General features: G+C 45.0%; 36 protein-coding genes (1 of these 36 running past the window's edge). 34 read left to right on the forward strand and 2 right to left on the reverse strand.

Annotation, left to right across the window (positions count from 1 at the left end):
* The first annotated feature begins 400 nt into the window (after positions 1 to 400).
* From ASG85_RS16770 to ASG85_RS16875, 22 genes are all read left to right on the forward strand, one after another.
* Complete coding sequence (locus tag ASG85_RS16770; protein ID WP_057305448.1) at positions 401 to 2716, forward strand: AraC family transcriptional regulator; 2316 nt, start codon at positions 401 to 403, stop codon at positions 2714 to 2716.
* Positions 2717 to 2925: 209 nt separating this feature from the next.
* Positions 2926 to 3912, forward strand: a complete 987-nt coding sequence (locus ASG85_RS16775) for an ABC transporter permease (protein ID WP_057305447.1) — start codon at positions 2926 to 2928, stop codon at positions 3910 to 3912.
* 1 nt (position 3913) lies between these two features.
* Positions 3914 to 4792, forward strand: a complete 879-nt coding sequence (locus tag ASG85_RS16780) for a carbohydrate ABC transporter permease (protein WP_057305446.1) — start codon at positions 3914 to 3916, stop codon at positions 4790 to 4792.
* 88 nt (positions 4793 to 4880) lie between these two features.
* Positions 4881 to 6416 carry an extracellular solute-binding protein gene (locus tag ASG85_RS16785; protein WP_057305445.1) on the forward strand — a complete coding sequence of 512 codons (1536 nt, stop codon included), beginning with the start codon at positions 4881 to 4883 and terminating at the stop codon, positions 6414 to 6416.
* Positions 6417 to 6581: 165 nt separating this feature from the next.
* On the forward strand, positions 6582 to 10493 hold the full coding sequence (locus tag ASG85_RS16790; protein WP_060647072.1) for a polysaccharide lyase family 8 super-sandwich domain-containing protein: 3912 nt from the start codon (positions 6582 to 6584) through the stop codon (positions 10491 to 10493).
* Positions 10494 to 10755: 262 nt separating this feature from the next.
* On the forward strand, positions 10756 to 15960 hold the full coding sequence (locus ASG85_RS16795) for an endo-alpha-N-acetylgalactosaminidase family protein (protein WP_060647075.1): 5205 nt from the start codon (positions 10756 to 10758) through the stop codon (positions 15958 to 15960).
* A gap of 293 nt (positions 15961 to 16253) precedes the next feature.
* Complete coding sequence (locus ASG85_RS16800) at positions 16254 to 18050, forward strand: sensor histidine kinase (protein WP_060647076.1); 1797 nt, start codon at positions 16254 to 16256, stop codon at positions 18048 to 18050.
* A 104-nt stretch (positions 18051 to 18154) separates the two neighbouring features.
* Positions 18155 to 19471, forward strand: a complete 1317-nt coding sequence (locus ASG85_RS16805; RefSeq protein ID WP_057305441.1) for an ABC transporter substrate-binding protein — start codon at positions 18155 to 18157, stop codon at positions 19469 to 19471.
* Positions 19472 to 19548: 77 nt separating this feature from the next.
* Complete coding sequence (locus ASG85_RS16810; RefSeq protein WP_060647078.1) at positions 19549 to 20430, forward strand: carbohydrate ABC transporter permease; 882 nt, start codon at positions 19549 to 19551, stop codon at positions 20428 to 20430.
* Positions 20430 to 21281, forward strand: a complete 852-nt coding sequence (locus ASG85_RS16815; RefSeq protein WP_082562384.1) for a carbohydrate ABC transporter permease — start codon at positions 20430 to 20432, stop codon at positions 21279 to 21281. Before ASG85_RS16810 ends, ASG85_RS16815 begins: the two co-directional genes overlap by 1 nt.
* A 72-nt stretch (positions 21282 to 21353) precedes the next feature.
* The gene (locus tag ASG85_RS16820) at positions 21354 to 21575 is read left to right on the forward strand and encodes a hypothetical protein (protein ID WP_156396639.1); all 222 of its coding nucleotides are present in this window, start codon (positions 21354 to 21356) and stop codon (positions 21573 to 21575) included.
* A gap of 405 nt (positions 21576 to 21980) precedes the next feature.
* The gene (locus ASG85_RS16825) at positions 21981 to 23627 is read left to right on the forward strand and encodes a helix-turn-helix domain-containing protein (protein ID WP_060647082.1); all 1647 of its coding nucleotides are present in this window, start codon (positions 21981 to 21983) and stop codon (positions 23625 to 23627) included.
* Positions 23628 to 23839: 212 nt separating this feature from the next.
* Positions 23840 to 25462, forward strand: coding sequence for an extracellular solute-binding protein (locus ASG85_RS16830; protein WP_060647084.1), 1623 nt, complete (start codon positions 23840 to 23842; stop codon positions 25460 to 25462).
* Between the two features lie 89 nt (positions 25463 to 25551).
* Entirely contained in the window at positions 25552 to 26481 is a 930-nt protein-coding gene (locus ASG85_RS16835) for an ABC transporter permease (protein ID WP_057306264.1), read from the forward strand.
* A 10-nt stretch (positions 26482 to 26491) separates the two neighbouring features.
* A complete protein-coding gene (locus tag ASG85_RS16840; protein ID WP_057305436.1) occupies positions 26492 to 27373 on the forward strand; it encodes a carbohydrate ABC transporter permease in 882 nt (293 codons plus the stop codon).
* A gap of 147 nt (positions 27374 to 27520) precedes the next feature.
* Positions 27521 to 29878: a helix-turn-helix domain-containing protein gene (locus ASG85_RS16845; RefSeq protein ID WP_057305435.1), complete on the forward strand. Its 2358-nt coding sequence runs from the start codon at positions 27521 to 27523 to the stop codon at positions 29876 to 29878.
* A gap of 36 nt (positions 29879 to 29914) precedes the next feature.
* Positions 29915 to 31537 (forward strand): extracellular solute-binding protein, encoded by a 1623-nt coding sequence (locus tag ASG85_RS16850; protein WP_156396641.1) that lies wholly within the window; start codon positions 29915 to 29917, stop codon positions 31535 to 31537.
* A gap of 109 nt (positions 31538 to 31646) precedes the next feature.
* Positions 31647 to 33908 carry a helix-turn-helix domain-containing protein gene (locus ASG85_RS16855; protein WP_057305433.1) on the forward strand — a complete coding sequence of 754 codons (2262 nt, stop codon included), beginning with the start codon at positions 31647 to 31649 and terminating at the stop codon, positions 33906 to 33908.
* 239 nt (positions 33909 to 34147) lie between these two features.
* Complete coding sequence (locus tag ASG85_RS16860; protein ID WP_414858748.1) at positions 34148 to 35032, forward strand: ABC transporter permease; 885 nt, start codon at positions 34148 to 34150, stop codon at positions 35030 to 35032.
* A gap of 17 nt (positions 35033 to 35049) precedes the next feature.
* The gene (locus ASG85_RS16865) at positions 35050 to 35928 is read left to right on the forward strand and encodes a carbohydrate ABC transporter permease (RefSeq protein WP_414858745.1); all 879 of its coding nucleotides are present in this window, start codon (positions 35050 to 35052) and stop codon (positions 35926 to 35928) included.
* Positions 35929 to 35985: 57 nt separating this feature from the next.
* A complete protein-coding gene (locus ASG85_RS16870) occupies positions 35986 to 37512 on the forward strand; it encodes an extracellular solute-binding protein (protein WP_060647090.1) in 1527 nt (508 codons plus the stop codon).
* A 217-nt stretch (positions 37513 to 37729) separates the two neighbouring features.
* Positions 37730 to 39805 carry a glycosyl hydrolase family 28-related protein gene (locus ASG85_RS16875; RefSeq protein WP_060647092.1) on the forward strand — a complete coding sequence of 692 codons (2076 nt, stop codon included), beginning with the start codon at positions 37730 to 37732 and terminating at the stop codon, positions 39803 to 39805.
* A 56-nt stretch (positions 39806 to 39861) separates the two neighbouring features.
* On the opposite strand, the gene ASG85_RS16880 is transcribed toward ASG85_RS16875, so the two are convergent.
* Positions 39862 to 40770: a helix-turn-helix domain-containing protein gene (locus ASG85_RS16880; protein ID WP_060647094.1), complete on the reverse strand. Its 909-nt coding sequence runs from the start codon at positions 40768 to 40770 to the stop codon at positions 39862 to 39864.
* Positions 40771 to 40950: 180 nt separating this feature from the next.
* Between ASG85_RS16880 and ASG85_RS16885 the strand changes: the two genes are divergently transcribed.
* The 7 genes from ASG85_RS16885 to ASG85_RS16910 all read left to right on the forward strand — a co-directional run bounded on the left by ASG85_RS16885 (position 40951) and on the right by ASG85_RS16910 (position 48088).
* A complete protein-coding gene (locus ASG85_RS16885; protein ID WP_057305428.1) occupies positions 40951 to 41766 on the forward strand; it encodes a phytanoyl-CoA dioxygenase family protein in 816 nt (271 codons plus the stop codon).
* A gap of 336 nt (positions 41767 to 42102) precedes the next feature.
* Positions 42103 to 42300, forward strand: a complete 198-nt coding sequence (locus ASG85_RS16890) for a hypothetical protein (protein ID WP_057305427.1) — start codon at positions 42103 to 42105, stop codon at positions 42298 to 42300.
* Positions 42301 to 42489: 189 nt separating this feature from the next.
* A complete protein-coding gene (locus ASG85_RS37925) occupies positions 42490 to 42657 on the forward strand; it encodes a hypothetical protein (protein WP_156390155.1) in 168 nt (55 codons plus the stop codon).
* Between the two features lie 34 nt (positions 42658 to 42691).
* Entirely contained in the window at positions 42692 to 43969 is a 1278-nt protein-coding gene (aceA, locus tag ASG85_RS16895; RefSeq protein ID WP_060647096.1) for an isocitrate lyase, read from the forward strand.
* 49 nt (positions 43970 to 44018) lie between these two features.
* A complete protein-coding gene (aceB, locus tag ASG85_RS16900; protein WP_156396645.1) occupies positions 44019 to 45599 on the forward strand; it encodes a malate synthase A in 1581 nt (526 codons plus the stop codon).
* A gap of 104 nt (positions 45600 to 45703) precedes the next feature.
* Positions 45704 to 47032: a DRTGG domain-containing protein gene (locus ASG85_RS16905; RefSeq protein WP_060647100.1), complete on the forward strand. Its 1329-nt coding sequence runs from the start codon at positions 45704 to 45706 to the stop codon at positions 47030 to 47032.
* Positions 47033 to 47185: 153 nt separating this feature from the next.
* Positions 47186 to 48088, forward strand: coding sequence for a polysaccharide deacetylase family protein (locus ASG85_RS16910; protein WP_060647101.1), 903 nt, complete (start codon positions 47186 to 47188; stop codon positions 48086 to 48088).
* Positions 48089 to 48741: 653 nt separating this feature from the next.
* Here the strand turns inward: ASG85_RS16910 and ASG85_RS16915 are convergent.
* Positions 48742 to 48957 carry a hypothetical protein gene (locus tag ASG85_RS16915; protein ID WP_060647103.1) on the reverse strand — a complete coding sequence of 72 codons (216 nt, stop codon included), beginning with the start codon at positions 48955 to 48957 and terminating at the stop codon, positions 48742 to 48744.
* 115 nt (positions 48958 to 49072) lie between these two features.
* On the opposite strand from ASG85_RS16915, the gene ASG85_RS16920 reads away from it, so the two are divergent.
* From ASG85_RS16920 to ASG85_RS16940, 5 genes are all read left to right on the forward strand, one after another.
* Positions 49073 to 49411 (forward strand): VOC family protein, encoded by a 339-nt coding sequence (locus tag ASG85_RS16920; protein ID WP_057305421.1) that lies wholly within the window; start codon positions 49073 to 49075, stop codon positions 49409 to 49411.
* A 56-nt stretch (positions 49412 to 49467) separates the two neighbouring features.
* Positions 49468 to 51774, forward strand: a complete 2307-nt coding sequence (locus tag ASG85_RS16925) for a glycosyl hydrolase family 95 catalytic domain-containing protein (protein ID WP_060647105.1) — start codon at positions 49468 to 49470, stop codon at positions 51772 to 51774.
* A gap of 134 nt (positions 51775 to 51908) precedes the next feature.
* The gene (locus ASG85_RS16930; protein WP_060647107.1) at positions 51909 to 54281 is read left to right on the forward strand and encodes a glycosyl hydrolase family 95 catalytic domain-containing protein; all 2373 of its coding nucleotides are present in this window, start codon (positions 51909 to 51911) and stop codon (positions 54279 to 54281) included.
* A 119-nt stretch (positions 54282 to 54400) separates the two neighbouring features.
* Positions 54401 to 56707: a helix-turn-helix domain-containing protein gene (locus ASG85_RS16935; protein ID WP_060647109.1), complete on the forward strand. Its 2307-nt coding sequence runs from the start codon at positions 54401 to 54403 to the stop codon at positions 56705 to 56707.
* Positions 56708 to 56921: 214 nt separating this feature from the next.
* Positions 56922 to 57671, forward strand: the 5' portion of a protein-coding gene (locus ASG85_RS16940) for an ABC transporter permease (protein ID WP_414858747.1). The gene runs 216 nt beyond the window's last position; only the first 750 of its 966 coding nucleotides appear in the window; the start codon lies at positions 56922 to 56924; its stop codon lies off the right edge, out of view.

Genomic DNA, 57671 nt, shown 5'->3' on the forward strand with positions numbered 1-57671 from the left:
GTTCGTCAAACTTGCTATGCTTTACCCTCATACGAACAACCTCCGGCTAATTTCATTGTATTTTCTTAGCCTAAAAGTGTCCAACTTAATTAGGGGGCTTTATAGAATTGTTGCATTTTCTACAACATCATTCAACCACGAATATAGATTCATTCATCCAGCAACCTCAATTGAGCATATATAACGAATGATCCCCGTAAGACACCTCCTCCATGTAGAGCAAGGTTGGATGAATAAATCGACCGTCTCCAAAGTGCAACTTCTCAAGCATTAACACCCGGATATTTCATGCTCGACCGACGAGGCAGATGTTTGCCACGCATCAAAATGGGTCTTTCCGGTTGATTTTATTCCATCAACCGATTACAATGCTCATGAATCTGTTGATGAGGTGTTCGCTATGCGTAGATGGTTTAAGGAAAGTTGGAAGCGCTTATTTCAGCGTAAAACGATTTTTCGCAATATGGTTACCTTGTCTTTATTTGTAGCTGTCATTCCAGTAATAGCCGTGGGATTTGGAAGCTATTGGTTTTCTGCTTCGGTTGTGCAAAGAGAAGTTAACCAATCGAATGTCCGCATCTTGAATAACGTATCCTCCAGCATCGATTCGACTTTGGATCGCATTCAAAACAATGCCATTCAAATGCTGCTGGGCACTTTTTTTAGCTCGAATTTAACTGAGCTGAAAAGCACGAACTATACCGGCTTTTATTCTGGCATTTCACGAGAGTTATCTGCGTTGCAAAATGGCAACAAAGAAGTAAGCGATGTCGCAATTTATGTACCGGACGAAGGTTATTTAATTTCGCCAATCTATGGTGGCCGCAGAATTACTGAAGACAAAGAACGCCAGGCTTTGCAGAAGGAACTTGCATCCGAAGACCAGATCAGTTGGGTCACGGGACCGCTTCCATATTTACCCGGTTATCATCTGAACGGCGTAACACTGATATCTAAGGTGCCGCTTTTAGCCAAAAATCCGACTGGACTTTTGTTTATACGTATCGATGAGACGCTCTTTCAAAACATTATGAGCCGATTCATCAGTTATAGCGGCGAGCTCATGTTCATCTTGAACGCAAATGGCAACCTCGTGACGTCAAGCGGCGGGAATAGCGTTCCAGAAGGCTTAGTCGAGCTTATTGCTCAAAAGCGAACTGAGCAGCGCTTTACTTTCACTTTTCAAGATACGGATTACATGGTGACGCCAATTACTTCCTCCTATAACAAATGGCAGTATATTAACATGGTGCCGGTCAATGAATTGAACGCCAAATCGAAAGGCATTGCCATGATTACGCTGACGATCATTGCAGTTTGTCTTGTACTAGGCATATTAATTGCTTTATGGGGCACACGGCGTGTCTATCGACCGATCGAGAACCTCGTGGCCCATTTGAAAGGCGGACAAGCACTCGACTCGGAAACGGATGAAGTTGGCTTCGTACGCAAACGATGGGGTGAGCTGAGCAGCACGGCCAATCAACTGCAGCAGCAGCTGAGCGATCAATTACCGTTAGTTCGAGAAATCTTTGCACTGCAGCTGTTGCAGGGGCGGTTTCTCCACTACTCTGGGGATCAGTTAGAGGGCATGTTACGCAGATACGACGTACCTTCAGGACGGGAAAATAGTGTCTTCGTCATCACTTGCGACCCGCCGCAGGAAAGCGGTTCGCGTTTTCAAGAAAATGATAGCGACTTGATCATCTTTGCCTTGAAAAATATTGTTGGTGAACTGCTGCAATCGCAAGAGATGGAGGGTATCATCATCAATCTTCTGAATGATCAGGTCGCTGTTTGGTTGTTCCGCGACCCCGAGGAAACGGATGATGGGCAGACTGAGGTTAAATTGTTTGCGGAACGCCTGCGAATGCTTGTGTCCGATTATCTACGTCTTCCAGTGACGATCGGTTTGAGTGGACAGAGCGAACGGATTACAGATCTTCCCGAACTTTATGAAGAGGCGGTTTTGTCCGTTCGCTCTCGTATTATCGTTGGCGGTAATCAGGTGATTACGTACACGGGCGGTGGCGGCACATCGGAACTTCATTACCGCTATCCACTCGAGATCGAAACCCACTTCGAACATTCCCTGCACCTGGGCGATCAGGATGAAGCAGAGCGGATGCTGGCCGAATTCGCCAAGTCGATGAGTGACAACGTCCAAAAGCCAGAACTGATTCAAATGTCGTATTATCGGCTGTTAACCGCTGCAATTCGTACTGCATACTTGTTGGGTCTAGATTCGGCGCAATTGTTCGGAGAAGCGGAATCCGAAGATCCTTACGGACAAATCCACAAAATAAGCACAATTCGTGAATTGAACGAATGGTTCAAGCTGCAAATGGTCGATCCGATTGTTGCTTATGTTCATGGCAAGCAGCACCAAGAACATGAACAATTAATCCAAAAGGTCGTTCGCTACATTGAGGACAACTACCACTTTGATCTATCGCTTGACCAATGCGCGCAAATTTGCGGTTTGAGTTCCCACTATTTAAGCAAACTGTTTAAAAAGACGATGGATGTTTCATTTATCGAATATTTGACGAAGATCAGGATTGAACAGTCCATCGAGCTGCTGCGAACGACGGATTTGTCGGTTTCCGACATTGCCGAAAGAGTCGGCTACCAGACGAAAAACTTTATTCGCGTATTCAAAAAGCACATCGGCGTTACGCCGGGTCAATACCGGGGAGCCGATAATGATAATTAGCATGCACATATTTTGTTCCGCAGGCTTGTTCTAAAGCAAGAAAAGCGTATAAAACTTCGGAGGAACCCCATTACTGCGGGGTTTCTCTTTTTTTGCCTCAGACGGTTTAGACTACAAGAATTGGTCATTGTACGGAAAGCTGTGATCATTGTACGATCTGTTCATGCAAAGCAGCGAGATGCTAATGACATGAACGAGAGGTGAAGAAGTTGTCGCAAAGTCGATTGGAACCGCTCCAGGCAGCGGCACCAGCTGGAGTGGAGAAAGCAATTCGAGTAAAAGGCTCGTGGGTGCAGGATTGGGCCGTCGCGATAAAACGTGACAAATATCTATATGCAATGGCAGCGCCTGGATTATTATTTTTCCTGCTATTTAAATATTTCCCATTGTGGGGACTTCTGCTTGCCTTTCAAAACTATTCTCCTTATTTAGGTTTTTGGGACAGCGAGTGGGTGGGCCTGAAATACTTCAACGAGTTTTTCACCAATCCCGATTTTATGCAATTGTTCCGAAATACGATGGCGATCAGCCTGTTGAACATCTTTTTTTTCTTCCCAATTCCGATCGTAGTGGCGCTGCTGCTGAATGAAGTGCGTAAGCTTGCTTTTAAAAAAATTGTGCAAACGGTCATTTACTTGCCGCACTTTCTTTCCTGGGTCATTATAGTTGGGATTTGCTTTCTGATTTTCGGTCAAGGCAGCGGAGTCATTAACCAACTGATCGCCGAGTCCGGGGGACAAAAGATCGAGTTCATGACGGAACCGAACTTGTTCTGGGGTATGCTGACAGCTCAAAGCATCTGGAAAGAAGCGGGTTGGGGGACAATTATTTTCCTTGCCGCCCTTGCTGGCATTAACTCAGAGCTATATGAAGCTGCGCAAATCGACGGCGCTAGTCGCTGGCAGCAAGCGAGGAATGTGACGCTTCCCGGTATTAAAAGCACGATTATCGTTCTGCTTATCCTGCGCTTGGGCCAAGTTATGGACGTAGGCTTTGAACAAATTTACTTGATGATGAGTGGACCAGTCGCGCATCTCGCCGATGTTTTTGATACATATGCCTATCGCGTCGGTATTCAGCAAGGAAGATTCGGTTATGCAACGGTTGCCGGACTTTTCAAATCGGTGGTAGGACTAATCCTTGTTGTAATGTCCAACCGTTTAGCCAAAAAATTCGGAGAGGAGGGACTCTACTAACATGAATAGAAGCTTTGGCGTGAAATTCTTTACTGCGATCAACTACGCTGTGCTAACGATATTTGCGCTTGTGACTTTGCTCCCATTTCTGTATGTCATACTTGTATCTTTTACCGACCCGACAGAGTATATGAGCAAGTCAATCGTATTAATTCCACAAACATGGAGTCTCTCGGCTTACGAATTTATTTTTTCTACAAACGCGTTCGTGAAAGCTATGGGAGTCAGTGGATTTTTGGCGGTCTTCGGTACTGTCTTGAGCCTAATCGTTACGAGCGCACTCGCTTATGTCCTATCGCGTAAAAGGTTGAAAGGAAAGAAATTTTTCTTGGTCGCGATTTTGCTGACCATGCTTTTTAATCCGGGTATGATTCCAAACTATTTACTAGTGGATAGTCTTGGCTTGATGGATACGGTTTGGGCGCTCATACTGCCCGCATTGACTAGCGCGTGGTATGTCTTTCTAATGAAAAACTTTTATCAGGAAATACCGGATGAATTGGAGGAAGCGGCCAAAATCGACGGTTGCTCGGATATTGGCGTCTTTATCCGCATCATGCTGCCTGTATCCGTTTCAGCGCTTGCGGCATTCGGCTTGTTTTATGCGGTAGCTTACTGGAATACGTACTTCAGTGGAGTTCTCTACATTAACACAGACACGCTCAGACCGCTGCAGGTTCTGCTGCAAATGATGCTGGTTTCTGCTTCGCAAATGGCGGACCCGTCCATTGCTGCAATGCTGGAGAGTGAGCAGACGGTGCCTCCGCAGGTGATCAAAATGGCCGCAGTCGTTATTTCTTCGCTTCCGATCGTCATTGTCTATCCGTTTCTGCAAAAATATTTTGTCAAAGGCATGATGGTCGGCTCCGTGAAAGGATAAAGGTTTATAGCTCTGAAAGGGGTGATGCTGGCTTAAACGCACAGCAGAAGAGGTAAGTATAAAGATATTTTTCCTGGGAGGTCCTCACATGAAACCAATGGTTAAAAAATTGGCTGTTGTTATGACAGCGGCTGCTCTTACTGCATCCTTGGCGGCTTGCGGCAGCGCATCAAATGAAGGTCAAAAGGCAGGCAGCACAGCAAGCAGCAAGCCTGCAAAACCGACGGATATTTCAATTACGACGCTGGCCTTCGCCGCAGCTCCAACGGGCGAACTGGAAGCGGTTAAAAAGCTGAATGAGAAATTAAATGTCAACCTGAAGCTGAGTTGGATTCCATCCGCTCAAATATCGGAAAAATTAAATGCACTGCTCGCCTCCAGAGATTTGCCGGATGTGCTCTTCATCGAGGACTTCAATTCAACGCCTGCATTCTTGAATGCGATCGATCAAGGCGCTTTTTGGGAATTAACGGATTATGTTAAAAATTACCCGAACTTGGCGAAATATCCGGAGAATGTTTACAAGAACGCATCGCTCAAAGGAAAGCTCTACTCGCTGCCTCGCGTTAGACCGCTGGACGGTCATGAATCGCTGCTCATCCGCAAAGATTGGCTAGATAAGCTCGGCTTGCAGCCGCCGAAAACAATGGATGAGCTTTACAACGTGCTTGAAGCATTCGCGAAGAAAGATCCGGACGGCAATGGCACTGCCGACACGTACGGCGCTGTATTTCCTGGATCTCCTGGACCGTCTAGTTATTTGTTGTCGCTATTCGGTACAGGAACAAAGTGGAAGGAAGAAAATGGCGGCCTGACGCCATATTGGTGGACGCCGCAAGCGAAAGAGGCACTAATCAATTGGAACAAAGTTTACAAATCAGGCGGTATCTTGCCAGACTTCCCTGTGCTCAAGACCGCGCAAATCAAAGACATGCTCGTGCAAGGGAAGGCTGGTCTTGCCATCGCTAACGTTGTTGATGCCTACAAATACAATGTTGAACTGCAAAAAACGAATCCTAAGGCAAATCTGGTTGCTTTTGAGCTTCCGAAAGCGGCGGACGGCAAAGCCTATTACGAGCAAGCGAGCGGTTTTTACGGTCAATTTCTGATCAATAAGAAATCCGTAGACGAGGCGAAGCTGAAAAAAATTCTTGAAGTTTACGATTACACGGCTTCTTTAGAAGGTTACAACCTGGCAGTGTACGGTATTCAAGACGTTGATTACAAATTAAAGCCTGACGGTTTTGTCGAGCAAACGGAAGAAGGCAAGAAAAAAGGATATTCGGGCGATACGACCGGCCAATGGGTGACGGGTACTTTTGATAAATACCTGAGAGCGAAAGTATCGGGCATTCCGAGCGACGTATTTGAGGCAAATAAAAAGTTGATTGACTCGATCAGCTCCATCCCGGATCCAACGTATGGTTTGATGAATTCAGCTCCATTTAAAGAAAAAGGTGCGGACTGGAACAAGAAGCTTAACGACATGCTCACGAACGTGATTATCGGCAAGAATTCCATAGAAGATTGGGATAAATTCGTAAAAACGTACAAAGACGATCCAAGCTTCCAGCAGCACGTCAAAGAAACGAGTGACTTCTTTAAGGAGAAGAACAAGAAATAATCGCAGCATCGCAGACCCGACTATGACCTCTTTATTGGCGTCGTCGGGTTTTGTTCTCTACTTTCATAAAAAAACGAGATAGTTCAAATATCGTCGATATACAAATCCCTTGATATGTCTTACATTTTAATTGTTTTTATATTAATTTCTAGCGAGGTGAAGTTAATGAAGAAAGTAAGTATGCTGTTAGCTGTCAGTTTAATTTTTAGCCTGGTTGGATCGTACATTCCCTTTTATGAAAACGCTATCCTTAAGGCAGAGGCTGCAGCGGTGAATCAGATGACGAATGGAAGCTTCGAGCAGACAACCACAACAACGGATGCCGCCTGGAGCGGTGTCACAAGTCCTGTCCCTGTTGGCTGGGGGTTATGGATTCCAACCGGGAGCGGGAAAGCTCCGAATAAAACGGTGAATGTTATGCTGGATTCAAACACGTATCATGAAGGAAGCAAGTCCATTTTGTTCGATGCCTTCGCAACAAGCCGAGTATCTGTGAACCAAAGCGTCACGACGGTAACGGCCGGCAAATCTTACAGACTTAAAGTGTGGGTAAAAACCGACAACGTAACGGGTGTAGGGGCTTACTTCAGAACGCAATACTATAACACGAGTAAAGTTGGAGATGGTCCTGCATCTGCCAAGTTGTTAGGTACGAAGGATTGGACTTTGCAGCAAGTATTTATGACGATACCAGCGGGCGTCACGAAGTTGGTTATTGAACCTTTCCTTGAAACGGGAAAAGGGAAAGTATGGTTTGACGATATCAGTTTGGAGGAATATGACGGGATTACAGGAATTGCTTTAGATCAAACGGCCTTTTCCATGGCCAAAGAGGCTTCGGTAACGATTACACCGACGTTCACACCGGCGAACGCAGCGGACAAAACCGTTGTCTGGAGTTCCAGTGATCCGAGTGTAGCGACAGTGGACAGTAATGGAAAAGTAACCGGAGAAGGGGTAGGCTCAGCTACGATTATGGTCTCAACACCAGATGGAACAATAAAAGCTCAATGTCTAGTTAACGTAGAATCTGCTGAAACGATTCAATCTTACAGCGAGCTACGTCTGAAATGGTATGGCAAATTGACGGGCGGCACCCAGTACAATTCGGCTGATCCGGATATTGCTGCTAACCTTACTTCACTAGCTGCAAGCGTCACGAATGGTAATGCGACAGGACATTGGGATACACTCAATAAAGCTGCGGGCCGTTCTTATTTGTGGAACGATCTGTCCAGCGCAACGGATTCGGCTCAAATATCTAGTGCTTTCGGCAGGCTGAAAGCCATGGCGCTCGCTTATTCTCTTCAAGGCTCAAGCCTGTATCAGAATACGGCGCTGCGGGATGACATCATCAGTGCTTTGGACTGGATGTATGCGAACCGTTACAATGAAACCAAAAATGAGTACGGCAATTGGTGGGATTGGGAAATCGGAGCGCCGCAAATTCTGAACGACACCCTTGTGTTGATGTTCGATCATTTGATACCTGCGCAAATAAGCAAGTATATCAAAGCTGTCGATCGTTTCGTTCCGGATCCGAAGAAGAGAACGCTCAACAATGTGACGGAAACCGGAGCTAATTTGCTCGATAAAGCATTGGTCGTTACGATGCGTGGTGTGATCGGAAGCAACAGTGCGAAGATCACGCAAGGACTTGATTCCATCGGGCCGGAATTCGTTTACACGGATCAAGGAGACGGTGTTTATAAGGATGGTTCGCTTGTTCAACACACCAACATCGCGTACACAGCGGGGTATGGTGCAGTGTGGCTCAACCGTGCGGCTGATATGACATTCTTGTTGAATGGTTCACCATGGCCGGTGACGGATCCTAATGTGAATCATGTTTACGATTGGGTATCGGATACGTTTGAACCGGTTATTTATAAAGGACTCTTTATGGATATGGTGAACGGAAGAGGGATTTCTAGACAAAGCTCGGGAAGCGCCAGAGGCACGATTGTTACCTTGCTTCGTTTAGCCGAGGGAGCACCTGCGGACGTAGCTTTATCGATTAAGCGAATGGCCAAAGAATGGATTAAATCGGATACGACATATGCCAATTATTACGAGGGATTGCCGATTTACGAGCTGTCGCTAGTCAAAAAAATGATGAACGATGCTTCGATCCAGCCTCGAGGAGAATTGCTGAAAAACCAAGTGTTTGCTGGTATGGACAGAGTTGTCCATTTACGTGAAGGATATGGTTTCGGGCTCAGTCTGTTCTCAAATCGCATCTCTGCCTTCGAAAAGGGCAATAACGAGAATTTGAAGGGCTGGTATACGGGCATCGGGATGACTTTTGTATATGATAACGATCTTACCCAGTACCGCAATGATTATTGGCCAACTGTAGATTCGTTCCGACTGCCTGGCACGACAACGGATGGATCTGGGAAAGGGACGACACCTGTCGAATGGAAAAGCTACATGAATCCGAAGATTTGGGTTGGCGGCTCGTCCATCGATAACCTTTATGGTGCAGCCGGTATGGATTTCTCACTTGCGCAATCGACTGGTAGTAATCTGCAGGGCAAAAAGTCATGGTTTATGTTCGATGACGAAATCGTCGCATTGGGCTCCGGTATTTCGAACACGACAGCCGGACCGCAAGCGGTGGAGACCATTATCGATAACCGCAAGCTGAACGATGCGGGAGATAACACGCTCACGATAAACGGAACCGTGAAGTCGAGCCAGCTCGGTTGGTCGGAAACGTTGGGAGACGTGAAGTGGGCTCACTTAGCCGGAAATGCGCCGGGTTCCGACATCGGCTATTATTTCCCTGAAGCTTCTAATGTGTATGGTTTGCGCGAAGCGAGAACCGGCGCATGGAAAGATATTAATAGCGGACAATCGGCTGCCCCGGTTACGCGAAATTATTTAAGTTTGGCCTTTGAACACGGGGCAACGCCATCGAATGCATCGTATTCCTATGTCATGCTGCCTCATAAAAATACGGCAGATACAGCGTTTTATAGCAGTACTCCTGATGTTGAGGTGCTGAGTAATACGACGGATGTACATGCGGTCAGAGAGAAGAAACTAGGTATTACGGCGGTGAATTTCTGGAATCCGGCATCCGTTGATTTCATTTCCGCACAACATCCGGCATCCGTGATGGTAAAGGAAACAGACAGCGAATTGACCGTAGCCGTATCCGATCCGACTCAGCAACAAAGCACGATTTCGCTTGAACTGAACAAGGCGGGCTTAACTTTAGTTCGTGCCGATGACACGGTCACGGTTCTACAGACGATGCCTTCCTTAAAGCTGAATATTACGGTTACAGGATCTTTCGGCAAAACGCATGTCGTCACATTTAAAAAGGACACGGCAGCGCCGGTTACGACAACTAACGCGAAGTCTGAATGGCAGCGTACTGCACAAACGGTGGCATTGACGGCAAGCGATGATGGCAGCGGTGTGCAGAAGACGTTATACAGTTTGGATGGTGGCGCCTTTGTAGAAGGGAACAACATCGTTGTATCTGAAGAGGGCATACATCAAATCCGGTTCTACAGCATCGATAATGCCGGAAACCAAGAGCCAACTAAAACGGCAGCAATCAAAATTGATTCTGCAGGTCCCATCATCGTTCCTACCGTTAGGATGGATGTCTATTGGACCGATGGCGGCAGCCTGCAATTCGATATCTCCGATCCGGTGAGCGGCGTGGCAAACGAGTTTCTCGAATTGGACGGTGTTCCAATAAGCCACCCTTATTTATTTAGTCCGTTATCGCTTGCTGTTGGCGAACATGAGGTGAAGGTAAAAACGGTTGATACGGCAGGAAACGAAACTCTTGCAGCTTACTTGCTAAAAGTACGGATGGATGTTGACCATTTGGACGAAGCTGCTCGTTATGCTTACCAACAAGGCTGGATCACCAACCAGGGCATATTGAACAGCTTGCTATCGAAGATAGAAAAGATTCAACGGGAAGATGATGACGATCAGAAGAAAAACGAATGGAATGAATTGGAGAATCACATTGGTGCACTATCCGGCAAAAAGATTGACGCCGTGTTTGCGGAACTTTTTTTACAAGCCATCGCACAGTGTAAATCCTAACAGCTGTTGAGACGCGAAACCCGACTTTGTCCGATTGGACGAATTCGGGTTTTGTTTGCATACGAGTACAAAAGAAATCAATTTAGCTACAAAAAAGATCATTGTTAAGCGCTTTCACTATGGTTAACATTGAAGGGAAGGTAACTGAATGATGGTACATAATGTATATAATGGTCACGAAAGAAAAAGGAGGTAATTATGTCAAGAATATAGTGAGCGCAGTAAAAGGTCAACTCATTGGAAATAGGGAGGAAGATGTAAATTGAAAAAACACCTCAAACAGACCGGTATGATGTTAACCGTGTTCATGGGATTGCAAACTTGCATCCCAACAGCAACCATATTCGCTATAGATCAAACACAAGATCAAGCAAGCTTTTTATCAACAAATTCGATAACAACACAAGCTTTAGAAAATGGCGTTTATGCAAGGGATTACAACGATGGCAATATAAGCGGATGGACCGCTGTCAAAGGAACAACAGCTTTTACTCCGGATAATGGCACTGTTAAAGCGGTAACGCAAGGTGCTGTCATTCTCGCCGATCTGGAATCGCCGAAATATGCGAATGGCGAATATGAAGTCAAGCTGAAATTCAACCAAGTGCCAACCCGATTCGGATTAGTGCTCCGTTATGCGGATAAAGACAATTATAGCGTCATTCAATATGATACGAGCAGTTGGGGCTGGGATGTTGTGAAAAATGGCCAAGAGACGTGGGGGGACATTGCTTCAAGCGGTTCGACATTTGAAGCCAATAAACAGTATACGTTTAAACTTCGTTATGAGAATGACAGCGTGCAGCTGTGGATCGATGGTGTCAGTGTTTTCAACACGACCTTGCCAGGTTTACCGACAAATGCCGGACAAATCGGAATTCGCAGCTGGTTTGCCAACAAGACCATCTTCATCGACGATGTGAAATTAACGGAGGTAAAGGTAAATAATCCCGAACCTAAGCCGATTACGCTCACAGATACGATTACATCCGACCAATTGACTGTCGAAATCGATAAGGAATTCCCAAGGGTGAAGAAGTATGTGTGGAAAAGCAGCGGTGCCGAGATGGATGGTCAATTAAACGGAATCAATGAATTAAAAATCAACGAAAAATCCTATTATCCGACTGCGACGAGCTACGTCAAGAAGGCAGCAACAGCAAGTAAAGGAGAAACAGCCGCTTACACGCTGCAAATCCCAGAAATCAATGTAGATCTGGAAATGGAACTCGAGCTGAAAAACAACGTGCTGAACTTCAACGTGACGAACATCGTGGAAAAAGGCGCAGAGAAAGTAAAAACGATCGAGTTTCCGAATCACGACCTTGTGTCCGTCCTAGCCACACAGCCTAAGGCACAAGAGACTGCCGTATCTGTGACAGGCGGTTGGAACATCATTAACGAGGAATATAACGATCTCAAAAGCGGAGCGACGAATGTCAGCGGAAGTCGTACGTATGCGTTCCTCAACTCAGATATGCTCGCAGCAACTATTGTCAATAACGTTGTGAATGGGAACGATAAGGTTCGTGTGAAAGTCGCTAACGATACGACAGGTACGAAGAAAGCAGCGATGTCAAGCGGCGCGTGGACCTACCACGGAAGTACGAAGCCGGAAATAACGGCGGAGCCATTACCATGGGCTAAAATCATTATTACGCCGGATGCGAACAATGACAGCGCGGTCGACTGGCAGGATGGCGCAATCGCTTATCGTAACCATGCTGAGGCGCCTCTCCGCAGTGAAATGATTCGCGACAACATTTCGTACATAGCGATGAACATCGGTTCTACAACCTCATCTCCATTCTTGCGAACGTTTGATAACGCGAAGAAAATTTCACATTTGACCGACGGCTTCGGACAGATTGTCCTGCACAAAGGCTATCAAGCCGAAGGACATGACGATTCCCATCCGGATTATGGAGGCCATATCGGTATTCGCCAAGGGGGCAAAGAAGACTTTAACTTTATACTTAGCGAAGGCAAGAAGTACAACATCAAGGGCGGCGTTCATATCAACGCGACAGAATACATGCTTGACGCTTTCCAAACGAAAATGGAAAACATGGTGAATCCCCTGAGCAAAGGATGGGGCTGGCTCGATCAGGCGTATTACGTGGATAAGACGAAAGATGTTGAGTCAGGGGAACTAAAGCGACGTCTTGATATGCTGAAAAGCGACACGGGAAATAACCTCGACTTTGTCTATGTTGACGTCTATGCTGGCGTCGATTGGAATGCGAAGAAGCTCGCAGAATATGTGAACGGCAACGGCTGGATGCTGGGCACTGAGTTCGCCGGGCCGCTTCATGAGCAGGCTGCATGGGTTCATTGGGGTACGGATCCTGGCTATCCAAACCAAGGAAATAATAGCTCCATCATTCGTTTTATTCGTAACGGTGTGATGGATGGATTCATGAGTAATCCTCTATTGAAAGGCAATAAGCAGGTTGGCGTTGGATACTGGCAAAACAATCCTTTATTTTACAGCTATAACAAAACGACGGAAGCGTTCTTTGATCACAATTTACCAACGAAATATATGCAGCACTTCCCAATTATAAAAATGACGAATAATCGCATCGATTTTGAAAGCAATGTTTCTGTGGCGCGCGGTCAAGACGGGAAAATTCATTTGTCCAAAGACGGACGTGATGTGGCGATCATGACAGATAGCAGTGAGATTAGCGACAGCACGGTATTCATTCCATGGGATCCGGTTAAGGAGGATAAAATTTATCACTGGAACCCGAAGGGCGGCTCAACGACTTGGACGATACCGGCTTCATGGAGCAGTGTGCAGACTGTGCAACTATACAAGCTGACGGATTTGGGACGCGAGCTTGTAGGCAGTGTACCAGTGACGGGCGGTCAAGTGACATTGACGGCGGAGAAAGGCATTGGTTATGTGCTTTATAAAAATCAGGCACCGGTGGACGCGGAGACTGTTTGGGGAGATGGCGGGCCTGCCAAGGACGTGGGCTTTGACAGTCAGAAGTTCGGTGTATGGCACAAATCATCATCCGCATCAAGTACAGATCATATCGCATTTGCAAAAAGCAGCAATGCTGATGATATGATGCAAGTGAAAGGTCCGAATGACGCTAAGATTGAGCAGGTCATCACCGGACTTACGCCAGGAAAAACGTATACGGCATCTGTTTGGGTTAAGGTAGACGGCACACGTAAAGCGACACTCGGCGTGAGTCAAGGAGGTCAAGGGGCAGAAAACAGCTTGGTAGATACGAAACATAAGTTTTTCGCGCAGCAGCACAAGTATTTCAATACAAACTTCCAACGCTTGAAAGCGTCATTTGAGGCAGTGAGCGACACAGCGACACTGTACCTGCAAGCTGCGGATGGCAATGCAACGGTTTCGTTCGACGACGTGAGGGTTTGGGAAAATCCGACCAATAGGGTGAGTGCGAACGGAGCAACCTTATTCGAGGACTTTGAGAACGTCGATGAGGGATGGGGGCCATTCGTCTATTCGAAGCTTGGACCTGTTCGGACACATTTGGTAGAGTCGGGCGGAAATCAGATCAAATCCTATGTTCTAGATGGCCGTTTCTCGCTCAAAACAAATGAGGAAGGAACGGGTGAATGGCTGCGGACACTGCCGCAAACGCTCCAACTGAAGAAGGATAATATGTACCATTTAACCATGGATTATCATGCGGATATGCAAGATATGTACACCGTTGCAGTTCGCGTCAATGAAAATGGCTTAGTGCGCGATCTTGCTACCCAAAAATTAAATTCAGGTACAGGTAAATTAGATCTAACAATCTCAATAGATGGAACGAATGATGCCTATTTAGCGATTATCAAAAACTTTGATAACAATCAGGCCGAATTGAGCGGTACATTAGTCGTAGACAACATTCGTATCGATGACAAAGGACCTATCGTTCCTGTTGAAGGAGTCTTTGTAACCAAGATAAGTATGAATGAACAGGAAGTAACTGTGAATAAAGGAAATACTGCGCAAATCAACGCACGTGTGGAACCTGCAAATGCATTCAATAAGACGCTGGAATGGAGCTCAGACAAACCTGAGGTCGTTTCCGTTGACCAGACAGGAAGAGTAACCGCAATGAATTCCGGCACGGCCACAATTACAGCGACGACGAAGGACGGCAGCAATTTATCCGCAACCACCAAGGTTACGGTATTTGAACCCAATGTGCTTATTCCGCAGTCAGGCATGACGGCAGCTGCGTCGAGCTTTCAGCCTGGCGATGATCCAGAGAACGCGCTCGATGGAGATTCTTCTACGCTGTGGCATACCAAATGGTCCCCTGCGCATTTGCCTGAGTCGATAACGTTGAACCTTGGCCGGAGCTATGAGGTAAATCAAATCAAATACTTGCCGAGAGCTGGCGCGGGGAACGGTACGATCACCAAGTATAACTTGTACGTAAGTACGGACGGCGAGAACTTTACGCAGACTGCTAGTGGTACCTGGGCTCGTGACGACAGTGAGAAAAGCATTGTATTTGCGAAGACGACGGCATCTTATGTGAAACTTGAAGCTATCGAGGCCGTAGGCAATTTTGCTTCTGCTGCGGAGCTCAACGTATTTAGCGTTCCAGGGATACCACCAGCAGATGCAACCTTATCTGCAGATATTACAGCACCGACCAACTCTAAAGTCACGGTAACGATCAGCTATCCAACTGACGCAGCGGTGAAAGAATACAAAGTGGGCGCAAATGGCACATGGGCAGCGTACACGGCACCTGTTGTCCTTTCGGCAAATGAAACCGTGTTTGCAAGAGGAACGGATGCAATGGGTAACGTATCCAATATAACGAGCATTGTCGTAAGCAATATCGATAAGATTGCACCCGTAAGTGTTGCATCTTTAAGTCCGGCTGCACCTAATGGCAGCAACGGATGGTATACGTCGGATGTAACGGTAAGCTTCTCTGTAAGTGACAATGTATATGGCGTGGCGAAAACAGAATACCAAGTGAATAACGGGGATTGGATCACCTATATCGGTTCCTTTCCTGCCTTTGGTGAAGGGAACTATGAGGTCGGTTATCGCAGCACGGATCTAGCAGGCAATGTAGAACCGATCCAAACCATCGAGTTCAAGATTGACAAAACGGCTCCGATGTTTACCGTGCAATTAGATAAAACGTCCATATGGCCGGCGAATCATAAAATGGTGACGATAAATGCCACGCTGAATTCAAGCGATGCTGCATCAGGCGTTGAATCTGTGGTGTTAACCTCCATTACCAGTAATGAGCCGGATAGTGGTCAAGGTGACATTGGGGCTAATATCGGTACTGCGGCCACTTCATTTAGTTTACGTGCAGAAAAAGGACGCATTTATATCATAACCTACACGGCAACCGACAAAGCGGGCAACCAAAAGGTTACTTCTGTAACCGTCACAGTACCTCATGATCAGTCAGGAAATAATAATAACAACCAATCAGGAAATCAATAAGAAAAGAAACCTCATTTGCAATACGGATCATTCAGGAGGATGGCATTTCTGCTATCCTCCCCTGATTCATTATGCAGCAACATCTGCGAACGACTTGAGATTTTTTAGTAGCGATCAAACGACGGAATAGGGCTGTCTCCTATGCTTTTTTTGGGGCAGCCCTTTCATATTGGATGAAAGATCACCTTTCTTCTATGCAAGAAAAGACTGGCGTGCATAACAAATTGTGCTATGATATTTTACATCTCGGGAAGTAATCCCTTCCTTATAACGTGATGCGAGGTTGAGTACGAATGAACCGATTCAGGAAGCCATGGCGAACGTCTACTACGCTCTACATTCTGCTATTTACGATGGTGGTGCTGCCCATATTGACGATTAGCGCTACTATTCTTCAGGTGTACAAAAGAGATCTGCTGCAGCAAACAACCGACCGAACGCTCCAGACACTTCATGCAGTGACGTACTCGATTGAGCAGGAAATTAGTAATGTCGTCAACTTTTCCGCAGCGGTTGGCATGGATACGGAGGTGTTGGAGACAGCGACTTTACTGCACGAAACAGCCACGGATAAGAGGCAGCCCTACTCCATCTCTTTATCAAAAGCACTAGGAAAATACAGCTCTTCCATGTCAGGAAGGGTGCAGTCGATCAATTTCTTCTATAAAGACGGTGGCGTCTATTCGTACTTAAAAGATTTGGTTGTAGATGATAACAGTTTACGCAAAATGGATTGGTACAAGGCAACGATCGCCGAACAGGATCACGTTCATTTCATTGGCAAACAAAAAGGCGCGCTATACGATTCACGGGAATCTACGAGCATTGTAACCACAATTGCGCCGAGTTATTTTCAAATGCTGCATAATATTGATTTCATTTATTTTGTGTTTAGTCGGGATCAATTCGAGAAAATGCTGTGGCAAAATCCAATCAGCGGATCATCGGCTTTCCGCATCGTAACGACGGATGGCGACGTTATTGCTTCCAGCTATAACTTACCGGCAAACGAGCAGGGGATGGATACTTCGCTAATCAGCCGCATCGACTCGCAGCGCGAGGGCAACTTCGTGGACACAATCCATGGGCAGAAGATGCTGATTGCCTTTGCAACGGTGGACACTGCGAACTGGAAGATCGTTTATCAAATTCCTTACAGCGAGTTGACGGCTAATTACAGCACGATTTACCGATTAGTCCTTTTCGCGACTTTCGTCGTTATCGTTGTATTCCTGATCATTTCTTTTTACCTTGTTCATAATTTAATGAAGCCTATCCATGTGTTAGTGGTGAAAATGTCGCGCGTCATGGACGGGAATCTCAATGTGAAGATCGAGGCTTCCGGTAGCGCAGAGACGGTCACGCTGGGGCTCACGTTTAACCATATGATGGACCAAATCAAGCTGCTTATTAATCAGACTGAACAGCATGAGAAAGCGAAGCAGAAGGCGGAATTCGCTGCGATGCAATCGCAAATTAATCCGCATTTTCTGATTAATACCCTCAATTCCATTAAACTGATGGCGATCATTAGCCGAGTTGACAACATCCGTAATATGACCCAGGCGCTGATCCGTTTGGTATCTTCCTCCTTCAATCGCGGAGGTAGTTTGACTCTGCTTGCCGATGAAATCGAGAACTTAAAACAGTACATTTTCATTATGGAAACACGTTACGGTAATAAATTTGAGGTGAAATGGGAAGTTGATGAATCAGCAACCTCGTTCTATGTGTTGAAGCTGCTGCTTCAACCGATTCTTGAAAATGCTATTACGCACGGTTTGGTTAGTAAAGAAACGAATGGAACAATTACGATTGCTATCCAAAAGGTGGGCCAACAGCTTTGCATTATCATTGCAGATGATGGCGTAGGCATCCCGGACGAGCAGATCGAGAAGTTGCAAGACCCTGCCCAGGATTATACGTTCAGTGGTATGGGCATTCTTAACGTGCATCATCGCATTGGGCTGCATTACGGACAAGACTATGGTGTAGCGATAAAGCGGTTGGAACCGTATGGCACGAAGGTGGAAATTACACTCCCAATCATCCGAAGTCAGGAAGAAGATCGAATCGTTAGTTCAAAATAGATCAAGTAATGGGCAAAATCGATCATTCGGCTGCGTTAAACTATCGTTTATGATAAATACAAGGTACAAACAACCTAATCGATATCTGGTGGAGGGTCAATGCGATGAGCAATAGAAAATGGGTAAGTTCCTTGGCTTTGGCTGGGGTAGTGGCCATGACGGCTTTGACAGGATGCGGCGGTACAAAGACAGCATCAACGCCTGCAAGCGCAGCGCCAGAAGCGACGAAAGAAGCTGCACAGACGGCTAAGCCAGCTCAGCCGGTGAAGCTGAAGCTCGCCATGTGGGATACGAAAGTTGATTTTGAGTATTGGACAGAGAAGGTGAAAGAGTACTCCAAGCTAAAGCCGAATGTAACTGTTGAAGTGGAAAAGGTGCCTGACAACGGAGGGCAATACTTGAAGGTGAGGTTAGCGGCAAACGATTTGCCTGATCTGATGTATTTAAAGCCGAACCACATGCAAATTTACAAGCAGGCGCTGCTGCCTCTGGATGATTCGAATGCGGCCAAAATCAACAAGTTTCCAACTAAAATTGATGGCAAAGTATTGGGTCTTCCTCTCATCTCGTTCTCTGAATTTGTTTATTTCCATCCAAGTATCTTCAAAGAGTTGGGCTTGGAAATTCCGAAAACGTTTCCAGATTTCATCACTACATTGGATAAGATCAAAACGAATAGCAAATATGTACCAATTTCCATTGGCGGCAAAGATGATTGGACATTCTATCCATTGATGGAGTTCGGACCGCATGTTTTATCTGGCGATGAGAATTATTTGGTGAATCTGGCGAAAAATCCAGCGCCATTTGGAGATGGCAGCACCTTTGATAAAGTGGGTAAGGCGATCAAGGAGATTGCCGATAAGAAATACGCTGGTCCTGATGCGCTGTCTGTTTCGTTCGATCAGTCTACACAGTCCTTCGAAGCGAAGAAGTCGGCTATGATTGCGCTTGGCCAGTGGTACTATCCTTCTTACATGGAGAAAGTGAAGACGGATGATGATCTGGGCGTGTTCCCGCTTCCTTTCCGTGATTCGACGAGTAGCGATCTGAAAGCGATGATGATGTCCGATATGAACATCGGTATTAACAAAAACACCAAAAACGCCGAAGAAGCCAAAGCATTCATGGATTGGATGTTCAGCAAAGACATCTACTCAGGTTTAGTTAATAAAGTACAGCAATTCTCCACGGTTAATGACATCACTGCGGATCTTCCGTTCTTCAACAAATGGACAACGGCTAATCCTTCTAAACCGTTTGTTTATTATGGAACAGATGAGGCCTATGCAAAAGTTAGTGCCGCAGCACAATTCGATCCGAAGAAAGCCGCACAAAGCATTTTTGCGGGCAAAGCGATCGATGGGATTGAAAAAGAATTAAATGAAAAGTGGAAGAAAGCGATCGAATCAACGAAGTAATGACTATAGAGGGTACTATTTGAGCGAGACGGAATAGTACCCTTTTTCTATCAATAGAGACTTAGGGGTGAGTGGAGATGAGTTACAGCTTACAGAAGAAAGTTATCATTTGGTCGTTTTTGTTCATTCCGGTTGCGCTCATGCTCTTGTTCCTCTTATATCCCACGCTGCAACTGTTTCGGTACAGCGTAACGAATTGGGACGGATACAGCGAGAGTTTGAAGTACATCGGGTTTGATAACTATAAAAAACTGATTTTTGATTTCCCGGATGCCTGGAAAGCTATTGGCAACAATGGCATCTACTTTGTCGTCCATCTGCTGTTCATTCCTATTGAAGTGATGACAGCGGTGCTGCTCAATCGCACGATACGCGGAAGTTCATTTTTTCGGTTTACGGTGCTTATGCCTTACATTATTAACGGTATTGCCGTTGCTTATATGTTCAGTTACATCTATAACCCTGTGAATGGGCCACTCAACGAACTGCTCAAATGGATGGGGCTGGAGTCGCTCATTACCGGATGGTTAAGCAACTTGAGTATCGTAAATTACTCGCTGGTCGCTGTATCTCTATGGCGCTTCAGTGGTGTTCATATTATCCTCATTCTAGCGGGATTGCAGTCGATTCCCACAGATCTGTATGAAGCTGCCAAAATGGATGGCGCTGGTTTTTGGAGGCAGCTCCGCTATATTACCTTGCCTGGCATTCGGCGAGTGATGGAAATCATCTTGTTCCTGAACATCTCCGGCGCGCTGCTGCAGTACGATATTCCCTATGTGATGACTGGCGGCGGACCTGGAACGGCCAGCTCAACTTTTGGTTTGTTTTCTTTGCAAACAGCGTTTACCTATAACAATTACGGACTTGCTTCGGCCATGGCGGTTAGTCTTCTGATCTTGATCATCTGCTTCTCGTCATTACAAAATTGGATCATTAAAGATAGGAGCGAGTCTTAATGGAACTCACACTAACAGAGAGCAAACGCCAATTGCTCAGTAATGTTCTGTACTATTTCTTTTTTATAGCGATGTGTTTGATTGTGTTCATTCCGATTCTACTTGTCGTATTCGGCTCTCTGAAGACAAATGCAGAGCTGGGGGCGACTTCGCCTTTCTCACTGCCAATCAATCTCTTTCATTTTGAGAATTTTGTAAAAGCCGTTGGCGAAGGTCACATTCTGCTTGGTTTACGCAATACCTTGGTGATGGTTGTTATTAGTATGACCGGTAATGCCCTGCTAGGTACGATGACGGCATTTGTGCTCAACCGTTTTGATTTTAAGCTGAAAAAAGTGGTGCTGCTGTTGTTCATGGTTTCGATGATCATTCCGACATACACGACGGAGATCGCACGTTTCCAGCTGATTCATGCCATGGGTCTGTACAATACTTTGGGTGCTCCGCTGCTCATTTATATAGGGACAGATATTATGCAAATCTATATTTACATTCAGTTTCTGGAAAAAATATCAGCCCAGCTAGATGAAAGTGCGATGATGGATGGTGCATCGTATTTCCGCATTTTCCGCTCGATTATTTTCCCACTGCTGCTACCGGCGACCGCTACACTCGGGATTCTTAAGAGCGTAACCATTATGAACGATATTTATGTGCAAAATTTATATATGCCAAAAAAGGAGCTTGCAACTTTGCCGACCGCTCTCATGGCTTTTGTCGGCGAGCGGAGCTCGGATCTGGTGGCACTCTGTGCAGGTATCATCTTGGTGCTGCTTCCCAGTGTGCTGTTTTACATCGTGTTCCAACGCTACATCTTTAAAGGCTTGATGGATGGAGCCATTAAAGGTTAGTTGCCTAGCAGAAGAACAACTATATGGGGGATGACTTGAGTAGACGATTGGGATCAGGAGTTGTGGGACGACTTGAAGTCAAGGAGGTTGGTGCTGCTTCAAGCGCTGAAGCATGCTGCAGCAAGTCGGTGGGAACGGGTGTTTAACCAATTGGAGAAGCGATTGCAGGGTGTTAGGCAGGAGCTATCTGACAGAGTAAGAGCCTTTTTCGTCGATGCGTTGAGGGAGCTCGGAGCCGTTCTTTATGCCAAAGGCATTCGGGCTGAAGGAGATAAGCGTTTTCGATCCGTTTGATGAAGAAATGCTGTATTATGTGAAGCAGCTTCTAGTACATGCACATTCTGCGATTCATAAAATTGGGACACTAAACAGTGTTGAATTTTCAAGAAGATGACTGGATTTAGCCTGTTTCAAAATGTATATTCTACCAAAAATATCATCTTTTCTACAACTTCATTCAACCGAGAATATGGATTCATTCATTTATTCAAGTGCTTCGGTAAATGCCTAAAAGCTGAATGAAATTTCATTAACCGCAAGCAAACGACAATTGCTCAGTAATGTTCTGTATTATATACTTTTTATAGCAATCGCGGTTCTCGCTGCCCAGCGGCATTATTCTTGTCCAGAAGCCCAGCATGTTTTTTAACATCGCCAAGGTAGCTAGACAGACGAATTTCTATATGAGGGGTAACTACCATGTACAAGATGATGATCGTTGATGATGAACCGTTAGTTCGCTTGGCCTTGCATCATTTGATCGATTGGCAAGCTCTCCATATTGAAATCGTGTGCGAAGCGGTTGACGGTGTCGAAGGTCTCGCGCTTCTTAAGGCCCGTGGCGGCATCGACTTGCTGCTAGTCGATATCCAAATGCCGCGAATGAACGGCATTGAGCTATTAAAAGCTTTAAACGATCCAGCTTTGCCGAAACGTCCGGTTCCGATTATTTTGAGCGCCTATAGCGATTACAGCTATGTGAGGGAAGCTTTCCTGCTCGGGGCTCTCGACTACATCGTCAAGGTGGATATGGATGAGGAGCACATCGTACCAGTAATCACTAAAGCCGTAGAGGAGTTAGTCCGGTTAGGTGGCGTATCGAAGACAGAGGCGATTGAACCTGTGGACAAGCAGCTAGTCCAACAATCGGATAAGGATGCGTTATTACAGAAGCTGCTTGACTTCGATCCGAAGGAAGACGCAGAGTCGTTCGAACAATGGCTATTATCAACAAGCGGTTTGTTAAATGAAACGAACGAGATGGCGATCATCATTCAAATTGCACAAGCTATCGATACGACGAAGCTGCATGGGTTCATCCAACAAACGATCCAAACTGTTCTTCATGAAATGTCCATTTTGCATGAAATTGTTCGACGGGAGGCTGGTGAATATGTCTTATTGTGCGCGTTCCCGCACGATCGCAGCGAATCAGCGATTCGTTCCCAAATTCATAGCGCACTGACCATGATTCAAACTCGCCTGCTGCAATATGTGAACGCTTCTATTTCGGTAGGCATAAGCGATTTGGCAAATGGCTGTAAACAGTGGCCTCGCCTATACCAGCAAGCCAAGCAGTTGGCAGCGAAAAGTTATTTTGCCGGCTTGGGGAAGCTGTTTTATCGGGAATCGGCGTCCCATGAATCCGGTGTGAAAGACAACGGGGACCATGAGTTGTGGGATATGTTGAGAGCTGGGAGGCTTGCAATGCTTCAAGCTTTAAAGCAGCCTGACGAAAGTCAGTGGGTTCGCGAGTATGCACAATTGGAGAAGCGAATGTCTGATGCGAGGCAGGAGCTGCCTGACAGGGTGCGAGCTTTCTTCGTCGATATGTTGTGGGAGCTCGGCGCTGTTCTTTATGCGAAAAGCATACGCTTGGAGGAGGTACAGCCTACTTCTCACAATCCATTTGATGAAATCAAACAGCTGGAGACGCTGGAGGAAACGAAGCATTATGTCAGACTGCTAATTCAGCGTGCTCATTCAGCTATTCACGGAAATGGACTTATGAATGCAGCTCGCTATAGTCCTTCTATTGCTAGTGCAAAGAAATTCCTCGATTTGCATTATCGTGAGGAAATTAATCAGTCGCTCATTAGTGAGATGGTGGGCGTGAGCGAAAGCTACTTGAGCAAGCAGTTCGTTAAAGAAGTCGGCTGCAATTTCATCCACTATTTGACGAAGCTGCGTATCGAAGAGGCGAAGCAGCTGCTCGAACTGGGGATCAAAATTTCGGATATCTCGGAGAGAATCGGATACCTCAACCCCGAGCATTTCAGCCGCATTTTCAAGAAAATGACGGGTTTTAGTCCGAAGGCATATCGGGAGAGTTTGGAGAAAGTATAGGGTAGAAGAACTAGCGATGATCTTACGCTAGTTCTTTTTTTGTAAATATGGCTAATGTTTTTAGAAATAGTCTATTGCTTTGGCGAAATCATCAGTTTTCTGAATGAAAATCAACATGCCATTCCTCATTTTACTCATATTTAAGTCAGGGGCGTTCCATTAATCTAAGGGAAGAGATGCATCTCACCATAAAATTACTGGAGGGTCAATGAATGAAGAAAATGTTAGCTACAACTATGACTGTCTTGATGATGGGCACAATGATTGCTTGCTCCTCTCAGACGGGATCTACACCTAATACAACGAAAGAAACGCAATCGCCTTCTGCGAACAACACCGTGACGACATACCCAATCAAAACCGATAAGACACTTACGTATTGGGGCGAGTTGACCCCGAATTTAACTGGTGTTAAAACAACCCACGCTGAAGTTCCTTTCTTTCAAGATTGGCAGAAGAAGACAGGCGTGCAGCTCAAGTTCTCCGCACCGCCGACGGGTCAGGCCAAAGAGGCTCTTAATGTCATGTTGGCATCCGGGGATTTGCCGGATATCATCGAATATAACTTCCTTACTTTCCCGGGTGGACCTGAGAAGGCGATTAAAGATGGATACATCCTTAAATTGAATGATTTGATCGACAAGCATGCGCCTAACCTTAAGAAATTTCTGAAAGACAATCCCGAAATTGACAAAATGGTAAAAACCGATAGCGGCAGCTACTATGCATTTCCTTTCATTCGGGGAGATGAGTATCTGCAAGTATTCCAAGGTCCAATTATTCGCAAAGATTGGCTGGACGAGGTAGGTCTTCCTGTACCGGAAACGATTGATGAATGGACTACTGCTCTTAAAGCGTTTAAAGAAAAGAAAGGAGCAGCGGCACCTCTTTCTTTCATCAGTAAACCGAACTTTTTCAATGACTCTTATAATGGCGCGTTTCTGGGGGCTTTTGGGGTTAACCGCAATTTCTATTTGGAAAATGGACAAATCAAATTCGGTCCAGCGGAGAGCGGATACAAGGATTATATGGCATTATTCAGCAAATGGTATAAAGAAGGCTTGCTGGATAAAAATATTGCCACCGTCGACTCGAAAGCGTTGGATGGAAACTTCTCCACAGCTAGCACGGGAGCAAGTATTGGGAATGCTGGCGGCGGTATTGGGAAATGGCAGCCAATTGTTCAAGCGAAAGATCCCAAAGCACAATTGGTTGCAGCTCCTTACCCGGTACTGAAAAAAGGAGATATCCCTAAATTTGGCCAAAAGGATAAACCGTATTCTTCTGGAGGTATTGTGGCCATTACAACGAAGGCAAAAGATCCGGAACTTGCGACGAAGCTGCTGGATTATGGTTATAGTGAAGCTGGACGCATGTTTTTCAACTTCGGTACAGAAGGTGTTAGCTACAATTTAGAGAACGGTTATCCGAAATATACCGATTTATTGATGAAAAATCCGGATAAATTAGCTCCGGCGCAGGCGATGTCCATGTATGTTCGCGGCAGCTACAACGGTCCGTTTATCCAAGATAAACGATATGCCGAGCAATTTTTTACTTTGCCAACCCAGCGCGAGGCGATCAATGTTTGGAAGAAAACGGATGTAGACAAATACAGTCTGCCGCCGCTTACGCCAACGCCGGAAGAGAGTTCGGAATATGCAAAAATCATGAGTGACGTTAACACCCTTGTAGATGAAATGACGTTAAAAATCGTTCTTGGAACAGAATCCGTCGATCAATATCCGAAATACCTAGATAAAATGAAATCTTTGAAATTGGATCGTGCAATTGAAATTCAAAAAGCAGCTTTGGATCGCTACAACAAAAGATAATGCGGAACGGAGTGGAGAGGGCTTTGCTCTCTCCTTCCATTCAGAATGAGGTGAGGGAAAAGATGGAGACTACGCAACCGCTCAAAAGTATGGCACTAGCAAAGAAAAAACCGGGCATAAATCGATATGTTCGTGATTTCATAATGAATAAATACTTGTATCTGATGATGGTTCCTGTGCTTGTTTATTATATTATCTTTCATTATGCCCCTATGTATGGAGCACTGATTGCATTCAAAGAATATTCGCCAATGAAAGGTATCCTAGGCAGCGAGTGGGTAGGATTTAAGCATTTTCAAGATTTTTTCAGCAGTTTTTACTTTTGGCGCATTTTAAAAAATACGCTTGTTATCAGTTTGTACTCCTTGGTATTTGAATTCCCAGCGCCGATTATTCTGGCCTTGCTAATCAATGAAGTGCGCAGCAAAATGTTCAAGCGTGTGGCTCAGACCATTACGTATATGCCTTACTTTATTTCACTTGTTGTTATTTGTGGGATTATAACTGATTTTACGAATGCGGATGGTGTGATCAACAAGATCCTTATGACGTTTGGATATGATGGCCAGACGATGCTGCAGAAGCCTGATTTATTCCGTCCTATTTATATTCTATCGGAGATTTGGCAGCGAATTGGTTGGGAGTCCATCATTTATATTGCGGCATTAATGGGTATTGATACCGAGCAGTATGAAGCTGCGCGTATGGACGGAGCAACCAGATGGAAGCAAATCATTCATATCACCTTACCAGGCATCATGCCAACGATTGCTATCATGTTCATATTGCGAATGGGGAATTTATTAAATGTAGGATTCGAGAAAATTATTCTCCTTTACAATCCAGTCACGTATGAAACAGCGGATGTCATTTCTTCCTTTGTCTATCGTAAGGGATTACTTGAATTCGGATGGAGTTACAGCTCAGCAGTCGGCTTATTTAACTCTGTAATCAATCTTATTTTATTGGTTACAGCCAATTATATCAGCCGCAAAGTAAATGAAAGCAGCTTATGGTGAGGTGAAGCAAATGAATAAGGGACCTAGTATAGTTGAAAGATTGTTCGATATTGGTATTCATCTCATTTTAGTAGTGCTAGTGGTTGCTACTTTATATCCATTGTTATATGTCGTCTTCGCATCCTTTAGTGAAGCAGGTCAGCTCGTGGCTCACAAGGGAATTCTGTATAAATCCTTAGGTTTCAGTCTGGAAGCGTACAAAGGTGTCATGAGAAACCCAGGTATTCTGATTGGATACCGCAATACGCTATTTATCGTTGTGTTCGGTATTTTAGTGAATATTTTGATGACTGCTTTAGGGGCTTACGTGCTTTCACGGAAAAATGTCATTTGGAATAAAGCATTCATGCTGATCATCGTTTTCACTATGTTTTTTCACGGGGGCTTAATTCCTTTATATCTGGTTGTGAAGAATGTTGGCCTACTGGACTCGTTGTGGGCTACGATTATTCCATTTGCGATCGGTACCTTCAATCTCATCATCATGCGTACGGCGTTCATGTCTGTACCAGATAGTTTAGAGGAGTCGGCCAAGATCGATGGAGCGAACCATTTTACCATCTTGTTCAAAATCATTATTCCGCTTTCCATGCCGGTCATCGCGGTTATGATTCTCTATTATGCGGTTGATAAATGGAATGCTTGGTTCTATGCTTCTGTATTTATTAAAAGCAGAGACCTGTTCCCCTTACAACTTGTACTCCGTGAGATATTAATCTCGAATTCTACAGACGGAATGTCAGTTGGGGCAGATGCGGGAGATCGACATCAAATAGGTGAAACGATTAAATATGCGACGATTATCGTAGCAACCGTACCTGTGCTTTGTATCTATCCATTTGTTCAACGTTTTTTTGTAAAAGGGGTAATGGTAGGTTCTTTGAAGGGTTAAAACCGAATAAAATCGGGTTAAATAGAGCTTTTGTCAATCGGTTTTGTCATTTTGGACATTCCTCCCCTTGCAATCAGAGGTATAATAGAGGTAAGTGGAGACAATCCCTTCAGACATTCATCTACCATTCAATGGGAGGAGATCCATGTGAAGATCCGATTTCTTTGGCAGAAGCGAAAAAGCATTATTTTTACTTGGTTAATTTCATATAGCGCGGTGTTGTTCGTACCCATGATGATGAGCTGGTTTATTTATATGCAATCCAGTGAAGCACTTAAGAGCGAGATTCATCGTGCGAACGATTCTTTATTGAAACAAGTCCGATATACGATAGATAATCAAATCGATTTAATGAAACGATTGAATATGGAGATCACTTGGAATGCTAAGCTTCAAAGCTTAATGTACTCCAATCTACGGTCAAACGACGATCAGTTCCTCGCTTTTCAATTGGTGAAGGAATTTAGGATGTACCAAACGTCATATGCAACGATCGATGAATTTTATGTCACTTGGGATCAGGAATCATCGATTCTCCGTCCGGGAAATGTTAGGGACCTAAAGACTGCTTTTGATACGATTCACAACACAGGAACGCTTCGCTACGAGCAATGGCTCGATACGATACATAATGCGGCTAATAACCAATTTCTCTTATTGCCTCGCGCGGATGCGGCGAATTCTCAAAACTCAATCGCTTATATCGCACACCTACCTAAGGATTTGAACGGCAAACAAACCGGTACCGTCGTCGTCATGGCAGACATGGAAAGATTTCAGAAGGCGATGGAAACAATCTCAGGATTTAGTGGCGGACAAATTTTAATTCTTAATCATGATAATCAAGTTCTTCTTTCCAATTTACCTGTGTCGGTCAATAAGAACCTTATTTTGGAGCAATTGTTGGATAGGGATGATGTGATGTACAAGCCGGCGCAGAATGGGGATTCAGAGCTATTTTATATGCAATCTGCCGTGTCTGATTTGAAATATGTTTTGGTTATTCCTAGTCGTATTTATTGGGAGAAAGCAGAATATGTCCGTAAATTCACCTATATTAGCATTTTAATAAGTTTAATGGGAGCAGGCGTGTTGACATGGTTTTTTATGCGCCGCAATTATTCGCCTATTCAGCGGCTGGTTCAGTCGCTTTCTGATAAGAATTCCACCCAGGAACGGCCAGATGGCAATGAACTCAACTTCATCCAAAGAGCAATTTCACAAACAAGAAATGAAAAAGATAAAATAGCTTTACAATTACAATCCCATCACCATGTGCTGCGATCCAATATGCTCAATCGGCTTCTGAAAGGGAAGATGGATACACTGATTCCATATGAGGAAGCTTTCAAATCGTTCCATATTGATTTAATCTCTAATGATTTTGCCGTCATTTTATTTGCTGTTGAGAACCAGGACAGCCTTTCCAACAATTTGCCGGGAATGGATATGAATGAAAGAAGGAAACTCATACAGTTCATTATAACCAATGTCGTGGAAGAGCTTGTTGGGCAGCGTGGGCATGCGGGTTATGTGGCTGAAGTAGATGATATGATGGTCTGTCTTGTGAACTTTGCAGAAATCGAAGCTGCTGAAATGAAGCAGGACCTTCATTGGATTGCCACAGAAGCACAGCGGTTTTTAATTCGATTCCGCATGGATCTTACGGTATCCATCGGCGGCATCCATGGCTCCTTGTTTGGAGTCGCCGAGGCGTATAGTGAGGCATTGGATGCCATGGAATATAAGATGGTTCGAGGAAAAAGAGAGATCATCACCTATGATGAGATTCGAATCGATTCCACGGATCAGCAACAGCTGGGCTATTATTATCCGCTTCAGGTCGAGCAGCAGATTATAAATCTGATAAAAATTGGCAGTTTTGATCATGCTAGTGCGAGTATGAACGAAATTATGGAGCGGAATTTCAATAAGCCCCACGTGTCACTAACCTTGGCGAGATGTCTCATTTTCAATCTTGTCGGTACGATGGTGAAGGCGATCAATGAACTAGGAGACGGTGATAGCCGTATTTTAGAAGACAATCCATTGTGGATGGATAAGATCATCGCCTGTGATACGATACTGGAAATGCAGCATGAACTCCAAACCTTGCTCAAAGAAGTTTGTGCGTTTGCAGCTGTGAAAATGGAGACGAACTTGTCCAAAGAGCGTGCAGAGACGCTGCGTGAGCTCATCTCCAAGGTGACTCGTTACATCGACGAGCATTATCAGGATTCTAATTTAAATGTGAATACCATCGGTGAACGCTTTGAGTTAAAAGGTAGTTATATCTCTAAATTGTTTAAGGATCAAACGGGTGAGGGACTGCTCGATTACATCACAAAGGTTCGCATTCAACAAGCTAAACGCATGATCAGCTATAAGCAAGACTCCATATCCGATATTGCCAATTATGTGGGTTACAATGAGGTTGCGACGTTCATTCGCGTGTTCAAAAAGTACGAGGGGATTACACCAGGGAAATTCAAGGAAATGAACTGATTCACGCTAGGTATTAAGGCAATGGAGGGTTACCAGATGAGTAAAAGATGTATAAGTACCTCAATCCTATTGTTCATGTGGGTAATTACCCTATTGTTATCGGCTTGTACTTCTGGAAATAACTCAGCAAAGCCTGCAGAGGAGCCGAATAAAGCTACTACCCAGGTAGAACAACCTGATCAGGCCAAGAAGACGCTATCCTATTGGTCTGAACTTAACGGCAATGCAGCGAGTGTAAAGCCGAACATTCAGGACATACCGTTCTTCCAAGAATGGCAGAAGCGGACAGGGGTACGGCTGACTTTCATTCAACCGCCATCGAATCAAGCGAAAGAAGCGATGAATGTGTTATTAGCGTCAGGCGATTTGCCCGATATGATGGAATATGAATGGGATAACCATCCTGGAGGACCGGAGAAGGCGATCAATGACGGTTATATTTTGAAATTGAATGATCTCATAGACAAACATGCGCCAAATCTAAAAAAATACTTAAGTGAGCACCCGGAAATAGACAAACAGGTCAAAACGGACAACGGTAGTTATTATGTGTTTCCATTCATTCGTGGCGACGAATTGCTTCGAACCTATCAGGGGCCCATCATCCGTCTGGATTGGCTTCAAGAGCTTGGTCTCCAGACGCCGACTACAATCGATGAATGGTATACCGTTTTAAAAGCGTTTAAAGAGAAGAAGGGAGTCGCTGCTCCCTTGACCTTCTTAGGTGTTCCCAATCCGTTATTCGGCATTGAGGGTGGTGCTTTCGTGGGTGCCTATGGGATTAAGAAAGGATTCTACTTGGATAACGGCCAAGTGAAGTATGGGCCGATGGAAGAGGGCTATAAACAGTTTCTCGCTACCTTTCGCAAATGGTATGCAGAAGGGTTGATTGACAAAAATATCGCTACAGTGGATACCAAAACGTTGGATGCCAATATGATTTCAGGAAGAAGCGGGGCAACGATATGGAATGCTGGCGCAGGTATTGGCAAATGGCAGCCCATCGTTCAGGACAAAGAGAAGGCTGCATTGTTAGGGCCTGCACCTTATCCGGTGTTGATAAAAGGCGATAAGCCTAAGTTCGGGCAGCGGAGCTATGCGTATGTGGGGACAGGCGGGGTTGCCATTTCTAGCAAAAGTAAGAATGCTGAAGCAGCTGCGAAACTGCTGGATTATGGATATAGCGATGAAGGGCATATGCTTTTCAATTTCGGGATCGAGGGAATTAGTTATAACCTGGAAGGCGGATATCCGAGATATACGGATTTAATTTTGAAAAATCCCAATAAACTCGCGCCATCTCAAGCCCTTTCGCTGTATAACCGGGCTAGTTACTTCGGTCCTTTCGTCCAAGACGTTCGTTATATGGAGCAATATTACACATTGCCTCAGCAAAGGGAGGCCATTCAAGTTTGGGCAAATACCGATGTTGACAGTCATATACTCCCGCAAATGCCGAAGACAGAATTAGAAAGCGCAGAGCTCTCCTCCATCATGATCGATGTTATGACGCTTGTCGACGAGATGTCGCTAAAAATCATACTTGGCGTGGAGCCATTAGATACCTTTGACAACTATGTGAGTAAAATAAAAGCATCCAAAATTGATCGTGCCATTCAGATCCAGAAATCAGCTTTAGATAGATATTATAAGCGATAAGAGTAATGATAAGAGGGCTAATGCAACGTCTACTGACAATGTGTTAGCCCTTTTTCTTTCCTGCGTTTTCCCGAACATGTAGAACGAAATTAAATCTCTGGAGGAAACTATGGTCTCTCGGTATTCCTTTTTCATCAGATTGATCACATTTACTACACTAATTAGTACGATTCCTCTTTTGTTTCTGGGTATATACGCTTTCTTTCAATCCACTTCTACGGTCCAAACGAAAGTCAATGAAGCAAACGTTTTTATTTTGCAGCAGTCGCAAAGCCGGGTCGAACAGATATTAAAAGTCATCGATCAAGTATCTAGGCGCTACGCGGAAACACCTTTTGTCTCCCTTTCCATCTCCAAACGGATGAAAATTGAAGATTTTCAGGACATTGATTTGCTTGTAAAAGGGCTTCTTGGTGTGCAAACCTATGAGCTGGGTGTTAAGGATGTGGAACTGCACAGTCTTCGGAATGATTGGTATATCAAAGGTGGGGGCTTTTATTTTGGAAAGGACACGGCTATGAAGTCCTTCTCTTTGGACTCCGCATTTAACTCCCGTTGGTCACCTGTGTCTGATCAGGCCTTTACAGGCATCAAGCTGGTGAAAACTATCCCCTCCACGACCGCTGATCCAATGGGATATTTGTCCGTTAGTGTGTCCAATAGCGAGTTGGCCAAGCTGCTGACAGGCGGCTTTTCAACCCGGGAAACGATGATTGTTGACGACAAGATGAATATCATTGTTCATACCAAAGAGAAGAGAATCGGTCAAAGCGTTCTATCCGAGCCCTGGTCGCAGGAGCTGCAAAACACGGGCAATACGCAGGGGTATTTTAACAGCACATCACTTGGCAAGCCGTACAGTGTCGTATACAACCAATCCAAGTACAATAACTGGACCTATGTATCCGTCATTCCGATAGAGGAAGCGAAGAAGGAGTCCGCCAGTATCGGATGGGCAACTTTGACTGCTTGTCTGCTACTTTTGCTTTTTACTGCGCTGCTGTCTTACTTGGGCTCGAAGCGAATCTATTTCCCTGTGCGCAGCCTGATGGAGTTCACCATGAAGAAAAGCAGACCATCCGGAGAAGAAACAGTATTTAAAGACGAATTACTGTGGATTGGTACACAGTTCGCTTCACTGTATCAATCGAAAGAACAGCTGGAAGGGAAAATGAAGATACAGTCAGGCCAACTTATCGATTATTTTATGTTAAAGCTTTTCCAAGGGGAGCTGAACCGAAGTGAATTGGCGGGCAAAGCAAGTCAGTTTCAACTTCCTGCTTGGCGTCGATATGCGGTTCTGGTCATGCAAATCGATACCTTAGCACAAACACGTTACGATGCCAATGAGCAGGATTTGCTGTTGTTTGCGATGAACAATATGGCCTCCGAATTGATACCGGCACCGCAGCGCATTCATGCGATGCCTATAGGTAATAATCAGGTCACACTAGTCGGGAGCGATGCGGAGAGTCACGGGAATCTGCTAAGTGAATTGACTTGTCTAGCTGAGTCCGTACAGCGAGCTGTTGATGAATTCTTAGGACTCAAAGTCAGTGTCGGAATTAGCCGACCGTATGAGACTATGTACGCTACACCGCAAGCGTTTCTTGAAGCCAAAGAAGCCCTGCAATATCGGATTCGGCTTGGGGAAGAAGCCATTTTACATATCGGTGATCTGAAGCCGCCGATGACATCTCAGCCATACTATCCGCATCATCTGGTGTCGAAGCTCACACAGGCCATCACCTTTCTCGATAGGGACGAGGCCGGAGATCAGCTTCGTCAGTTTATTCAAGAAGTACTAAGAGTGGCAAGTGAGCCCACGCTCTATCGTATGTCCTTTGCTATGCTTTTGACAGATCTGGTGCGTGTAACTTACGACATGGGTGCTGCTGGAATCATGATTTCCCAGGATCACCGCAATAAATATGAGCAATTATTCAGCTTGAAAACACCAGAAGAAATTGAAGACTGGTTCAAGTCGCAAATAATTGCCCCCATGATGGAGCTAACTCGCCAAGTACATGAATTTTCCCGTAAAAGCATCTCTCGTTCCGTGATGGATCTGATTCATGATCATTATGACAGCGATTTAACATTAGAGCAGTGCGCGATGAAGTTGAATTACAGCACACATTACATTCGCCGGATGTTTCGTAAAGAAACCGGCTTGAATTTTAGCGAATATTTGGCAGGGATCCGTCATGATATGGCCAAGAGTTGGCTGAGTGGAACCGAGATGAAGATCACCGAAGTCGCCGAACGGTTGCAATATACGAACGCGCAAAATTTTATCCGTCATTTCCGCAAGCTTGAAGGAATGACGCCGGGTCAATACAGAGAGCAGAAGCTAAAGGAGCCAGTGTGAACTGGAGGGCTGATTCCAATGATTACCATAAGGAACGCTAGTGATTATAAGGCACGATTTACAGATGTGTTTTTCACGTAAATAAGAATTGGAGCGCTGCTGATTATTGAATGCAACTGTAGGCTTAGGTAATCTGACGATATCAACCGAATTAAGGAGGACAATGGATAGTGGAACTGATTTCTGCGTCGGTCAAAACGGCAGCCAGGAGCTATACCCGCCACAGAGTATTAGCGAGACTGATTAAAAACAGGTGGCTGTATCTGATGGCAATTCCAGGCATGCTCTACTTTATTGTTTTTAAATACTTGCCCATGTGGGGACTTCTTATCGCCTTTCAGAACTACCAGCCTACACTGGGAATGCTGCATAGCAAGTGGGTCGGGTTTGAGCATTTCGAACGCTTTTTCTTTGATAGCTCTTTTGTCATGCTATTTAAGAACACACTCATCTTGGCTTTTTACAATCTTGTATTCTTTTTCCCACTTCCAATTGTCATGGCTCTATTATTAAATGAAGTCAGGAAAGAAGTGTTTAAACGCACCATTCAAACCATTGTGTATATTCCGCATTTTGTATCGTGGGTCGTTGTCGTGGGGATTTCTTACATTTTCTTTACGACTGAAGGTGGAATTGTCAACGATATGCTTGCAGCGTTGGGATTCCCCAAAGTTGAATTTCTCATTTCAAGCGAATGGTTTCGTACGATGATCGTTTCGCAAGTCGTTTGGAAAGAAACCGGTTGGGGGACGATTATCTTTCTAGCTGCATTGGCTGGGGTCGATCAGCAGTTGTATGAAGCTGCTACCATCGATGGTGCGGGTCGATTCCGGCAGGTATGGCATATCACGCTTCCGGCTATACGAAGTGTTATCGTCATCCTGTTCATTCTAAGACTCGGCTCTTTCCTAGATACCGGATTTGAACAAATCTTCCTAATGCTAAACGCCATGAACCGTGAAGTAGGCGAGGTATTCGACACTTATGTTTATAATGTGGGTATTCAGCAGGGCCAATTCAGTTATAGTACAGCCGTTGGATTGTTCAAATCATTGATCGGACTGATGCTTGTTATGGGTGCGAACCGGATGGCCAAAAAATTCGGCGAAAGCGGTCTATATTAAGAAAGGAACGGTACATAATGATCAGCAAAAGCATAGGCAGCCGTATTTTTGACGGTATCAATTATACATTTCTCATTCTAGTTGCTTTGGTAACCATTATCCCTTTTATCTATATCGTGTCCGTCTCGTTTGCGGAACCGGAAGAGGTGCTCCGGCGCGGCTTTATTTTATTTCCTACTTCATTCTCGCTTGAGGGATACAGATACATATTTTCCACCAGCATCATGATAAGGAGTTTGCTCGTTACAGTAGGAATTACAGTGGTGGGGACATTTATCAATTTGTTGTTTACATCGCTATTGGCGTATCCATTATCGAGGCAGGACTTTGACGGTAGAAAGTTATTTATGATGCTTATTGTATTTACGATGCTGTTTAATGGCGGTATTTTACCTACCTTTCTCGTCGTCAAATCGCTCGGACTGCTTAACAGCTATTGGGCGCTGCTCATACCGAACGCCATTAGTGCTTTTAATCTGATCGTGGTGGTGAGCTTTTTTCGGCAATTACCGGAAGGGCTCGAAGAGGCCGCGAAGATCGACGGCTGCAGCGATCTGGGATTGCTTTTCCGCATTGTACTCCCTTTATCGGCACCGGTACTGGCAACGTTTGCTTTATTTTACGCCGTGGGACATTGGAATACATTTTTCAGTGCAATCTTGTATATCAACGATGCTAAAATGTGGCCGATACAAGTTTGGTTGAGGCAAATCGTGATCTTATCTCAGGGAGGGATCGGCGATTCCACGCAGTTCGATCAGAACTATATAGCTCCACCATCGCAAATCATCAAGATGGCCGTTATCGTCATCTCAACCGTTCCGATATTGATCGTATACCCTTTTCTGCAGAAGCATTTTGCCAAAGGGGTCATGCTCGGCTCTGTTAAAGGTTGAAAGGGTTTTCAAAAATATGAATCACATGAAAAAAATTCGGGGAGGCAATATTTCAATATGAAACGCCAATTGAAAATGAGAAGAACAGGAATTACAGTCATAAGCATCATCGTAGGAGCAGCTGCATTACTCACGGGCTGCGGGAGCGATTCGAGCCCAGCTGCAGGAGGAACTGGAACGAGTGCCGCAACGGCTAGTAAGGAGCCTTTAAAACTAAGCATTATGACGTTAATGTACGCGGAACCTCCCAAGGCAGACAGTGATGTCCAAAAGAAGATCGAAGAATATACGAACACCAAGCTCGATATCTCTTGGGTGCCAAACTCTTCTTATAAGGACAAGGTCAATGTGACGATCGGTTCAGGTGAACTGCCGAAGGCCATGCTCGTGCAAAATAATAAAGACTCCAATATTTTGAGTGCCATTCGTTCGGGCATGTTCTGGGAAGTTGGCCCGTATTTAAGCGCGTACCCTAATTTATCTAAAATGAATAAATCGGTATTCGACAATATTAAGGTGGACGGTAAAATTTACGGACTATACCGCGCCCGTGACTTATCGACCTCTGGGATTATTTTTCGAAATGACTGGTTGAAAACCGTCGGTTTAAGTGAACCGAAAACAATGGATGAGCTTTATAACATTCTGAATGCCTTTACATTTAACGATCCAGATAAGAATGGAAAGCAGGATACCGTTGGCTTGACGGAAGAAAAAGTAATGGATGGTTTTAATACGGTGGCTTCTTACATGGGTGCTCCGAACGGCTGGGAAGTGAAGGACGGCAAGCTGAGCCCGGATTTCCTATCACCGGAATATTATGAAGCGATGAAATTTTATAAAAAACTGTATGACGAGAAGCTCATTAAACAGGATTTCCCTGTGCTGAACAACCAACAGAAAAAAGATGATATCAATCAAGGAAAAGCAGGCGCTGTGATTTCCAATATGATTGATGCAGCGGGCTACCAAGCAACGCTTACCAAAACGTTCCCTGGAGCAGATATCGATGTGGTGAGCCGCATTAAAGGACCAAAAGGGGAAAGGACGTACGGTGGTCAAGGCTATAACAGTGTGTTTATGTTTCCGAAATCGAGTGTGAAGACGGAGGCTGAGCTGAAGCAGATCCTCGGATTTTATGATAAGCTGTCTGACCAGAAAATGCTCGATTTGCTCGGATGGGGCATTGAGGGAAGACATTTTAAAGTAGAAGAAGGTAAACCGGTATTCATCGACCAAAAGCTGCAGGACACAGAGGTTGGATCCAATTATCTCCAATTGCAAGTAGCGAAATATACGGCGAAAACAACAGGTAAAGAAACACAACTGATGGAGAAATACGGAAAAATGATAAGAGACAACGAGGCGATTGCCGTGAATAACCCATCTAACCCGCTTGATTCTAGTACGCAAACGACGAAAGGCAGCGAATTAAAACAGATCATTGACGATTCCCGTACGAAATTTGTACTGGGCAAGCTGGATGAAGCGGGCTGGAAGCAGGCAATCGAGCAGTGGCGAAAAGCCGGCGGCGATAAAGTTATCGAAGAATTCAGTGCGCAGTACGCGAAAAATGCGAAGTAATGATATTGAAGGGGCAGATCTGCCCCTCCTTGAATATCCAACACATCATTCCACATGCCAAAAACAAGTCCCCGTAAAAGAGGGGACCCCTTCTTGCGATAAACGGTAAACGCTTACATTACAATTGATCTTATAAAGGAGGTGATCAAACAGTTCGGACACCCAGAAACGGACATAAGAGCTTAAAAAATCTAATAAAATGATGGAGGTTCATTTGATGAAAAAGAAGCTCGGTTGGAAGTTGTTAGCAACAGTATGGATGTTTATGTTAGTTCTATCATTTGTTGTGCCTAGTAAATCGGCATATGCAGGCACGCCTTGGAGCAGCTCCGTATATCCATCTGATTGGACCCCTGGTTTTAAAGATGCGCAAGGCCGATTTCTTCAGGACTTTTCATATGCGGGCTATTGGAGAGGTGAGAAAAGTATCCCAGCCACTCCGCCAGGCGCCACCTATAACGTCGTAACACAGTATGGGGCAGATTCAAGCGGGGCCAATGATTCCACGAATGCCATTCAGAATGCCATTGATGCTGCCGGAGCCGCTGGTGGAGGTATTGTCTATTTACCTGCGGGTACTTATCGTGTTAAGCCGCAAGGAACAGCTACAAGTGCCCTCTGGATTAATAAAGACAATGTCGTGCTCCGGGGGTCAGGTAAAACATCAACGTTCATTTACAATGATTCTACGAGTATGCGGAGCAAAGCAGTCATCCGTATTTCTCCTGTAACGTCAGCGGATTGGTTTACGCCAACGAATACACCTACTTCCATCCGAAGTGATGTGCATCCGTTGGCGATGTCAATTCCTGTTAATAGTGTTAGTGGATATTCGGTGAACGAATTTATTATTGTGCACTCCGATGCAACGGATGCTTTCATTGCCGAGCACGGTATGACCGGTAAGTGGGACGCATCTGTGAAGGGACCAACGTTCTACCGGAAGATTACAGGTATTGATGCTTCTACCAACACGCTTACCCTTGATATTCCTATACGTTATGATGTGAAAACAAGGGATAATGCACGTGTATATAAGATAGGCGAAGCCATTGCAGAGACAGGAATCGAAGATTTGTCTATCGGTATGAAGCAGCATACGGGAACAGGCTGGGGAGATTTGGACTACAACGTGGCAGGCACAGGTGCTTACGATGTGCATGACTCTAAGGCGATAACGATCGTAAATGCCAAAAATAGCTGGGTGGATGACGTCAACAGCTACAAACCTAGTTCAAATAGCGGAGATTATCATTTGTTATCCTATGGTATTACGATCAATCAATCTCGTACAGTCACCATACAGAATACCCATTTTCAGAAGCCGCAGTATAAAGGCGAAGGCGGTAATGGATACTTGTACGCCATACAGGGCTCGGATAACTTGGTGCAAAATGCGACGGCCACGAACGGAAGACATAACTTCAATTTCAGAAGTATGTGGACGAGCGGAAACGTCATTTACAACAGCACATCGAATACGCCTCGTCTGGCTACGGATTTCCATATGCATTTAAGCATGGCCAACTTATTTGATAACATGACGCTGAACGGAGACTTTATTGAAGCCGTGTATAGACCATATGGAACGATAGAGCATGGATGGACAACGACCCAATCGGTGATCTGGAATACGAATGGTACTGCCTATGCCGCTGGACAGTCGTCTATTGTGAAATCAAAGCAATTTGGTCAGGGCTATGTGATAGGAACTCGGGGAGCTGCGAACGGTGTGACCTATACAGTACCTGGTTCTGATGGTTCTGCGCCGCAGGATCTGGTACAGGGTATTGGTACTGGATTGGATCTGGTGCCACAATCCTTGTATTTGGACCAAAAGGCCAAGAGAAGCATAGGAGGGCCCGTTAATCTATTGACAAACCCCGGGTTTGAAACAGGAGATCTGACAGGATGGACGGAATGGCACAGTGGAGCGCTAGCGCAAAAAGTGGATACGGATTTACCATGGAGTGGAAGCTATAAGCTGACCCATTGGGCATCAACGAATTACCAACAAATAACGTCTCAATTGAAGACAGTGCCAAACGGACTCTACTCGGCTAGCGTATGGGTACGCTCCAGTGGGGGGCAAAATACGTTACAGCTATTCGCGAAAAACTTCGGCGCCGCAGAAATCGATGCTGTTATTGGAACCAGTCCAATACCGAATTATACGAAATATACGATAGACAACATCCCAGTGACAAACGGCCAAGTTGAGATTGGGATATGGAATGATGCCAACGGCGGTAATTGGGCGGCACTCGATAGTTTCGAATTAGTGAAAAAGTAAACGTGAACTGACTTAGTGCCACAATCGTTGTATTTGGATCAAAAGTCAAAGAGAGGTTACTGAACCATTGGGCCTCCCTCGCCACCGTAAAGTCGAAATGAAGACGGAGACATGCCGGTAATGGATTTGAAGTGCCGACTGAAGTAATGGACGGAAGCGTAGCCGAGCTTGCTGGCAACAACCTCTACTTTTTCTTCCTCCAAGAGCAGCTTTTTAGCCAATTGTATCCGTTTACGAATCATGTAGGGCTTCGGCGAGATGCCTATCACTTCCTTAAATAACTGGGCAAAATAGGCATGGTGATAACCGCACTGTTGGGCTAGCTCTGATAAGCTCCACGGATGTTCTGGATGCTCTCTGATCATCTGCAGCGCTGGTCCAATCAGGCTTCGCTTGGAGCTATGAAGCGCTAAAATTTCTAATTCTTGGCGAACAATTTCAGCTAATACTTGCATCAGAAGACTTCTTAAAACGAGCGAATAGCCGGGCTCCTGCTCTTTGTATTCCTGAACAATCTGATGCAGCAACCGTTCTCCCGTGACTAGCCTGAAATGATCAGGAATGGCGACGCTGCCATAACCGTCGACTTCAACCGTGTACCGCAGCGGCGAGTCAAATGGCGGTCCGCCTGCAAAGCGTTCCAGCTTAGCGCCAGGGTGAACAGGCTCTGGAGACACTCGGTGCCAATCGAAGTGCAGGCTGATGAAAGTTGCTGCTCTACTCGGATGCACGGATAACATATGCGGCGTCCCCGGTCCATAATAAGCACATTCGCCGGGAAGCAGCGAGTACATATGGGCGCCTATCCATAAATCAATTCTACCGGATAAAACGTAAACAAGTTGGCAATCAGGGATCGTACGAGGGCCGAAAACGAAGCCTGACGAAACATCTTTCTCCACATTGGCATAGTTCACTGCAGGGAGTAATAAGGCTATCGGTCCAAGCGGGTGAGAAGGTTCCATTTGGCGTGCTCCTTCGTCGATTTGTTATTCTAAGCTACTTCGCTGCTATTGGCCAAAAACCTTTGAAAAGTGCAACTAGTTCTAATCTTTATGGCAACGACTATCGAACCATATGCTGATACACTTGATCTTGTAAGCCGAAACATAGGCTTCAACAATTAGCGGACGGGGGATTAGGGCATGCTGACGGCGGAGCAGGTACTGTTGTTTGAACGTGATGGTTTTGTTAAGGGCGATGTTGTGCTGAACGACGAGGAAGTTGAGATTCTGCGTCGTGAGTTGGATCTTGTATTGGAAGGGAAGACCGTTAAGAAACCGGTACTGAATCGCAACTTGGCTTCAGAGAGCAGTGAATATGGCATGAGCATGGAAGCCAGTGAAACAATTGTTCAGGTTGTTAACATCTGGATGGCCAGCGATGTCTACTTGCAGCATGCAGCTAACCTCGCGTTATGCGAGGATGTGGCACAACTCGCCGGTACGGACACACTGCGCATATGGCACGATCAAATTCAATACAAACCGCCTATCACAGGCGGGCCTACGAAGTGGCATCAGGACCATCCGCTGTGGCCGATCATCAAGCCAGCAGAGCTAATAAGCGCATGGGTGGCGTTGGACGATGCTGTTGTTGAGAACGGCTGCATGTGGATGGTACCCGGCAGTCATCAATGGGGAGATCACCAGCGGCATTTGCTTCACGGGGCTGACCATATGCCGAAGCATAAGCGTCCTGAACTGCTGCCTGAAGGTGTAGAGATAAAGCCGATTCCGTTCGAGATCAAGAAGGGGCAGGTTGGCTACCATCACTGCATGACATGGCACGGCTCACTGCCGAATCAATCGCAGATGAAACGGCGTGCCATTGCGGTCCATTATATGCCGGGACATATTCGTTATGAACCTGTAGGCAATCATCCCATGAATAAGCATGTTCATGTTCAACCAGGCGAACTTTTGACCGGAGACGATTTTCCGGTTGTTTATAAGAAGTAACAAAGAATGAAGGGGCAAGTTCTATGAATTGTGACGCTATTCGTGGACATTTAAAAGAATGACTCTAAATTAAGCGGTTAAAAGATGGCTCCTCGGGGTCATCTTTTTTAATGTCCATTGTGTCCATCTTTCGGGTCACACAGCACTAATCTTGCCGCATCATTTATTATGTTTAACCTTAATTGCTGTTTTTGAGTGTGCTACAAACAATGTTATATAACAATTAAAATATTTTAAAATTATTATTGCATAAATGTTTTGCTTAGTTATACAATATAACATATAAACACAGTCTGTATTGGTACAATGGTTCATATGTTGAAGGGAGAGATGGGTATGAGTAGTTTAGCATCGTCGATGGAGTTTGAAAGAAGGAAATTCACAAACCTTCGCGCCTATGATTTTCAGCGGTCTGTTGCAAAACGAGAAGTTTGTACGGAACACGATGAATGCGGTGAAACGGCTCTATATCCATTGTCTCCATTGTCTTTGACACTGTACTATGCCTTTGATAATGATGTGGAAGTGGGATAATTGGCCGACTGCGCAGCGTATATAATAAAATGAAAAAGCCTACCGATTTTTCGGTAGGTTTTTTATTGTTATAGTACATTTATAAAAGTAATTAATTTTATAAAACAGTATTGAACATTGTCTTGTTGTGTGTTATATATTATATAACAAAATGAATTCTGTATTAATACATTAAAGGAGGAAACAACAATGGATTGTCCAACATGCCAAGGTAATGGTGATTTAGAGGAAATGAGAAGCACAGATGAGCACTTTCACAAAGAGGGGTCGTCGATCCATTTTGGTCAGGATCGTATCCTTTGGCCCAACACTTGTCCGATTTGCGGCGGCAGCGGATTTCTAGACGTATCCTTTTAAAAAACAAAACCCAATAAAGGAGTGCATTAGGATCATGAGCAAACAAATTCAACGTGAACAACTGCAAGCAAGCTGGAATTCCAAGCGATTCGAAGGGGTGTCTCGACCCTATTCGGTTGAGGATGTGCTTCGCCTTCGTGGCTCTGTAATGATTAAGCAGACACTGGCTGAACAAGGAGCTCGTAAATTCTGGGAGCGGGTTAACGAAGAAGACTTTGTACCTGCACTTGGCGCTCTAACGGGAAATCAAGCTGTGCAGCAAGCAAAGGCAGGACTTAAAGCAATTTATTTAAGCGGTTGGCAAGTTGCCGCCGATGCGAACTTATCCGGTCATATGTATCCCGATCAAAGTCTTTACCCAGCTAACAGCGTACCTAGCGTTGTGAAAAGAATTAATCAGGCGCTGCAGCGAGCCGATCAGATCCAGCATGCGGAAGGCAAGGGAAGCATCGACTTCTATCTCCCCATTGTGGCAGACGCGGAAGCTGGCTTCGGAGGACCACTTAACGTGTTCGAACTGATGAAGGGCATGATTGAGGCTGGAGCCGCTGCTGTCCATTTCGAGGATCAGCTATCCTCCGAAAAGAAATGCGGTCATTTAGGTGGCAAAGTGCTGCTGCCAACACAGCAAGCCGTAAAAAATCTTATCGCAGCAAGGCTTGCAGCCGATGTGATGGGCGTGGAGACGGTGCTAATCGCTCGAACAGATGCGAATGCAGCAAGTCTCCTGACGAGCGACATTGACGAGAATGATCGGCCGTTTCTAACTGGCGAACGCTCACCCGAAGGATTCTTTTATGTACATGCAGGCTTGGATCAAGCGATTTCACGCGGTCTTGCATATGCACCTTATGCGGATATGGTCTGGTGTGAAACCTCGGAGCCAAATCTAGAGGAAGCAAGACGTTTTGCCGAAGCGATTCATGAGAAATTCCCAGGCAAACTGCTCGCATATAACTGCTCTCCCTCATTTAACTGGAAGAAAAAATTAGATGAACCTACGATAGCGAAATTTCAACAAGAGTTAGGTAAGCTGGGTTATAAGTTCCAATTCGTAACCTTGGCAGGCTTCCATGCGCTGAATCACAGCATGTTTGAACTCGCTCACGATTATAGAGATCGTGGCATGGCTGCTTACTCACAGTTCCAGCAAACCGAATTCGCTAGTGAATCTCGCGGTTATGAAGCGACGCGCCATCAGCGCGAAGTAGGAACGGGCTATTTCGATGAAGTTTCCCAAGTTATTACGAGCAGAACTTCTTCCACTACTGCGCTTGTCGGCTCCACAGAAGAGGAGCAATTTGCTCATTAATAGCCATGCCAGAAGGTTTAAGGAGATGAGGATATTGATCGACCAAACTATGCTAAGGGGAATTGAAATCGAACCGACTTCTACGGAGGGGCAGAGGATTCTCACGCCGGAAGCATTAGCATTCGTGGCGCTGCTTGAGCGTACATTTGGAGCAAAAAGACTAGAGCTGTTGCAAGAGCGCAACCTGAGGCAAAGTCGTATTGATGCTGGAGAGCTGCCAGACTTTTTACCAGTAACTGCAAGGATACGCAGCAGCGATTGGAGCATATCGCCGATCCCTATGGATTTGCAAGACAGACGTGTCGAAATAACAGGTCCAGCTGGCGATCGTAAAATGGTTATAAACGCGTTCAATTCTGGTGCTTTCGTCTATATGGCAGACTTCGAGGATGCTAACTCGCCAACGTGGAACAATACGATCGATGGTCAAGTGAATTTGTACGATGCTGTTCGTCGAATGATCGCTTTCACCAGCCCGGAAGGGAAAAGCTACAACCTTCAAGCTCAGACAGCAGTGCTCAAAGTTCGCCCACGCGGTTGGCACTTGGAAGAGAAACATATGCAGGTTGATGGGCGTCCTGTATCCGGTTCGTTATTTGATTTTGGCCTATTCTTTTTCCATAATGCAAAGGCACTGATTGAGCAAGGAAGCGGCCCCTATTTTTACTTGCCTAAGCTTGAGAGCCATATCGAGGCACGTCTTTGGAATGAAGTGTTCCTATTTGCTCAGCAGGAGCTGGGCATTCCGCAAGGTACGATCAAGGCTACGGTGCTCATTGAGACGATCGTCGCTGCCTTTGAAATGGACGAAATTTTGTATGAACTTCGCGAGCACAGTGCAGGCCTGAACTGCGGACGGTGGGATTATATCTTTAGTTATATTAAAAAGCTGCAGAAGCAGCCGCACGTCATCGTGCCCGATCGAGCGCTCGTTACAATGGAATCGCCGTTCATGAAAGCTTATTCGCTGCTCGCCATCCAGACTTGTCATAAGCGGAATGCGCCTTGCATCGGAGGCATGGCCGCACAAATTCCGGTGAAGAATGATCCGAAGGCAAACGAAGAAGCAATGGCGAAAGTAAGAGCAGATAAGCTGCGCGAGGTGAAAAATGGTCACGATGGCACATGGGTGGCTCATCCTGGATTAGTCCCTGTCGCCAAAGCGATATTCGATGAGCATATGCCTTCAGCCAATCAAATCGACAAGCAGCTTTCTGGTACCAAAATTACCGCTGAACAATTGCTTGAAGTGCCGCAAGGTCCGATAACAGAGACGGGGATTCGGACGAACGTCAGCGTCGGCATTCAGTATTTGGAAGCTTGGCTGCGCGGTTTCGGCGCTGTACCGATCAACAACTTGATGGAAGACGTGGCCACTGCGGAAATATCTCGTGCACAGCTTTGGCAGTGGATCCACCATCCACTAGGAATTTTGGAAGACGGGCGTAAAGTAACGGCAGAACTATTTCAACAGATTCAGTTTGAAGAGATGGCAAAGATGAAAGAAAAGCTTGGGGAAGAGATGTTCCAGCAAAGGAAGTTTGACCAAGCGAATGTTCTTTTTACCCAGATGACGGTTTCACCTGAATTTGAAGCTTTTTTAACCGAACAAGGGTATCGATATTTGTAATTGTAGTAATTTGAGACAGGGCCTTCATGAGGCTTCTGTCTTTTTTTATTTGAATATACTATAATTATTTCAATGTTATAGAACAGTTCAGCGAGGTGTGAACCATGAGCACGGGCCATTCGGAGCTTCATACGAAGCATGAACAAATTACGAAATATATTGAATCCTTGGCTGTAGGCACCAAGCTGTCTGTTCGGCAAATCGCTCAAGATCTGGATGTGAGTGAGGGAACGGCTTATCGGGCTATCAAGGAAGCGGAAAATATCGGTCTGGTAAGCACCAAACGGCGGATCGGTACGATTCGCATGGAGAAGAAAGAAGAACCCGTCATTGATAAATTAACGTTCTCGGAAATCGTCAATGTGGTGGAAGGCGTTGTGCTGGGAGGTTCTTCGGGTATACATAAGTCACTGAATAAATTCGTGATTGGCGCGATGCAGTTGGAGGCCATGCTGAAGTATATTGAAGCAGGTAATTTACTCATTGTTGGCAATCGTGTACAAGCACACATGTGTGCACTAAGTCAGGGCGCTGGCGTATTGATTACCGGTGGATTTGACACCACGCCTGAAGTTAAGGAGCTTGCAGATGAACTGCAGCTGCCTATCATCGGCAGTTCATTCGATACATTCACAGTTGCCACGATGATTAACCGCGCCATGGAAGATCGCCTTATTAAGAAAAAGATTATGATCGTCGATGACATCGTGCGCAAAAACAGCCCTATTTATTCGCTGCTCGCGGCTAATACGGTCAAAGACATGCAAAAACTGGTTGAGGAAACGACGCATACCCGGTATCCTGTCATCGACGACAATCAGGTTCCGATCGGCATGATCACGACGAAGGACATCATAGGTGCGAAGCCGAATCAGCTCGTTGGCACCTTGATGACTCCTAATCCGCTCATGATTAACTTGAAAACGTCGGTAGCATCAGCTGGACATACCATGGTGTGGGAAGGTATTGAGCTGCTGCCCGTCATAGATGCCGATCGCAAGATGATCGGAGTCATTAGCCGTAAGGATGTTATGAAAGCCATGCAGCATATGCAAAGGCAGCCTCAGAACGCTGAAACATTCGAGGTACAGATCTATTCGGGGATCGACGAGCTTCGAGATGAGGAAGGCAAGCTGTATTTCCAAGGAACGGTTACGCCGCAAATGACGAATTTTGAAGGTTTGGTCTCTGAGGGTGTGCTGACAACGATTATGATTCGAGCGGCCTATCGTACGGTTCAGGAGCAAAAGAAAGGTGATCTCATTCTGGATAGTTCTTCCAGCTATTTTCTGATCCCGCTGCAAATCGATGATGTCATCGAAATCGTCCCCTCGATCGTAGAGATGAGCCGCAGATTTTGCAAGATTGATATGGAAATCAGAACGAACGGCACTAGAGTAGCTAGATCCATGTTTACGGCACGAATTTTATAATTGTAATAGAAGATGAGCCACCTGTTGAGGTGGCTATTTTTGCTTTTTGGAAGCATAAGTTTGCACTACAAATGATATGTATTATTTATCTAATGACGAAGCGCGGGCTGGTTATCTTTGTTTAAAATTAAACTGGGGGAGGAGTCACAGCGAATGAATGCATGGATCTTCTACTTAATGCTAGCTTTAGCGCCTTGGGGAAATGTGGGGAACCAGGATGATCACCTCAATCAGGTTTGTTCCAGCATTAATGAAAGCGCAATCATTAGACCGGCTGTGGATACGAAGGTTATCCATTATACCAATCAAGCTATTTTTCTTACCTACCACCATCTGGATGAAAACGAGTCATTTGTGACGATTACCCCGGCTAAATTTAATCAGCACCTCCAGGTATTAAAAGAAAATCATTATAATGTGATCCCGATCGAAGATTATAGCTGTTTTCTAGAGCATCGAAAGTCAATTCCCCCGAATGCTGTCGTGATTACTTTCGATGATGGCTATCGATCCTTTTATGAGAAGGCATACCCTTTACTGAAAAAGCAAGGGTTCCCGGCAACTAACTTTGTTGTTGTCAGTTATCTGGATTCTGAATATCCGTCTCTACCCTTTTTGACCTGGAAGCAAACACAGGAGATGAAACACGATGGATTCAGTTTCTATTCTCATACGTTTGACCTTCACCAAAAAAAGAAGGGGGATGGAGGAGGTACCGTACCTACTTTGACGAATCGCATTTTCCTAGAGCAGGAAAAGCGGTTGGAGACGGAAGAGGAAAAGAGAAAAAGAGTCCGTGAGGATCTTTGGATGGCCGAAGCCCTGTTAAAAACGCAGCTAGACAATAAGCTTTCCATGCTATGTTTCCCTTTTGGGGAATATAATCAGACCGTTATGGATGACGCGAAAGAAATGGGTTTCCGTTATTTTATCACGACAAAAGAAGGGATTAATTCGGGGGACAGCAGAGAAATAAATCGGTTAAATGTTGGCATGCCCTATCTATCCGCGGATAACTTTCTCAGAAAGCTGCAGAACTATGATCGTAAAAAGTAAGGGAAGGAACTTTGCAGAAAAGGCAAGGAGTGAAGGGGCCTGTCCCAAAACTCATATTTGGAAAATTCATCTCCTACTTTGCGAATTTCGAAGCTTGAATACGATTTCCATTGGAGTTAATCCAGTGGAAATCGGGATTTGGCAGCCTTTAAGTTAATTCCATTGGATTTTTTTCAATAAAAGCACGAATTTTGAGGACTGTGAAGCGATTCCATTGGAAGGTCTCCAATGGAAATATGAATTTCGTGCTGAATAGAGTTTCGAATGTCCCATAAGGTCAAAAGACATTTAAGGGGTGTCTTACTTCCGCGCATTAATCAATCCCCACACGCTGTGTTCGGAAAGAAATAAGGGTCTCTGGAGACTCTTATTGCTCACCATTAGCCACTTTTTATCGAAATAGAAGCCTCTGGGGGCTCTTATTCGCGCAGAATGATCCCCACACGCTGTGTTCAGAAAGAAATAAGAGTCTCTGGAAACTCTTATTTCCCACAATTAGTCACTTTTTATCGAAATAGAAGCTTCTAGAGGCTCCTTTTTCCGCTGTTTAATCCCAAACGCAGTGTTCGGTAACAAAAGGGGCTTTTCCCAAAAGGTCATTGACCTTTGAGACAGCCCCTTTCATTTAATATGTAGATGAGAATACGCCTTATTTACGTAAGGCTATCTTCATCAGCACTGCCAGATTGTTCAGTCCGTGCCTCTGCTAATTGTGCATGTGCTTGGTCAAGCTGTTCGTTTGCTTGCTGAACAGCCCTTCTTCGATGAGTACTAATCGATTGTGCTTGATTCAGTTCGCTTAGGGCATCAGCTACCGCATTATGGGCTTCAATTTCTGCATTTTGTTGTTCGGATTGTTGGTTTGACATAGCATGCATCTCCGATCTATGTTTTTTTGGGCAACGTTAATATTGCCACAATTTGACTAAATCATTCGTTATCCGTATCGTAAAAAAAGAAATAATGAAAAGGTAGTAGTATCATATGGGGAAAATTAACAAACTCGGCGGATGCGGTTTTCATCATGTTGCGATACGAGCAAGCAACTTCGAAGCAACGGTTAAATTTTACACTGAAGGATTTGGCTTTACGGAACGTTTAAGCTGGGGAGAAGGCGACAGGAGAGCTGTTCTGCTTGATACGGGAGATGGCGATTATCTGGAAGTGTTTGCGGGTGGTGTGTACCAGGGGCTAAGCCGGGAGGTGCTATTATCCATATGGCGTTTGAGAACTGATGATGGAGCAGTCCACTTTTTCGAAACGCTGGACTGCTTTTTTAAGAGAAGCCTAACGTGTCTTTACACGATAAATCGCAAATGGTAAGATTCAAATCATACACGATATATAATGTGTGATGAAATTGAGGAGGCTGCAACTGCATGAATGATCTGAAACTATGGTATACAAATGCTGCACTGAACTGGTCGCAAGGGCTGCCATTAGGAAACGGAAGACTAGGTTCCGTCATCTATGGTGGGATCGAGAAGGAAACCTGGAGTATGACCGAGGTCACGTATTGGTCTGGAAAAACGGAGAAGACCAAAAGTTATTCCAAGGGCAAAGATGATCTTGATCGGATGCGGCAGCATTTCTTTACAGGCAATTACAAGCGTGGGGAAGAACTAGCTCAGCAGGCACTGCAGCCTAAAAAGCAAAATTTCGGTACGAATTTGCAGATGTGTAATCTGATCCTGAATGTGGAACATCATGGTGAAGATCTCCAGCGTGTACTAAGCCTTGAAAACGCTCTATTTCATACTTCTTACAGCGTAAACGGCAAAAACTTTACCCGGGAAATATTTGCTTCGCACGCGGATGATATTGTAGCTTCGCGCTTTTGGAGTGAGCAAAAAGGGGGCATTTCATTCACGTTAGGCATGGAAGGTCTGACTGACAACTTTACGAAACGGGCAGCCGAGGACGCTGTGATCACTTTTAAAGGACAAGCGACGGAAAACATGCACAGTGACGGTAAGTGTGGAGTTTTCTGTCAAGGAATGGTCAAAGTGACTGCACAGGGCGGTACCATTATTATAGAGGATAATCAGATTGTCGTAAGAAACGCAGATGAAGCATGCATCTACTTTGCCGCAAATACCGATTATGGGAAAAAGGATGAAGGTTGGCTGCAAGCATCTAAGCGCCAACTGGCACAAGCCATCGCACTTGGCTACGCAAAGCTTAAAGAGAATCACATATCCGATTATCATCGGTTGTATGGCCGAGTGAATCTTGACTTAGGTCATTCAGCCGCGTCCTACCTGCCAACGGACGAAAGAATTCGTCTTTTCCAGAACGGACAAGATGATGATCCGCAATTATTTGCCTTATTTTATCAATATGGCCGCTATTTGATGATTTCCGGTTCACGTGCGGACTCTCCTTTACCTCTAAATTTACAAGGCATATGGAATGATGGCGAAGCCAACCGTATGCAATGGAGCTGTGATTACCATCTGGACATCAACACACAAATGAATTACTTTCCAACAGAAGCTAGCAACTTGGCAGAATGTCATATCCCGTTAATGAATTATTTGGAGATGTTATCGCAAGCTGGCAGAACGACAGCGCATGACTTTTATGGATGCGAAGGTTGGGTCGCTCACGTCTTCTCAAATGCATGGGGGTTTACGGCTCCGGGTTGGGAAACCTCGTGGGGACTGAATGTGACAGGGGGCTTATGGATTGCAAGCCAACTGCGAGAACATTATGAATTTAGCTTAGATCAGGAGTTCTTAGCGCAGCAAGTTTATCCTGTGTTGAAAGAAGCCGCAGCCTTTTTCCTCGACTACATGACGATGCATCCACAATATGGGTGGCTTGTAACTGGACCTTCTAACTCACCGGAAAATAGTTTTTATATCGAAGACAACGTTCATCAATTGTCGATGGGATCGACACTCGATCAAGTATTGGTTCGTGACTTATTCGTCTTTTGCTTAGAGGCTGCCGATATGCTGCAAGTAGATTTTGATATGCAAACAAAGTTGAAGCAAGCCATTGCTAAGCTGCCGCCCCTTCGTATTGGGAGCCGGGGACAATTACAGGAATGGTTGGAAGATTTCAAAGAAGCACAGCCGGATCATCGTCACCTATCTCATCTAGTCAGCTTACATCCCGGTAACCAAATCACCCTAAGAGGAACACCAGAACTGAGCGCCGCTGCAAGAACTACACTAGAAAATCGCATGTCTCGCGAGGCGTTGGAAGATGTTGAGTTCACGGTTGCCTCTTTTTCAGCGAGCTTCGCCCGATTAGAGGACGGCGAACATGCTTATAAGCATTTAACCCATTTAATCGGTCAATTGAGCTTCGACAACTTATTAACGTTTTCCAAACCGGGGATTGCTGGAGCGGAGAAACACATATTTGTCGTAGATGGAAATTTCGGAGGGACGGCAGCTATTGCAGAAATGCTGCTGCAAAGTCATGCCGGAGAAATCAATTTGCTGCCTGCCCTGCCAAGGAAATGGCATACAGGTAAAGTTTCAGGACTGCGGGCCAAAGGAAATATAGAAGTTGATATTGTTTGGGAGAACGGTAAGTTGATGGAGGCCACTATTCAAGCATTCTCAGATGGTCGGACATTTCTGCGCTTCCGTGAACAAAGTGTTCCGCTCGATCTAACAACGAATACTGTCTATAAAATCGACAAGCTGTTGAAAGTGACTCAGAAGAAATAAGGAAAATGGTATGCTCTACGACCCAATTGTACCTATGCGATTATGCCCTAAAACTATATAATCAGTCATGTAGTAAGCGCTATCATATAGATGAAGTTCAGTTTTGCATGGACGGTATTCAGGGGGTAGAGGTATTGAATTCACAAGAACAAGCGCGTAAACATACCATTATTTACGATCGCCCGGCAGCGACCTTTTTCGAAGGAGCATTATTAGGGAACGGAGGGTTGGGGGCAGTTGTTACGACCCGACCCGATGCGGTCCTTATTCATTTCGGACATAACAACGTGTGGGATATTCGGATCGCCGAAAATAATCAAGAACATATAGGAACCTTTGAGAGCTTGTTCTCTAAACTAAAGGACATCCCAGACACGTATGCTTCATTAAGCGAGGAAGAGTGGTACCGCGAATATGTCACGATGACTAGCGAGAACTACAACTTCCCATATCCTAGACCGATGCCGTGCGGCTCCCTACTTCTGGGTTTCGACCCGCGGACCACAGAAGTGCTAGGATATTCGTTGTATATTGATTGCGGGATGTGCGAAATCCATTTTCTGAATGAAGGGGCTTCAGCCACGCTGCAGGTTTTTGTCGACCAACAAGCTGATCGACTATGGGTGGCGATGAAGGATTCTGATCAAGCTGGGAAGGCTGCTACTTTCTTCAATCGATTGAAGCTCATCCCGGATCCTTCAACACCCAAGGAGATTCCCTCATTCCGGGCTGCAATCGATACTTCCAATAAGCTTTTAGCGTTCCACCAAACGCTTCCCTTCTCCTGCCTAGAAGAAGAGATGCGAGATGGACATCCTAACGACCGTGCGTTCCGCTTATCAGCAAGGATCGCGCCATCAATTTCGGTACAAGAAAGCAGTCATGAACTGGAAGTGTTACTAGGTAAAGAAGCAGGATTCTTCGTATGCATCAAGTTAGACGAAGGACTTGACTCTGTCATAAGTCATGAAATAAAGCCGATTGATCCACCGACAAATGAGTCATTCGCCTATGCGTTATCAGGTTCGTTGCAAAGTTGGAACGACTATTGGTCGCATTCGGGCATCATTTTGCAGGATGAATTTCTAGAGCAAATCTGGTATCGAAATTTATATTTCTTCCATTGCGCTGTGAAGCCAGAAGCCACTTGCCCAGGTTTATTTGCGAATTGGAGCTATGGCATGATCGGTGCAGATTGGCATGGCGATTATCATATGAATTACAACACACAGCAGCCATTTTGGGTAGCATTCTCAAGCAATCATGTAGACAAACATTTGGCCTATGTGAACATGGTTGATCATATTCTCCCTATCAGCCAAAAGTGGGCGAAAGAATATTACGGTCTTCGCGGTGCCTATTACCCGCATTCCGCTTACCCTGTGGACATGAATATTATGCCTTACCCCGTACCACACTGGGGCTGGGAAATATGTGAAACACCATGGACCGTGCAGAGTCTTTGGTGGCATTATCTATATACGATGGACAAATCGTTTTTGACTGAGCGTGCCTTCACACCAATGAAAGAAGCCGTATTATTTATGGTTGATTATATGAAACGGCCGGAAGCGCATGGAGAGGCTTGGGGTGATGACCGATATCATATTTTCCCAACCGTCGTACCAGAATTGTATGAATTAACCCCTGGGTTCAAGAAAAACAGCGATTGTATCGTCGACTTAACATTAACGAAGTTTCTGTTCAACGCTTTCACCAAGGCGTGCGGCGAGCTAGACCGAAACGATGAAGAAGCCGAACTGCTCGCTGAGGTGCAGGAGGTTTTACATAAATTTCCTGATTATCCGACGGCAGAATCACAGCGGGGTAAAGTATTCGTTTCTGTACCGGGTGAAGATCCCGAAGTCGTCTATAATGTTCCCAACGGGGTTTCAACCATTTTTCCCGGAGAAGACCACGGCTTGCATACATCGCCCGAGCAATATGAGATCGCCGTTAATTCCTATAAGAATCACCGCAACGAAGGTGGAAACGACCTTGTTTTCTATCATCTCGCAGGGGCGCGATTAGGTCAGCTTGATCTGGAACGATTTAAACGTCAAATCAAATACTGTCTGCTTCCAAATGGAACATGCACAGACAAACTACTGCAATCCGGCGGGCGGTATTCCGACACAACGGCTTTTGATTATATGGGATCGATGGGCATATGGTTTGAAAATTTTGCATTGCCCGCTGTTATCAATGAGTGCTTGATGCAAAGCTATAATGGCATCCTTCGCTTTTTCCCTAACTGGGACATAGAGAAATATACGGAGTTTTCCACGCTGCGCGCGGTGGGAGGCTTTCTTGTAAGTGCTGCAGCTAATCGGGAGGATGTCCTATGGATAGAAATATATAGTGAGGCTGGCTCCCGGCTTCAGATCTATAGCCCTTGGGAAAAGGGTGTTAGATGCATACACAGTAGAGGGGAAGAAATGCTGACAGGGAACATCATCACGGTGGACACAATGAAAGGTGAACATATTCGTTTCCTAAGAGCTTAAGTAAAGGTCATTTGCGAAAATCAGAAAAGACCCGTCAAGGGGTTTTTTTTGTTGAAGAATCGTGCTAACTTGTTAAAGAACGTATTCCGAAACCTCCAAAATGAAAGGGAGAATGGTTAGTGCCCAAGTTTTCCAGATTATTTCGAAGGTTTCTGATCTCTTATATCGTTATTTTGATCATTCCCAGCATTGCAGGCTACATGTCATACCGTACTTCGATCACGGTCACACAATCGATTTCCATTGAGAATAATGTGACGCAGCTTCAAAAGAGCCAGGAGATTCTGGAACGCAGAATGGCCGAAGTTGAAAGTTTTACGAGGCAGCTGGCTTTAAACCAAGACCTGAGTGTCCTTTTGAACGAAAAATTGGTCGATGATAAAGCAAATGTGTATGGGGTCTGGAAAATAACGAGAGATATTAAGGCCTACAGCCAAACGAATGATTTTTTGAAGCATTTCTATATTTATTTGACGAATTTTAACGTCGTTATGACGCCAGGCAATGCTTATTTTCGCCCTGAGCATTATTATCAGACTTCCCATTACACCAATCTTTCCTTGGACGAATGGAAAAAAACGGTATTAGAGAAAACACATAGAAGCGAAATCATGCCGCTGAGTCCGTTTGTCAATAACGGCGTCCAAACCTCCGTCGTCACCTTTATGCAATCGCTCCCATTAGACAGCTTCAGTGATTCTCCACCGGCCACGGTTGTCACCATTATTGATGAACAAACAATCAACAGTGTTTTGTCCGGTTTAAGAGATCCGAACAGCGGTTGGACGCATATTAGTGATGCGGAAGGACATACCATTAGCTTGCAGGGGATCAGTCAACAGGAAATGGATCACTTATCTGCTGACAGCCGCTTCGATAAAGAGAAAGTCAGTCAATTCTATGACGATGATCTCGTGATAAGGATTCAATCCAAATTAACGGGTTGGGTATACAGCACAGGCATTCCAAGACATGTCCTAATGGAGAATGCGAATAAAATCAAGTACATCACTTGGTCGGTGACCGGTGTTGCACTAGTGATCGGGCTTTTTGTTGGTTTTATGCTGTCTTATCGAAATACGGTGCCGATTAATAGGCTGCTAAGTGTAATGAAAGACCAGTTTGGCAAGGAAGCAACGACAGAGCGCAATGAATATGATTTCTTGCAAGGTAATATTTCGAATATCATTACGAATAACAAGCGCCTTGAGTCTGAGTTGAATAGGCAGCTTCCATTAATTCGAGATGCTTTTTACAAACGCCTAATTGCGGGAGAATTTCAATCGAGGGAAGAAATGATTTCTGCTGCCGCGCAAGCTGACACAGGGCTAAATATGAATACCGGGTACACAGGTATCGTACAAATCAATGGCTACTCCGGTATGGATAGCGTTGAAATTCTCAACGAGCTGAATGCGGCCAGACTCATCCTGAAACAGATATTAATTGATTCAGGCAGCCACTTGCATGTTCATATGACTGATTTGGGTTCAGATCGCATAGTAACCCTATTTACATCAGGAGAAAAGGATGAAGGTGAAGAAATTGGCAAGGAGGAAATCGAACAACTCGTGGCTAATCTTGCCAATCTGGCCTTTACCGATTATCGAATTACCATTACAGCAGCATTAAGTGATCCCTTTGCTTCCGTCATGGAGATTAGCCGTTCCTATGAGCAAGCCAGACAGGCCTTAGAATACGCCGTATATATGAATAGAAAAGGAATCGTTTGGTACAGTGATACACGAGTAGAGAGTAACACGTATTATTATCCAATCGAAATGGAGCTGCGATTAATCAGTACAATTAGGGCAGGCGATGTGGATGAAGCCGAGCGGATCGTCAAGTCGATGATCGAGCAAAATACAGAAAATCGAGAGCTTTCTGTGGAGATGAAGCATCAGTTCATTGGAGAAGTGAAAGGAACGCTGCTTAAATTACTCGACCAGAAGGCTCTCATGGAATCTCCTATGTTCGAGAAAATCAAAAATCGGATCATTAGCATCCAGGCCTCTGAAGCCATTGAGCTGATTTCGCGTGAAATCAATGAGATTATCTCAGCCATGTGTGGTCTCATCACGAGTAAAAAGAACGATGCGCATATTAAAACAGTGAAGCAAATTAATGAATATATCGCTGAAAAGTATTCAGATCCCGATTTAAATCTGTACCGGATAGCTGAGATTGTAGAGCGTCCAGAAAAATACATCTCCCAATTATTTAAAGAGGTAACGGGGACGAATTTATCCGATCATTTGGAAAAAGTTAGAATGGACCATGCAGCGACTCTTTTAAAAAGAAATCAATATAACGTGGATGAAATCGCTTCGCATGTTGGCTATAACAGTTCACATTCCTTCCGAAGGGCGTTCAAGCGAGTTATGGGCGTATCGCCAAGCTCGTTCAGACAGTCCCCAGAAGAATGAAAATCCTAATCGCTTAGGCGGTTAGGATTTTTTCTGTCTCATATGGCTGTAGCGGGGAAAATGGCCGTTCGAATAGGAAAAATGTCCGCTGAATTCGGGTTATTTGTTCGTAAAACGACGCAATTGTACCTATACGGGAGCAACAATAGACCCCTATAATCAGCCATATAGAAAGCGCTATCAGAACTGCATGAGGAATTTAGGGGGGAGCATTTTGGAAAAAGGGATTGTAATCGAACGCAGCAGAGTGGCACCAAAAGAGCGTGGAGGCCTCCTCACAGCAGCGGCAAAGAGTTTTAGAAAACACTGGCAACTGTATCTTATCGTCATTCCGCCAGCTTTGTTTTTCCTTATTTTTAAATACTATCCGATGTTGAATGCCGTCCTTGCTTTTAAGGATTACAACGTCACTAAAGGGATATGGGGAAGCCCATGGGTAGGATTCAAGCATTTTAAGTTGTTTTTTGATAATCCGATCTTTTGGACGTTAATTAAAAATACACTCCTCATTAGCGGATATTTGTTAATCGTCGGGTTTCCAATTCCCATTTTGTTAGCCTTGGCTCTTAATGAAATACGCAACGGCAAATTTAAGCGGTTTGTTCAATTGGTTTCGTTTGCTCCTTATTTTATATCCACCGTCGTTATGGTATCCATTATCATGCTTTTTCTAGCACCACGGCTAGGCTTCGTTAATGTGGCGATGAATCATTTCGGAATGGGATCAATCAATTTTCTTGGGGAACCCGGCATGTTTCGCTCGATCTATGTGTGGTCGGATATTTGGCAGACGGCAGGCTATTCGGCAGTTATCTTCTTGGCTGCGTTAGCAGGAGTCGATCCTTCACTTTATGAGGCAGCCAAAGTAGATGGCGCTTCACGGTTTCAGAAAATCCGTCATATCGACTTGCCCAGCATCATGCCAACCATCACGATTGTTTTCATTTTGAATGTAGGGAGTGTC

Origin of the sequence: Paenibacillus sp. Soil724D2 (assembly GCF_001427935.1) — a bacterium.
Taxonomy (GTDB): domain Bacteria; phylum Bacillota; class Bacilli; order Paenibacillales; family NBRC-103111; genus Paenibacillus_E.

Bases quoted from the DNA above. Each gene is read 5' to 3' on its own strand.
- ASG85_RS16785 (WP_057305445.1), top strand. From the start codon at position 4,881: ATGAAACCAATGGTTAAAAAATTGGCTGTTGTTATGACAGCGGCTGCT.
- ASG85_RS16800 (WP_060647076.1), top strand. From the start codon at position 16,254: ATGAACCGATTCAGGAAGCCATGGCGAACGTCTACTACGCTCTACATT.
- ASG85_RS16855 (WP_057305433.1), top strand. From the start codon at position 31,647: ATGGTCTCTCGGTATTCCTTTTTCATCAGATTGATCACATTTACTACA.
- ASG85_RS16875 (WP_060647092.1), top strand. From the start codon at position 37,730: ATGAAAAAGAAGCTCGGTTGGAAGTTGTTAGCAACAGTATGGATGTTT.
- ASG85_RS16880 (WP_060647094.1), bottom strand. From the start codon at position 40,770: ATGGAACCTTCTCACCCGCTTGGACCGATAGCCTTATTACTCCCTGCA.
- ASG85_RS16920 (WP_057305421.1), top strand. From the start codon at position 49,073: ATGGGGAAAATTAACAAACTCGGCGGATGCGGTTTTCATCATGTTGCG.
- aceB (WP_156396645.1), top strand. From the start codon at position 44,019: ATGCTAAGGGGAATTGAAATCGAACCGACTTCTACGGAGGGGCAGAGG.
- ASG85_RS16770 (WP_057305448.1), top strand. From the start codon at position 401: ATGCGTAGATGGTTTAAGGAAAGTTGGAAGCGCTTATTTCAGCGTAAA.
- ASG85_RS37925 (WP_156390155.1), top strand. From the start codon at position 42,490: ATGGATTGTCCAACATGCCAAGGTAATGGTGATTTAGAGGAAATGAGA.
- ASG85_RS16850 (WP_156396641.1), top strand. From the start codon at position 29,915: ATGAGTAAAAGATGTATAAGTACCTCAATCCTATTGTTCATGTGGGTA.
- ASG85_RS16865 (WP_414858745.1), top strand. From the start codon at position 35,050: ATGATCAGCAAAAGCATAGGCAGCCGTATTTTTGACGGTATCAATTAT.
- ASG85_RS16835 (WP_057306264.1), top strand. From the start codon at position 25,552: ATGGCACTAGCAAAGAAAAAACCGGGCATAAATCGATATGTTCGTGAT.
- ASG85_RS16925 (WP_060647105.1), top strand. From the start codon at position 49,468: ATGAATGATCTGAAACTATGGTATACAAATGCTGCACTGAACTGGTCG.
- ASG85_RS16830 (WP_060647084.1), top strand. From the start codon at position 23,840: ATGAAGAAAATGTTAGCTACAACTATGACTGTCTTGATGATGGGCACA.
- aceA (WP_060647096.1), top strand. From the start codon at position 42,692: ATGAGCAAACAAATTCAACGTGAACAACTGCAAGCAAGCTGGAATTCC.
- ASG85_RS16890 (WP_057305427.1), top strand. From the start codon at position 42,103: ATGAGTAGTTTAGCATCGTCGATGGAGTTTGAAAGAAGGAAATTCACA.
- ASG85_RS16910 (WP_060647101.1), top strand. From the start codon at position 47,186: ATGAATGCATGGATCTTCTACTTAATGCTAGCTTTAGCGCCTTGGGGA.
- ASG85_RS16790 (WP_060647072.1), top strand. From the start codon at position 6,582: ATGAAGAAAGTAAGTATGCTGTTAGCTGTCAGTTTAATTTTTAGCCTG.
- ASG85_RS16780 (WP_057305446.1), top strand. From the start codon at position 3,914: ATGAATAGAAGCTTTGGCGTGAAATTCTTTACTGCGATCAACTACGCT.
- ASG85_RS16805 (WP_057305441.1), top strand. From the start codon at position 18,155: ATGAGCAATAGAAAATGGGTAAGTTCCTTGGCTTTGGCTGGGGTAGTG.
- ASG85_RS16885 (WP_057305428.1), top strand. From the start codon at position 40,951: ATGCTGACGGCGGAGCAGGTACTGTTGTTTGAACGTGATGGTTTTGTT.
- ASG85_RS16810 (WP_060647078.1), top strand. From the start codon at position 19,549: ATGAGTTACAGCTTACAGAAGAAAGTTATCATTTGGTCGTTTTTGTTC.
- ASG85_RS16905 (WP_060647100.1), top strand. From the start codon at position 45,704: ATGAGCACGGGCCATTCGGAGCTTCATACGAAGCATGAACAAATTACG.
- ASG85_RS16815 (WP_082562384.1), top strand. From the start codon at position 20,430: ATGGAACTCACACTAACAGAGAGCAAACGCCAATTGCTCAGTAATGTT.
- ASG85_RS16825 (WP_060647082.1), top strand. From the start codon at position 21,981: ATGTACAAGATGATGATCGTTGATGATGAACCGTTAGTTCGCTTGGCC.
- ASG85_RS16840 (WP_057305436.1), top strand. From the start codon at position 26,492: ATGAATAAGGGACCTAGTATAGTTGAAAGATTGTTCGATATTGGTATT.
- ASG85_RS16915 (WP_060647103.1), bottom strand. From the start codon at position 48,957: ATGTCAAACCAACAATCCGAACAACAAAATGCAGAAATTGAAGCCCAT.
- ASG85_RS16870 (WP_060647090.1), top strand. From the start codon at position 35,986: ATGAAACGCCAATTGAAAATGAGAAGAACAGGAATTACAGTCATAAGC.